At 71.6% G+C, this 57671-nt stretch carries 42 protein-coding genes and 1 tRNA gene (1 of these 43 only partly in view); 20 read left to right on the top strand and 23 right to left on the bottom strand.

Annotation, left to right across the window (positions count from 1 at the left end):
• The first annotated feature begins 225 nt into the window (after positions 1-225).
• The 10 genes from WME90_RS16575 (at position 226) to WME90_RS16530 (ending at position 10856) form a co-directional block, all read left to right on the top strand.
• Positions 226-417 carry a hypothetical protein gene (locus WME90_RS16575; RefSeq protein WP_437282098.1) on the top strand — a complete coding sequence of 64 codons (192 nt, stop codon included), beginning with the start codon at positions 226-228 and terminating at the stop codon, positions 415-417.
• 10 nt (positions 418-427) lie between these two features.
• Positions 428-1288, top strand: coding sequence for a DUF692 domain-containing protein (locus tag WME90_RS16570; protein WP_437282097.1), 861 nt, complete (start codon positions 428-430; stop codon positions 1286-1288).
• Positions 1289-1372: 84 nt separating this feature from the next.
• Complete coding sequence (locus WME90_RS16565; RefSeq protein WP_437282096.1) at positions 1373-2281, top strand: hypothetical protein; 909 nt, start codon at positions 1373-1375, stop codon at positions 2279-2281.
• A gap of 32 nt (positions 2282-2313) precedes the next feature.
• Positions 2314-4332: a glycosyltransferase gene (locus tag WME90_RS16560; RefSeq protein WP_437282095.1), complete on the top strand. Its 2019-nt coding sequence runs from the start codon at positions 2314-2316 to the stop codon at positions 4330-4332.
• 4 nt (positions 4333-4336) lie between these two features.
• On the top strand, positions 4337-6145 hold the full coding sequence (gene asnB, locus WME90_RS16555; RefSeq protein ID WP_437282094.1) for an asparagine synthase (glutamine-hydrolyzing): 1809 nt from the start codon (positions 4337-4339) through the stop codon (positions 6143-6145).
• Between the two features lies 1 nt (position 6146).
• On the top strand, positions 6147-6929 hold the full coding sequence (locus WME90_RS16550) for an MBL fold metallo-hydrolase (RefSeq protein WP_437282093.1): 783 nt from the start codon (positions 6147-6149) through the stop codon (positions 6927-6929).
• A 153-nt stretch (positions 6930-7082) separates the two neighbouring features.
• On the top strand, positions 7083-7691 hold the full coding sequence (locus tag WME90_RS16545; RefSeq protein WP_437282092.1) for a TetR/AcrR family transcriptional regulator: 609 nt from the start codon (positions 7083-7085) through the stop codon (positions 7689-7691).
• Between the two features lie 31 nt (positions 7692-7722).
• The gene (locus WME90_RS16540; RefSeq protein ID WP_437282091.1) at positions 7723-8715 is read left to right on the top strand and encodes an alpha/beta fold hydrolase; all 993 of its coding nucleotides are present in this window, start codon (positions 7723-7725) and stop codon (positions 8713-8715) included.
• Positions 8716-8934: 219 nt separating this feature from the next.
• Positions 8935-9813: an MbnP family protein gene (locus WME90_RS16535; RefSeq protein ID WP_437282090.1), complete on the top strand. Its 879-nt coding sequence runs from the start codon at positions 8935-8937 to the stop codon at positions 9811-9813.
• The gene (locus tag WME90_RS16530; protein ID WP_437282089.1) at positions 9810-10856 is read left to right on the top strand and encodes a cytochrome-c peroxidase; all 1047 of its coding nucleotides are present in this window, start codon (positions 9810-9812) and stop codon (positions 10854-10856) included. The genes WME90_RS16535 and WME90_RS16530 overlap by 4 nt, the downstream gene beginning before the upstream one ends.
• A gap of 142 nt (positions 10857-10998) precedes the next feature.
• Here WME90_RS16530 and WME90_RS16525 read toward each other — a convergent pair whose 3' ends face one another.
• The 3 genes from WME90_RS16525 to WME90_RS16515 all read right to left on the bottom strand — a co-directional run bounded on the left by WME90_RS16525 (position 10999) and on the right by WME90_RS16515 (position 18600).
• Positions 10999-13773: a hypothetical protein gene (locus WME90_RS16525; RefSeq protein WP_437282088.1), complete on the bottom strand. Its 2775-nt coding sequence runs from the start codon at positions 13771-13773 to the stop codon at positions 10999-11001.
• The gene (locus WME90_RS16520) at positions 13770-17726 is read right to left on the bottom strand and encodes an RHS repeat-associated core domain-containing protein (RefSeq protein WP_437282087.1); all 3957 of its coding nucleotides are present in this window, start codon (positions 17724-17726) and stop codon (positions 13770-13772) included. The genes WME90_RS16525 and WME90_RS16520 overlap by 4 nt, the downstream gene beginning before the upstream one ends.
• Before the next feature lie 801 nt (positions 17727-18527).
• Positions 18528-18600: transfer RNA gene (locus WME90_RS16515), tRNA-Lys, on the bottom strand.
• 217 nt (positions 18601-18817) lie between these two features.
• Here WME90_RS16515 and WME90_RS16510 point away from each other — a divergent pair.
• Positions 18818-19573 carry a S1 RNA-binding domain-containing protein gene (locus tag WME90_RS16510; RefSeq protein ID WP_437282086.1) on the top strand — a complete coding sequence of 252 codons (756 nt, stop codon included), beginning with the start codon at positions 18818-18820 and terminating at the stop codon, positions 19571-19573.
• 640 nt (positions 19574-20213) lie between these two features.
• Positions 20214-21758 (top strand): L,D-transpeptidase, encoded by a 1545-nt coding sequence (locus WME90_RS16505; protein ID WP_437282085.1) that lies wholly within the window; start codon positions 20214-20216, stop codon positions 21756-21758.
• Between the two features lie 200 nt (positions 21759-21958).
• Here WME90_RS16505 and WME90_RS16500 read toward each other — a convergent pair whose 3' ends face one another.
• A complete protein-coding gene (locus WME90_RS16500) occupies positions 21959-22408 on the bottom strand; it encodes an acyltransferase (protein ID WP_437282084.1) in 450 nt (149 codons plus the stop codon).
• A 473-nt stretch (positions 22409-22881) separates the two neighbouring features.
• On the opposite strand from WME90_RS16500, the gene WME90_RS16495 reads away from it, so the two are divergent.
• On the top strand, positions 22882-23646 hold the full coding sequence (locus tag WME90_RS16495; RefSeq protein WP_437282083.1) for a hypothetical protein: 765 nt from the start codon (positions 22882-22884) through the stop codon (positions 23644-23646).
• A 91-nt stretch (positions 23647-23737) separates the two neighbouring features.
• Here the strand turns inward: WME90_RS16495 and WME90_RS16490 are convergent, their stop codons facing one another.
• The 8 genes from WME90_RS16490 to glgA form a co-directional block, all read right to left on the bottom strand.
• Positions 23738-24130 carry a response regulator gene (locus WME90_RS16490; protein ID WP_437282082.1) on the bottom strand — a complete coding sequence of 131 codons (393 nt, stop codon included), beginning with the start codon at positions 24128-24130 and terminating at the stop codon, positions 23738-23740.
• Between the two features lie 208 nt (positions 24131-24338).
• The gene (locus WME90_RS16485) at positions 24339-24773 is read right to left on the bottom strand and encodes a DUF309 domain-containing protein (protein WP_437282081.1); all 435 of its coding nucleotides are present in this window, start codon (positions 24771-24773) and stop codon (positions 24339-24341) included.
• Positions 24774-25096: 323 nt separating this feature from the next.
• On the bottom strand, positions 25097-26518 hold the full coding sequence (gene hflX, locus WME90_RS16480; RefSeq protein WP_437282080.1) for a GTPase HflX: 1422 nt from the start codon (positions 26516-26518) through the stop codon (positions 25097-25099).
• Between the two features lie 118 nt (positions 26519-26636).
• Positions 26637-28559, bottom strand: coding sequence for a GAF domain-containing protein (locus tag WME90_RS16475; protein WP_437282079.1), 1923 nt, complete (start codon positions 28557-28559; stop codon positions 26637-26639).
• A 178-nt stretch (positions 28560-28737) separates the two neighbouring features.
• Positions 28738-30177 carry a WD40/YVTN/BNR-like repeat-containing protein gene (locus tag WME90_RS16470; protein WP_437282078.1) on the bottom strand — a complete coding sequence of 480 codons (1440 nt, stop codon included), beginning with the start codon at positions 30175-30177 and terminating at the stop codon, positions 28738-28740.
• A 59-nt stretch (positions 30178-30236) separates the two neighbouring features.
• Entirely contained in the window at positions 30237-30698 is a 462-nt protein-coding gene (locus WME90_RS16465; RefSeq protein WP_437282077.1) for a FixH family protein, read from the bottom strand.
• On the bottom strand, positions 30691-31677 hold the full coding sequence (locus WME90_RS16460; protein ID WP_437282076.1) for a hypothetical protein: 987 nt from the start codon (positions 31675-31677) through the stop codon (positions 30691-30693). The genes WME90_RS16465 and WME90_RS16460 overlap by 8 nt, the downstream gene beginning before the upstream one ends.
• Before the next feature lie 169 nt (positions 31678-31846).
• Positions 31847-33301 (bottom strand): glycogen synthase GlgA, encoded by a 1455-nt coding sequence (gene glgA / locus WME90_RS16455; RefSeq protein WP_437282075.1) that lies wholly within the window; start codon positions 33299-33301, stop codon positions 31847-31849.
• A gap of 442 nt (positions 33302-33743) precedes the next feature.
• Here glgA and WME90_RS16450 point away from each other — a divergent pair, with 442 nt between their 5' ends.
• The 4 genes from WME90_RS16450 to WME90_RS16435 all read left to right on the top strand — a co-directional run bounded on the left by WME90_RS16450 (position 33744) and on the right by WME90_RS16435 (position 40115).
• Complete coding sequence (locus WME90_RS16450) at positions 33744-34796, top strand: RluA family pseudouridine synthase (RefSeq protein WP_437282074.1); 1053 nt, start codon at positions 33744-33746, stop codon at positions 34794-34796.
• Positions 34797-35026: 230 nt separating this feature from the next.
• Positions 35027-35983 (top strand): hypothetical protein, encoded by a 957-nt coding sequence (locus WME90_RS16445; RefSeq protein ID WP_437282073.1) that lies wholly within the window; start codon positions 35027-35029, stop codon positions 35981-35983.
• A 110-nt stretch (positions 35984-36093) separates the two neighbouring features.
• Positions 36094-38043, top strand: a complete 1950-nt coding sequence (locus tag WME90_RS16440) for a molybdopterin-dependent oxidoreductase (RefSeq protein WP_437282072.1) — start codon at positions 36094-36096, stop codon at positions 38041-38043.
• A gap of 128 nt (positions 38044-38171) precedes the next feature.
• On the top strand, positions 38172-40115 hold the full coding sequence (locus WME90_RS16435) for a hypothetical protein (protein WP_437282071.1): 1944 nt from the start codon (positions 38172-38174) through the stop codon (positions 40113-40115).
• 127 nt (positions 40116-40242) lie between these two features.
• On the opposite strand, the gene WME90_RS16430 is transcribed toward WME90_RS16435, so the two are convergent.
• Entirely contained in the window at positions 40243-41841 is a 1599-nt protein-coding gene (locus WME90_RS16430) for a hypothetical protein (protein WP_437282070.1), read from the bottom strand.
• A gap of 221 nt (positions 41842-42062) precedes the next feature.
• On the opposite strand from WME90_RS16430, the gene WME90_RS16425 reads away from it, so the two are divergent.
• Positions 42063-42506, top strand: a complete 444-nt coding sequence (locus WME90_RS16425) for a DUF4112 domain-containing protein (protein WP_437282069.1) — start codon at positions 42063-42065, stop codon at positions 42504-42506.
• Between the two features lie 219 nt (positions 42507-42725).
• Here the strand turns inward: WME90_RS16425 and WME90_RS16420 are convergent, their stop codons facing one another.
• From WME90_RS16420 to WME90_RS16380, 9 genes are all read right to left on the bottom strand, one after another.
• On the bottom strand, positions 42726-43430 hold the full coding sequence (locus tag WME90_RS16420; RefSeq protein WP_437282068.1) for a Bax inhibitor-1/YccA family protein: 705 nt from the start codon (positions 43428-43430) through the stop codon (positions 42726-42728).
• Between the two features lie 270 nt (positions 43431-43700).
• Positions 43701-44045, bottom strand: coding sequence for a hypothetical protein (locus tag WME90_RS16415; RefSeq protein ID WP_437282067.1), 345 nt, complete (start codon positions 44043-44045; stop codon positions 43701-43703).
• Positions 44046-44230: 185 nt separating this feature from the next.
• Positions 44231-45673 (bottom strand): ParA family protein, encoded by a 1443-nt coding sequence (locus tag WME90_RS16410; RefSeq protein WP_437282066.1) that lies wholly within the window; start codon positions 45671-45673, stop codon positions 44231-44233.
• A 168-nt stretch (positions 45674-45841) separates the two neighbouring features.
• Entirely contained in the window at positions 45842-47410 is a 1569-nt protein-coding gene (gene purH / locus WME90_RS16405) for a bifunctional phosphoribosylaminoimidazolecarboxamide formyltransferase/IMP cyclohydrolase (RefSeq protein ID WP_437282065.1), read from the bottom strand.
• Between the two features lie 163 nt (positions 47411-47573).
• Positions 47574-50066: an endopeptidase La gene (lon, locus tag WME90_RS16400; RefSeq protein WP_437282064.1), complete on the bottom strand. Its 2493-nt coding sequence runs from the start codon at positions 50064-50066 to the stop codon at positions 47574-47576.
• 224 nt (positions 50067-50290) lie between these two features.
• Entirely contained in the window at positions 50291-51547 is a 1257-nt protein-coding gene (gene clpX, locus WME90_RS16395; protein WP_012235779.1) for an ATP-dependent Clp protease ATP-binding subunit ClpX, read from the bottom strand.
• Between the two features lie 470 nt (positions 51548-52017).
• Positions 52018-52662, bottom strand: a complete 645-nt coding sequence (locus tag WME90_RS16390; RefSeq protein ID WP_437282063.1) for an ATP-dependent Clp protease proteolytic subunit — start codon at positions 52660-52662, stop codon at positions 52018-52020.
• Between the two features lie 314 nt (positions 52663-52976).
• Complete coding sequence (gene tig / locus WME90_RS16385; protein ID WP_437282062.1) at positions 52977-54245, bottom strand: trigger factor; 1269 nt, start codon at positions 54243-54245, stop codon at positions 52977-52979.
• A 262-nt stretch (positions 54246-54507) separates the two neighbouring features.
• Positions 54508-54672 (bottom strand): transcriptional regulator, encoded by a 165-nt coding sequence (locus WME90_RS16380; protein WP_437282061.1) that lies wholly within the window; start codon positions 54670-54672, stop codon positions 54508-54510.
• Positions 54673-55168: 496 nt separating this feature from the next.
• Between WME90_RS16380 and WME90_RS16375 the strand changes: the two genes are divergently transcribed.
• Both WME90_RS16375 and WME90_RS16370 read left to right on the top strand, forming a co-directional pair.
• Positions 55169-56101, top strand: coding sequence for a ParA family protein (locus WME90_RS16375; RefSeq protein WP_437282060.1), 933 nt, complete (start codon positions 55169-55171; stop codon positions 56099-56101).
• Positions 56098-57003: a ParB/RepB/Spo0J family partition protein gene (locus WME90_RS16370; protein WP_437282059.1), complete on the top strand. Its 906-nt coding sequence runs from the start codon at positions 56098-56100 to the stop codon at positions 57001-57003. Before WME90_RS16375 ends, WME90_RS16370 begins: the two co-directional genes overlap by 4 nt.
• Positions 57004-57120: 117 nt before the next feature.
• Here the strand turns inward: WME90_RS16370 and WME90_RS16365 are convergent, their stop codons facing one another.
• Positions 57121-57671: the 3' portion of a tetratricopeptide repeat protein gene (locus WME90_RS16365; RefSeq protein WP_437282058.1), read on the bottom strand. The gene runs 502 nt beyond the window's last position; 551 of the gene's 1053 nt are visible here — the last part of the coding sequence; the start codon falls outside the window, past its right edge; the stop codon is at positions 57121-57123.

The following is a 57671-nucleotide window of genomic DNA, read 5'->3' as shown; positions in this document are numbered from 1 at the left end:
GGCGGTTACCAGGGGATGTGGTAACCGGAACGGCGGGGTGACCAGGCGCTGGTAACCGTGGACGAGCCGCCGAGCGAGGAGCGCTCCAACGATATCAATGAATTATAACACCTCGCGGCCAGCGAACCCTGCCGACAACGCCCGGAGCGGCGAGCGAGGCGTTGACGGTGCGGGCGTCTTCCCATAGCGTACTCTGGAATATCGGCGGCAAAGGAGAGGCAGACCATGGACCCGAAGCAAAGCGCCACGACCATCACAGCGTCTGAGGTGCCCCAGGCCATCGCGGGCGGGGTCGAGACGGACATGTTCAAGTTCGAGCTGACCGACTTCGGTACCTCGTACAAGGGGGCCGAGCTCGGTCCTTACCTCTGCATCTGCAACGGCTGTAACTGCTTGTGCTGGGCCGCCAAGCAGTGAACCGGGCGCCATGAGCTTCGACGGGTCGGCCTTGCCGTGGCTGGGCGTGGGGCTCGGGTACCGCAAGGAGCTGCACGAGCACTACTTCCGCCACAGAGACAAGGTGGATTGGCTGGAGCTCATCGGAGATCACTACCTGCGATCCATCTCCGACGCCGAGCGCTCCGAAGAGGCCGTCGAGCTCTCGAGGAGCTTCCCCGTCATTCCCCATTTCCTTGAGCACTCGGTCGGCAGCCACGAGCCGATCGACGCCGCGTACTGCCGCGATGGGGCGGAGCTCGTGCGCCTGACGAGCGCGCCGTTCTTCGGCGATCACCTGTGCATCACGAGGGCCGCCGGCCTGGAGCTCGGGCAGCTCACGCCGCTGCCGTTCACGAGGGCGACGGCGCGCCGCTGCGCGGCGAGGGCGCGAGAGATCCAGGACATCGTCGGAGCTCCCCTCGTCCTCGAGAACATCTTCCGCAGCTTCACCTTCCCTGGTGAGCTCAGCGAGCTCGAGTTCATCAACCTGGTCCTCGAGGAGTCCGGGTGCGGCATGCTCCTCGATCTGGCGAACCTGTTCATCAACTCCCAGAACCACGGCTACGACCCGCACGCGTTCATCGACGGGCTCCCGGCGGAGCGCATCGTGCAGGTCCACCTCGCGGGCTCCGAGAAGCGCGGCGACCTCTGGATGGACACGCACAGCCGGACCGTGAACGAGCACCCCGAGGTCTGGAGCCTCCTTGAGCACCTCGTCGCGAGGGCGCCCGTCAAGGCGGTGCTGCTGGAGCGAGACCAGAACTTCCCGGACGATTTCGGGGAGATCCTCGACGACCTCGACAGGGCGCGCGCCATTCTCCAGAAGGGGCGCGCGGCGCCGCCCAGCTGAGCCCGAGGGCGCCTCGCGGGGCCCGGCGGCGAAGGGGCCACGATCATGGCGGGGCAGCCCGCTCGTCTGGGAGGAAGCGGAACCGTGAGCGGCACGACCGGAGAAGAGCTCGATACAGCGGAGTTCCAGGCGGCGCTGGCGCACATCCTCGTGGACGACGCCGCGCGGCAGCGGCTCGCGGAGGATCCGGCGAGGTTCCGCGCCGAGTTCGCGCTGAGCGAGCTGCAGCTCGCCGCGCTCCAGCGCGCGGGGCTGGAGCGGCTGCAGTCGTTCGCGATGGATGTCGCCGACAAGCGCGTCGCGATCTTCGCGAAGATGTGCCCCAATACGTTCGAGCTCCTCCGGCGGAACGACCTCCTCCATGCCGTCGTCCCGCGGTTCCTCGCCGAGCACCCGCCGCGCGTGTCCCCTGCGCACGCGAACCGATCGGTCCGGGATTTCTTCTGGTTCACCGAGTTCTTGGGCCGGCTTCTCGACCGCGGCGAGCTCTCCTGCGATTACCTGGAGGGCGTGCTGCGGTGCGAGCGGCTCCAGGGGCGGCTGTCGAGCGTCCCCGAAGCGGTGCGCAGCGCGCGGCGGTCCAGGGAGGCCTCCGAGGCCCGGGGCGAGCTCTCGGCAGAGGACGTCCTCGCGGGGCGACCGCGGCTCGGCGCCCACGCCGCGGTCGAGACGTTCTCGTACGATATCGTGCAGATCATGCGATGTCTGGCCAGCCGGGAGGCGCTCCCGGCGCTCCCGGCGTCGACGACGACGCTGCTCCTCGTGAAGACGACGGGGTGGCGGCGGGTCCAGGTCGTCGCCATCAATGATTTGATGCGCCGGCTCATCGCGCTGTGCGACGGCACGCGCACGACGGCGGAGATCGCGCGCGAGATCGCGCGCGAGCACGCCGGATCGGCCGAGCCTGCCCGCGTGACGGAGGGCTGCGTCAGCGCCGTCCGCGAGATGGTCCGTCACCACGCCATCCTGCTCGAGGGGGATCCTGCGAGCTGACGAGGCGGCGCCCGCGCCGCACTGGAGAAAGCATGCGAATCTGCGCCGTCGTGAAATACCCGCCGATCCAGGGCGGGGTCAGCGCTCAGAGCTTCTGGCTGACACGGGGCCTCGCCGACGCCGGGCACGATGTCTCCGTCGTCACCAACGCCGAGAGCGTGGAGGACGACTACCGTATGCTCATGACCCCGGAGGACCGGCGCTGGCTCGACTATGCCTCTCCCAGCGGCGGGCGGGTGCGATGCTACGGGGTCGAGCTCAACTCGGTCCGTTACATGCATGTCCCGCAGTCGAATCCCTACGTCAGCAAGCTCGCGTCCGTCGCGACGGACGTCGTGCGCAGGAACGGCTGTCAGCTCCTGTTCGCCTACTACCTTGAGCCCTACGGCGTGGCGGCTCACCTGGCGTCGAGCTGGACGGGGGTCCCTTACGTGCTGCGGCACGCCGGCAGCGATCAAGGGCGGCTCATGAACCAGCCCGATCTGGCGACGACCTACCGCGAGGTCCTGCGCAGGGCCGACGGCGTCTGCACGAACGCCGGCCTGCATTTCCTCGGCCTCGACGTGCCCCCGCTCTCGCTGTACCGGTCGCCGGCGTTCTACCTGCCGCGGCAATGCTTCGCGCCCGACGTCGAGCCGCTCGATCTCAACGAATACATCGCGGAGCTCGGCCGCGAGCGGCCGGGCGCGGTTTCCAACGCGCGATCGCTGGATCCTGCGCTGCCGACCATTGGCATCTACGGGAAGATGGGGTGGCCCAAGGGATCTTTCGATCTCGTGGCCGCCCTCGGGCGCCTGGCCCGCGAGGGCCTGCGCTTCAACTTCGTGGCCGTGACCCGCGGCAGCGGGATGGACGAGTACAGGCGGGCGATCGCCGAGCACGGCATCGGTGAGATGACATGGGTGCTCCCCTTCGTGCCGCACTGGAGGATCGCCCGCTTCATCCGGAGCTGCGCCGCCGTCTGCTTCCTCGAGCGCGATTTCCCCATCCGGGGACACGCCCCCACCATCCCTGTCGAGGTCCTCGCCTGCGGAACCTGCATGATCGTCTCGGGCGAGATCCTGTCCAAGCAGGCGTATCGTGACCAGCTGGTTCCGGGGGACAACTTCCTCCTCGTGCGTGATCCCAAGGACCACGCCGAGCTCGCGAGCGTCGTGCGCCGGGTCATCGAGGCCCCTCGGGAGGCCGCCGAAATTGGCCGTCGCGGCGCCCAGGTGGACGTCGGCGGGCTCGACCACCGCGCGGTCGTGAAGCAGTACGAGGAGATCTTCACCGATGTCCTGGGCCGGCGGCGCGGCCTGCCCAGCGCCGTCAGCCTGCGCGATCGGAACCTCCCCGCGACCCGCGCCGACGTCATCGCCGAGGCCGCCGGCACGCTGAAGCGGGCGCTCGGGGACGAGGCCGAGGTGATGGTGCGCGATTACCTGGAGGCGAGCCCGGAGCCGCCGGACAACCTGCTGGATGACGCGCTGGCCTTCTGCCGTCACGTGCGCGCCCGAACCCTGGCGCCGCCCGCGCGCCCCGCCCTCCACGACGCGGCGAGGTTCGTGGAGCTGCTCGTCGGCCAGGCGCGCTTGACCGAGGAGGAGCTCTCGATGGGTCCGTTCGAGGGCATCGATCGGGTGATGCCGGTGATCGGCCCCGAGAACGACGTGATGCTCGATTTCGCGCCAAGCCGCAGCCGCTGGCTCACCCTGGCTCGGTTCACCTCCCTCCCGCAAAGCATGCTGGGGCCGGGCGAGGCGGCGCCGGGGCGCGAGCATACCGTCGTGTTCCATAAGCTCCCGAATGCGCACGGGCACCACTTCGGCGTGAACCGCTGGACGGCCGAGCTCCTCGAGCGGTGCGACGGATCCAGGACAACTCGAGAGCTCGTGGCCGAGTTTCAGCGGGAGGCCGGGCGCCCGCGGCACGAGGTCGAGCCGGCGGTGATCGGCGCGCTGCGCCGGCTGCACCGCGAGCGGCTCCTCATCTTCGTCGAGCCGAGGCGCGCGGGCGAGCCCGCTCCGCCGGCGCCGTCCGGAGGGCCCCACCTGGGCGGCAAGGCCTAGCCCCGTGTGCGGGATCGCAGGCATCGTGGGCGCGCCGGAGCGCGGCCTCCTCGAGCGGATGCTCAGGCGGCTCGCGCCGAGGGGGCCGGACGGGCAGGGCGTCGCCGAGCTCGGCGACATGAGCCTCGGCAGCGTCCGCCTGAGCCTGCTCGACCTCGAGCGCGGACATCAGCCCTTCCGCTCCGACGACGGTCGATTGACGCTTGTCTACAACGGCGAGATCTACAACCACGCCGCGCTGCGGGAGGAGCTGCGGGGGCTCGGCGCCGCGTTCGTCGGGCGCTCGGACACCGAGGTGCTGCTGCGGGCCTACGAGGCGTGGGGCAGCGCGTGCCCCTCCGCGCTGGAAGGGATGTTCGCCTTCGCGGTCTCCGACGGCGCCCGCCTCTTCCTGGCGCGGGACTATTTCGGGCAGAAGCCGCTCTTTTACTGGATAAGCCCCGATCGCCGGAGGCTCCTCTTCGCCTCCGAGATCAAGGCGCTGCTGGAGGACCCGTCCGTGCCGAGGACGGTGAGCTGGGCGGCGCTGCTCGAGCTCTCGGCCTTCGGGATGCCGCTCGCCGAGCGGACGTTCTTCGAGGGGATCGAGCAGCTCCCGCCCGGAGGCACCTTGACCGTGACGCGGAGCCCGGACGGGACCCTGGATCTTCGCCCGGGGAGCCACAGCGCACCTCTGCCCGCGGCGCTGCCGCGCGACGAGGACGAGCTCGTCGACCTGCTCATCGCGCGGCTCGAAGGCTCGGTGAAAGAGCAGCTCCTCGCCGATCACCCCGTGGGCATCTACCTGTCCTCGGGGCTCGACAGCGCCCTCGTCGCGACGATCGCCGCGCAGGCGGGGCTCGGACCGATTCACACCTTCACCTTCGCGGACGATCCCGAGAACCCCGACGTGATCACGAGCAGGGCGCTGTCGGGGCTGCTCGGGACGAGCCACCATGAAGCCCTCCTGGACGCCGACTCGCTCGCCGGGAGCCTGCCGCGCAGCGTCGCCGTCCACGAGGCGCCCACGCGGGTCACCCTCGTCGAGGCGACCGCGCCGTTCGTCCGGCGGCACGTGAAGGCGGCGCTCTGCGGCGAGGGCGCGGACGAGCTCTTCGCCGGCTACCCCATCCACGCGGCGCCGCTCCGCTGGGTGCAGCGTTGCGTGTCCGCCTACAACCGCATCATCGCGACAGGCCAGGCGCGCACACGCCACTGCGCCCAGGCCAAGGCGCTGCTCGGCCGGCTGACGGCCGGCGCTCCGGACGCGATTCGGGACGCGGTCTACCAGCTGTTTTTGCGCGACGAGCTCCACCAGGCTCACCTGAAGCTCTGGGATCACGGCTCCATGGCGGCGGGCCTGGAGGTGCGGCTCCCCTACTTGAGCAAGCCGATCCGCGAGTTCGCGCTCGGCGCGCCCTGGGAGCTCAAGGTGCGCGGCGACACGTGCAAATACCTGCTGCGGAGGGCGGCGACGCGCCTCCTGCCGCGTCCGATCGTCGACGAGATCGTCCATCGGCGCAAGCTGGCCGCGCCCTCGGCGCTCCACCGGACCCAGAGGGCGCTCGGGCAGAGCTGCCAGCGGTGGATCCCCGAGGGGCACGCCGCCGCCCACCCCTACCGCATCTTCGCGGAGCCCGGCGAGCAGCTGGTCGCGATCGATCTCTTTGTGTACCTGTTCGTCGTGCGCGGCGGCGATGTCCCGGAGGACTTCACCGTCGAGGCGCTGTACGCGAGGCACCTCGACGAGCTCCAGGCGGCGCTCCGCTCCAGCGCTGCGCCTGAGATCCTGGGCGCCGCGCCGCCGCTGCTCGCGAATCAGGCGGGCGGCTGAAGTGAAACGCACGGCCGCTTTGCCGATCGCCGAGCGCTGGTTCGAGATCACGCGCGTCAGCGATGACATCACGCTGCTGATCGAGCCGCACGTGGTGCCGCTGATGCGCTGCAACATCTGGCACGTGCGCGGTCGCGATCGCGACCTGATGATCGACACGGGGTTGGGCGTCGTCAGCCTGCGGGAGGCCATAAAGCACCTGATCGACAAGCCGGTGACGGCGGTCGCGACCCACACCCACGCCGATCATGTGGGCAGCCACCATGAATTCGAGCACACGTTGGTGCACACTCTCGAGGCAGAGAACCTGCGCTCGCCGACCGACCGCGGCACCTTGCTGGCCTCGGTGATGGGCGCCGAGGAAATCCGCAAGCTGGGCGACGCTGGCTATCCGATCGAGGGCGATTTGATCACCGCCCTGCCCTACGCGGAGTACGACATGGCGAGCTACGCCCTGCACGACGCGCCGGTCACGGAGGTCGTCGCGGAAGGCGACGTCGTGGATCTCGGCGACCGTCACTTCGAGGTGCTGCACCTGCCCGGTCACTCGCCGGGCAGCATCGGTCTGTGGGAGGCGGCGACCGGAACCTTGTTCTCGGGCGATGCGATCTACGACGGGCCGCTGCTGGATGAGATCGAGGGCGCAGACATTCCCGCCTACGTCCGCACCATGAAGCGGTTGCGGGAGCTCCCAGTGCAGATCGTGCATGCGGGCCACGACCCCAGCTTCGGCCGGGCACGGCTGATCGAGCTGGTCGATGCCTGCCTGGCGAAGCGCGCCTAGAGCTCCAACGCCGGTGGAGCGCCGGGACGTCTGCGCCGGAGGAGCCGCCGGAGCCCTACGCGCCTCAACCTGGGTCCGCTGCCCCGTCGGCCCCAACCTGGGTCGGCTGCCCCGTCGCTTGACAAAATAGAACGGTCGTTCTATCAAGTCGAGGTGGCGAAAGGTGAAGATACCCGGCAGGCCATCCTGGCCGAGGCGCTGGCGCTGGCGAGCGAGGTCGGGCTCTCGGGCGTAACCGTCGGCGCCTTGGCCGAGCGCGTGAAGATGTCGAAGAGCGGCCTCTTCGCGCACTTCAGCTCCAAGGAAAACCTGGACGTCGCCATCCTCGAAGAGGCCAAGCGCCGCTTCGTCGACCTCGTGATCGCGCCCGCGCTGCGCGAGCCGCGCGGCGAGCCGCGCGTGCGCGCGCTCATCGATCGGTGGTTCGTCTGGACAGAGCAGGAGTCCATGCCAGGCGGCTGCGTCTTCCACGCGGCCGCGGCCGAGCTGGACGACAAGCCCGGTCCGGCGCGCGACGCGCTCGTCGCCTCGCAGAAAGACTGGCTGGCCACGCTCGCCACCGCCGCGCGCATCGCCGTCGAAGAGGGCCACTTCCGCTCGGACCTCGATCTGGCGCAGTTCGCCTTCGAGGTCTATGCCGTCGCGTCCGGCTCCCACGCGCTCGGCCGCTTGATGCGCGACAAGGCGTCGGAGCGCCGGGCCCGCGCCGCCTTCGAGAGGCTCGTGACCGACGCCCGGCGTTCGCCCCGCCGCTCTGCCTGATCCGTCTCGCAATCCCCCGAAGAGGTCCGCCATGCAGGAAGCCAGTCAGGTCCAGTCGTATCCAAAAAATAGAACGATCGTTCGTACTGATCCGCGGCAGGTCCTCCTGCGCGGTGGGCTCCGGTTCGGGTTCAAGCTCCTCAACAAGGCCGCGCCGGATCTGGCGTCCCTGGCGGCCGAACGGCTGTTCCGCTCTCCGCGCCGGCACGCGCGCCCGGCCTGGGAGGGGGAGATCCTCGCCGGCGCGGCGCGCTTCTCGCTGCCGTGGGGCGCGGAGGCGCTGCCCGCGTGGTCGTGGGGGCACGGGCCGACCGTGCTGCTCGTGCACGGCTGGGAGGGGCGAGGGAGCCAGCTCGGCGCGTTCGTGAGGCCGCTCGTGGAGCTGGGCTTTCGCGTGGTGACGTTCGACGCGCCGGGGCACGGCGATGGGCCGAGCCGGTCGGCCACGCTCGTGGAGCTGGCCCGCGCGGTCACCGTCGCGATGGACGAGGTCGGGCCCGTCCACGCCATCGTCGCGCACTCGCTCGGGTGCGCCGCGACCACGTATGCCCTGTCCCGCGCCGCGTCCGTCCGGCGCGCGGGCGCTCCGGCGCCGAGGCTCGTGTTCATCGCGCCGCCGATCAGCGCGGTCCGCTACACCCAGCATTTCGCGAAGCTCCTCGGCATCGACGAGGCCGTCCGGCGCCGCATGGTCGCCCGCCTCGAGGCGCGCTACGGCGTGCCGCTCGAGGACCTCGACGCGCTCTCCGCGGCCCCGCGGATGAACGCGCCGCTGTTCGTCGTGCACGACCGCGACGATCGCGAGGTGTCGTTCGAGGCAGGCGCGGCGCTCGCCGATCGCTGGCCGGGCGCGCGGCTCATGTCGACCCGCGGACTCGGCCACAGGCGCGTCCTGCGCGCGCCGGAGGTGATCGCCGAGGTGGTCGAGGTCGTGACCGGCACCCCGTGGCCGGTCCGGACAGGGCTCGAGGCGTTCGAGCTGGAGCGCGAGCTGTACGAGCGCGACCGCCGGCGCGCGGTGTGAAAATGCGGGTACGGACCCAGCCGCGACATGGACAGACCCCGGGGTGACGCCAGCACCACCCGCGTCTCGCCCAGCAAAATCCCAGCGATTCGTCCTCTGTTCTCGTGTGGTGCGTCATCGCGTACAATCGATCCCACGATGAAATTCCCTGGCTTGTTCTTGTTGATCGGGTCGCTATTGGGCGCCGCAGCCGCCTGCGGCACGGGCTCGAATCAGCCAATGGCGCCCGGGACCGGCGGGGCGGGCGGCAGCCAGCCCGATGGGTCCGGTGGAGCGAGCAGCACGGGTGGAGCGGGCGGCCAGGCCGAGGCCAGCTGGCCGAGCGGTTGCGCAGAGCGACCGGCGCCCATCAGGACCGAGGGAACCATCGTCGAGATCGCGTTCGAGCTCGTCCTCGGTGACAAGCCGTTCCTGTTCGGCGAGCCGAACGTCGCGCCGGACGGCAGCACGGTCACGCCGCTCAACGTTCGCTACTACGTCTCGCATGCGGCGCTGATCGGGGCGGGCGGCGATCTCGTGCCTGTCGATATCGTCGGCCCCGACGGCGCCCCCGCCCCGTACGGGGTCCACTTCTACAACGCCGAGGACCCGGGCTCGGCCACGCTCCGGCTGCGCGCTCCGGCTGGCAGCTATGAAGGCGTCAGCTTCATCTGGGGCTTGCACCAGGCCTGCAATGTCTCCCGGCCCGAAACGAACGTCGCGCCTCTGTCGGAGGCCTCCCAGATGACGTGGCCGCACACCGGCTATCTCTTCCTTCGCTACGAGGGCACGGTGGCTCCGCCGGCCGAGGGTGAGGGTGGCTCCGCGGATCCGGAGGGAGGGACGGCCAGCGTTCCACCGGCGGTCCACATGGGAGGCAACCTGCTCATGGATCTCGCCCCCAGGGTCGAGGTACGAGGCGCCCTGTCCGTGCCCGCGAGCGGCTCGATGGGCAAGGTCGTCCGGATCGTCATGGACGAGGTCTTCGGGGGCGCCACGGCGGACGTCGACATGACAGGGTTCGTCCCGCCGCCCGGGCCCGTGGGAGACGAGCTCCTCGCGGGTGAGCGCCTGCGGCGCGGCCTCCCCGACCTGACGGTGTTCGCCTTCGGTCCGTGACGCCGAGCTTCAACCGTGGCGTGGCCATCGGCCTGGCGGCGCTGCTCCTTGCGGGCGGATGCGGCGACGACGGGCCAGCGGCCCCTGGACCTCTGCCGCCGCTCGTCACGGACGCCATCCCCGCCGGGTTTCCCGCGCGCACCGCGGCGGCCGGAGCGCCGGCCGAGAGCGCGCTCACCGAGGCGAGGGCCCAGCTCGGCAAGAGGCTCTTCTTCGACAAGCGCCTCTCTCGCACCGGCGAGACAGCGTGCGCGAGCTGCCACCGCCAGGAGTACGCCTTCGCCGATCCGGACCTTGTCTCCCGGGGGGTCGACGGCCGCCTGGGACAGCGGAACGCGCCCGCGCTCGTGAACCTGGCCTGGGGCGAGAGCTTCTTCTGGGATGGCCGCGCGGCCACCCTGGAAGAGCAGGCGGGGAAGCCCATCGAGAACCCCGACGAGATGGATCTACCGCTCGCCGAGGCCGTCGCTCGTGTCGCCGGCGATGACGCCTATGTGAAGGCGTTCACGGAGGCCTATGGCGGGCCTCCCGGCGAGGAGTCCTTGCGCAAGGCCATCGCCAGCTTCATCCGTTCGATCGTCAGCGCCGACAGCCCTTACGACCGGCACCGGCGCGGGGACGACACGAGCTTCGGAGACGCCGAGCGCCGCGGCGAGGCGCTGTTCCTGAGCGAGCGGGCCGGCTGCTTCCATTGCCACCCGTCCGGAATGCTCACCAACGAAGGCTTCTTCAACAACGGCACCTACCTCGACGGCGGCGACGTCGGGCGGCAAAGGATCACCGGACGGACGGGAGACCTCGGCAAATTCAAGGTGCCCGGTCTGCGGAACATCGCGGCGAGCGCCCCCTATATGCACGACGGATCGCTGGCGACGCTGGAGGAGGTGGTCGACCATTACGATCGCGGCGGGCGAGGGCATTTCTCGACTGATCCGCAGATCGATGAGCTGGAGCTCTCTCCGGACGAGAAGGCCGATCTGGTGGCGTTCCTGCGGTCGCTGACAGATCGCGCCTTCCTCGACGATCCGCGGTACCGCCCCTGAGCGGCGAGCCAGGGGTATGGCGCCATGTGCCCGGATGCACCTGTTTCAGGAGCTTGCGGTGCCCGGGCTCAGCGTGGACCACCAGGATCAGGGAGCTCCGGGAGAGCTCCAGGCGTCGCGCCGGCCGACTCTCCGCGGACGCTCAGGGCAGCCACCGCGCGACGTCGACGATCTCCCGGGCCACCGCGGCGACGCCCTGCGGTCCGGCGACGCGGGCGAACAAGGGCGCCAGGTGCCCGAGGTCGTCCTTCGTCCAGTCGTCGAGGAGATCGGGCCGCGGCTTCCAGCCGAGATAGTTCAGGATTCTCTGGCAGACGCGGCGCGCGTGCGGCTCGGTCATCGAGGCGGCCAGCGGGATCAGCGCAAAGAGCGCCTCGTCCTCGTCGCTCGGTTGCTCCAGAGCGCGCTCGACCACATCGCGTGTGATCGCCGGCGCGTGGTCCGGCGAGGCCACGGCGATCGCGACCAGGTCTGACCACGGGGCGCCGATCTCGCGGGACAGGTCGAGGACCGCATCGGCCCCGAGAGCCCGGGTCCACGCAGCGGCGTTCCGCTCGAAGAGCATTCTCGCGCCGTCGCTCGCCCGCAGATCGCCCGACAGCTGGGCCCAGGCGGCCTCGCGGACCGCGGCGGGCAGGTGCGCGAGCAGCGCGCATCGCGCCTCGATCCGGTCCGACGGCTGGGGCAGCGTGTCCACCAGCGCGAACGCATCCTCCACGCGCCCCAGATCGCAGAAGCGCGCGGCGACGGCCGTCACCACCGGAGGGTAGAGGCCGGCCACAGCCCCGCACGCCTGGACCAGCGCGGACGCGGCGCCGGCAGGTGCATGCGGCGCGAGCGCGCAGACGCTCCAGCACGCGTCCTGCGGAAGCCAGTCGCCCGAGAGCAGCGACAGCGCGAGCCCCAGCGCCTCCGACGCGCCCGCTTCCCGCTCCTCCGCGGGCAGGCCCGAAGCGAGGCGGGCGAGGACCATGTGCCGATCCGAGGGGGGCAGCGCCTCGGACCATGCCCAGAGCCCGCGCACCGCCGCGGGAGACCATCGCGCGGCGGCCTCCGAGAGCCCCGGCAGCTCGTTGCTCCTCTCGTCGGCCGGGACCTCGGCGAACGCCTCGCGACCGAGGTCGCGCGCCTCGTCCTCGGGCAGCAGCGCCGCCAGGGACACGCGCGCGAGACGGCTCTCCCTGGTCGGCTCGCGACCGAGCCGCGCCGCCGCCTCGCGCGCGGCCGTCACGCGCGCCTGCCCGTCGAGCGCGTGCGCAACGGCGGCGAGCGCGCCCCCCTCGGCGTGCTCCTCGCTGGCGGCCTCGAGCGCCCAGCCGAGCACGACCGCGCGCTCGGCGTCGGGCAGCTCGTTCGCCAGCCGGATCAGGGCGCCGGCGCGCTCCGCGGCGTCGGCGATCGGCCGCCCGGCCTCGAGGACGTCCTCGCCAACGCGCGGCATCTCGATGTGGGGTCCGGCGGAGCCCTCGCCTCCCTCGGCCCCTTCCTCTTCCTCCTCGTCGTCGTCCTGCGCCGCCAGCGCGGCCCGCGCGCGCCGCGTCTCCTCGAAGCCAAGGATCTCCCGCACGGAGCTCGTCACGAGCAGGCAGCGGATCCGCGCGGCCAGCACCGCCACGACATCGCCTCCGGCCGCGGCATCGACAAGAAGGCTCGCCGCGCACGCCGCCGTCGCGTCCACGTCGGCGATGAACCCGGACGAGCCATCCGGGCGTGTCCTCCACATGTCGAGCCACGCCCTCGAGACCAGGTCGAGCCGCTCTGCGAGGCTCGCGCCGACCCGCTCCAGGTGAACGCGCCAGTTCCGGCACACGTAGTCAGAGACCGTGCCCGAGACGAACGCGCGCTTCCCGTGGTCGGCGAACCGGCGATCGACCACCGCGCGCTCATGCGGCGCAAGCCGCTCTTCAACAGCCTCGGCCCAGGCCGGGTGACGGAGCGCGAGGCCCGGCTCTCCGGCGGCGACGAGCGGTCCGCTCGGCTCGTTCCAGGCGCCGCCGTTCACCGTCGAGATCGCGAGGAGCTCCTCCACCTCGATCGGCGCGAGCGCGCCTGCAAGCCATGGCAGCGCAGGGCGGATCGTGCCGCCGGCGCAAAGAGCCAGGACCCCCGGAGCTCCGGCTGAAACGCTCGCGAGCGCCGGCGCCACAGCCGCAGGATCCTGCGCGAAGGTCTCGACGAGCGCCTCCACGAGGAGCGGCTCCCCGCCGCTCACCCGTGCGACCTCGTCCTTCACGCTGGCCGGCAGCTCGCCAAGCCTCCGCCCGATCGCCTCCGCGACCTCGTCGACCTCGATCGGCGGCAGCGCGACCAGCTCCGTCCCCTCCCGGAGCCCTCCGAGCGCCTCGCTCGAGCGCGCCGACAGCACCGCGCACACGCCGGGGCCGAGGTCTCGCAGGAATCGCTGCGCTGCATCGAGGGTCCAGGCGACGCCCTCGTCGAACCCGTCGAGAATGACGACGAGCGGCCTGCTTCCGGGCGGGCGGCCCTCCTCGAGCATGGTCGCGAGGACGCGCCGCATCTCCTCGACCCCGTGCGGCCGTTTGCCGGTGCGCCACCGCGACCTGAGGAACAGAGCCACGCGCGCGTAAAGGAGGTTCAGCGCCGTGGACTCCAGCGCCGTACCGAACCGGCGGCTCACGGGGACGAACGCGATCTCGTACCGGCCCGCACGGGCCAGCTCCAGCGCCCACGCGCCCAGCAGCATCGACTTGCCGCGCCCGCTCGGCCCGAGCAGCGCCGCGCGCGCGCCGCCACGCTCCAGCCACGCTTCGAGGCCCGCCACGGCGCCAGCGCGCGCCTTCCCGCCGAGGGGGGCGCTGCTGCAGCGCTGGACCTCGCGCCAGAAGGCGAGGACGCCGCGCTCCGCCGCCGCCGGGCCAGCGGCCGGCGCATCCGGTGCTCGCGAAGGAGTGCTCATGTCCCTGCGAAGGGCGGCGTGCTCGAGGGAGCGGTCCTGAACGACGTGGGGTATCCCTTGTGCCAGACATCGCCGTTCCACGCCTTGCCATCCGAGCCGATGACACCGTTCTTCTTGCCAGTACCGCCGTTGTTCGCCGGGTGAAGGCCGAGCTCACGCAAGACCTGCGCGCAGAACTTGCATGGATCCATGAGGTTACCGCCCTTGTCCGTCGTCGTCATCTTGCCCTCCTTCACCTGTTTCTGCAGCTCCTTCCTGATCTCGATGTCTTCGGCCGCGGGGTCTTTCAATGTCTTACCGTTCTTCGTGCGGTCCTGCCGGATGTCTTTCGCCAGGTTGTTCAACGCATCGATCTCGGCGCAGTGCCCGGCGCTCGATGGCTTCGGCCCCGCCACCTGGCCGTCTTTAAACTTCTCGTGGGCATTGGCGACAGCGGGCTGGAGCGCAGTGTCGAGCGCGCCCCCGAACGTGCTCGATCCGTGGTGCGTCTTGCCGCCGGCGGTCTCGATCTCGGTCCCGGCCTTGGCCATGAGCCCGTCCGGATCGATGAGCCGCGTCGGCTGGTTCTCCGCGTAGGCGAATCCATTGAGACCGCCGAGGACCCCGAGCGGATCCGCGCTGATATAGCGACCCGCCTCGGGATCGTAATAGCGGTTGCGGTTGTAACAGAGGCCGATCTCGTCATCCCAGTACTGCCCGCGAAAGCGGATCGGCGTCGAGGCCGACGTCGCCGCGGACGCGCCGGGCGCGGGCTCGACCTTTCCCCAGGCGCTCCGCCGCAGCTCGCACGCGACGGCGCCGTCGGGGCTGACGAGCCGCTCCGGCGTACCGATCTCGTTGTTCAGGTAATGATACCACTCGCCCTCCCCGGCGCGCTGCGCCCACGGCGCGCCGGCCTCGAAGACGTACGTGCGCGCCTCCACCGCGGGGGCAGCCGCGTCGCCGGTGACCTGCCTGATCTCGTGCACGAGCTCGGCGCCATCCCAGACGAACCTCGTCGCGCTCTCCGGCCGCAGCTCGCCGGTCGAGAGCCGCCGGGAGACCCGCTTGGCGACGCGCCGGGCATCCGGATCGTACGAGAACTCCACGACGGTGCCGTCGGCGCGCTCGACCGACTGCAAGAGCCCACGCGCGTCCCAGGCGTACCTTGTAACATCGAGCGCACCGGCGGGGGTCCTGGTCCGCGTCTCCTTGAGGCGCGCGTCGTCGTCCCAGAGGAGCTCGGTGTCTCCCTTCCTGAGCAAGCGATTGCCAGGACCGTACGTGCGATCCTGCTTGCCAGCGGCGGCCTCGAACACGTTCCCGCAGGCGTCGTAGCGAAAGAGCTCGGCGCGCTCGTGCTCCGGGACGTTCGCCAGGATCTGGCTCGCAGGGTCGTACTCGAAGCGGCGCGTGCCGTACGCCTGGTCCCACGCCTGGACGAGCTCCGACGCAGGCGAGTATCGGTACGCCTGGTGCACCGTCACCGACGCCGGGGCCGGGCCCACCCATTCCGGTTGGTTCGGCCCGACGTGGACGCGGCTCGACGGCGAGCAGACGCGCCGTTCGACGAGGCGATCCATCACGTCCCACGCGCTCTCGATCCGGCCGCCTCGCGGCAGCGCGCGGCAGACCTCACGCCCCGCGGCGTCGTACGCGATCCGGACCTCGGCGTTTCCATCGAGGATCACCCTCTCCGCGAGCCCGCCGACGTTGCGAATCCACCTGGCGGAGTGGCCGAGCGACGTGGTGCGTTCGACGACGTCACCCATGACATCGAAGGTGCGCCGGACGGTCGCGGATTCGCCTCCCACGATCTGGGTCTCGGACACGACCCAGCCGACGGCGTTGCGCTCGTACGTGAACGAGCCGGTGGGGCTCTCGGCTTCGATCAGGTCGCCGCGGGCATCGTAGGTGAACCTCTCCACGCTGCCGTCGTCGAAGGTGCGCGCGACGAGCTGCCCGGCGAGGTCGTACGTGTACTCCGTCCTCTCGCCCGCGGCGTTCTGGGAGGAGATGAGCCGGCCATTGTAGTCGTACTTGTATCGGGACACGCGCCCGTCGAACCCACGCTCGCTTGTCACCATCCCCGCGATGTTGAGCTCCAGCGTGTGGCGCTCCCCGAGCGCGTTCTGGATCTCGACGAGGCGCCCCTCACGGTTGTACCGGAACCGCGTGATCTCTCCGTTCGGCTTGTGTACCTCGCAGAGCTTGTGGAAGCCGCCTCGCACGAACCGGGTCACCTGCTGGTTCGGCTGAAGGACACCGGTGCAGTCCCCCATACCGTCGTATTCGTAGCGGGTCGTCCCGCCGTCGGGTCGGTAGACGCCGGTGAGGTTGCCGCGGTTGTCATAGGTGTACGACAGCACCGCGCCGCTCGTATCCCGGATCGAGCGGCACCGGCCCCAGTAATCATAGGCCAGCTGCGTCTTGCCCCCGAGCGAGTCGGTCTTCTCGACCATGTTCCCGAGATCGTCATAGAGGTACGTCGTGCGGCCGCCGTTCGGCGCCACCGTCTCGATCAGCCGCCCTCGCGCGTCCTGGCGCACCTGGAACACAGCCCCGAGGGGGTCGGTCCAGATGAGCCCGTCGGGCGTCCGCCCGATCTCGGTGACACCCCCCGCCGGATCGATCGCTCGGCGGACGTGCCCGTCCGGATCGCGCTCGATCTTCGTCATTCGACCGAGCGGATCTGTGATGGAGAGCTCGCGGCCGAGGCGATCCCGCTGCCAGACGGTCGTGGCGCCCGTCGCGTCGACGAACGTCCGGAGGTGCCCGTTCTCATCGTACGTCCGGCTGAACACGGCCCCGGCGCTCACAGCCTTGTCGAGCTTGCCAAAGCGGTTCCCGAAGTAGCGATGAACCGTAATGGAGTCCGCGACCTCGACGTATCCGTTCTCTCCGAACTCCAGCTTGCAATGGTAGATGCCTCTAGCAACGGTCTTCCCGTCGGCCAGGTGCGTCGGGACGTCCTCCGCCAGGCTGCGGTCACGCCCATCGCCGTAAGCGCCCCACGTCTCGACGCAGCGGCGCCGATCGTCGTAGCGGAATGAGAACGTGAGCCCGGTGGGGCTCGTATGGGACGTGAGGAGGTGTTCCTGGTACGTGTAGCGCGTCGTGTATCCGTCAGCGTCGGTCGCGGACGTGAGATCCCCGGCGGCGTCGTAGCCGTACTGCGCGAAAGGCACCCAGACGCCGCGCGCCGGCGCGTTCTTTATCTCGAACGCGGCGATGCGCCCGTCGGGCGCCCGCCGGACCCGGACGATCCGGCCGACGCTGTCGGTGATCTCGGCGAGCACGCCCTCGCGGTACGAGAGCTTGATCTCGTTGTTGTATCGGTCCTTTATCGCGGTGAGCCGGTACCGCTTCCCCGCCGCTTCGGCGAACACGTACCAGCGGTCGTCGCCGGTATCGAGGACGAAGCCGCGCTCCTGCCGCGCGAGGACCCAGCCGTGGGGGCCCGCCGCGCCGGCGCCCACGGGGATCGCGTCGAGATCGACCGGCCCATCGTCGGTCCAGACGCGGACGATGCGCTGCCGCACCTCGATCTCCCACGCCAGCGAGTGGCTCCACCCGAACCCAAGCCCGACGTCGCGCTCGAACGCCGCGGTGGTGTAGGACCGCACGATCGAGAGCGGCAGCGGCCCCGGCAGCTCGAGGTCGACGGCGGGAACCGTGAACACCCGGCCCGTCACCACGTCGACCGGGTCGCCCTTCGCCGCCATTCCCGATTTCTTGCCGCCATGGTGGTTCGGGCAGCCGGCGCCGTCGCCGCCTGCGCTGCCGCACGCGGACTTCCCGCCGCCGCTGGCGTCCTTGCCGCCGTTGGAGCCATTGCCGCCCTGTTTACCGCCAGAGCCGTTTCCTCCAGCGCCCCCGCCCCCGCCGCCGGCCCCGCCCCCTCCCATGACGAAGACGCCCGGGTTCATTCCAGGGATGGCGGGGATGTTCGGTACAGGCGCAGTGCGGGCCATGGTCTTCTCCCGGGTCTCGTGCGGTCTTGCTGCCGTGCGATCCAGGCGAGAACGTACACCGCCTGGCCCCCTGATGCACCAACACGCTCGCAGCCCAGGGCAATGCGCGTCGATGAGCAGGATACCCGTGAAGCTCGAGACGAAGCTCGGGGCCGGCGTTTACCTCATGTCGACTCGATAGCGTCTCGCCGCGACGGGATCGAGGACGCCATCATCACCCGTCGAGACGGGTACTACGACCTGTTCGCGTCCGTATTCAGAGCTCGGCCAGGTCGACGAGACATCACGTACGTTCGGTGCATTGATGACCAAACCAGACCCACCGCACAGCCGTACGGGGACGACGCGACCGGGCAGCAGGCCACCACGGTCCGCGAGCTCGCGTCCTCGTTCGCGTACTACCTCCTCAGGGAGCGCGACACCGACGAAGAGAAGGCGATCGCGCCGGGGGAGGCCTCGTGGAGGACATCCCGACGTGGTGCGCGCTGCGGTTCGCCGCGCTCGAGCGCGCGGCTCGCCTCGCCTCGGGCGTCGGCTCATCCTGACCGCCCGCGCGCGAGGAGCGGGCCCCACGTGCCCGCTCGCGGGTCGCTGCCTGATGGGGCCGTCGCTGGACGCTCGAGGAGCGTCCAGCGAGCACCTCGGCCGCAGATCGATCGCCTCGCCGCACCGCTGCACGCACCCGAGCGAGCCGGCCATCCTAGGGCGCCGTCCGGACGACGCCCGGGTGGGCAGCGCCGCTGCCCACCTTCTCCTCGATTCCGCTTGAGCTCTTGGCTCTAACTCCTCGGAATCATTCAGTGGGTCGACAGGGACTCGAACCCTGGACCTACGGATTAAAAGTCCGCAGCTCTACCGACTGAGCTATCGACCCGATCCAGTGGCCGGCGAAGCTAGCAGAAGCTCCTCGCAGGTTCCACCTTTCCGTTCCCGCCGCCTCCCCGCTCTCGGCCGCCTCCCCGCTCTCGGCCACCTCCCCCCTCTCGGCCCCCTCCCCCTCCGTTCCCCCGTCCCCTCCTTCCGCCTCTCCCCTCGCTTCCGGCTCACCGCCGCCTTCCTCGCGCCCTCGCCTCGCGCTATGAGGTCGCGCCATGTCGTCGTCACGCCCTTCCGCCGCCTCCAAGGAATCGTTCGCTTCGCTCTTCGAGCAGTCCGAAGGAGCTGGCAAGCAGCGTCGCCGCCAGTACCACACGGGGGAGACCGTCGAGGTGACCGTCGTCGCGATCGCTCGCGAGGCGGTCTTCGCGGATCTCGGCGGCAAGCAGGAGGGCATGTTCGAGCGCGTGGCGCTCGCCGATGGCGACGGCAAGCTCCGGGTCGAGGTCGGCTCGCGCGTCTCGGCCGTGGTCGCCGGCGTCGACTCTGGCACCGGCCAGGTGCGCCTCACGCCGGTCGTCGTGCGCGCGAGCAACGACGGCGACGGCGCGTCGTCGCTCGCGGTCGCCGCGCCTGCTGCGGGCGGCGCGCCGCTGCTCGTCGAGGGGGCGCGGGTCAAGGGCAAGGTGACCGGCATCGAGCGGTACGGCGTCTTCGTCCAGATCGCGGGCACGTCGGGCCGCTCCGGCCGTGGTCTCGTCCCGACGGCCGAGACGGCGACGCCCCGCTCCGCCGACCTGAAGAAGCACTTCACGGTGGGGCAGGACGTCGAGGCGAAGATCCTCAACGTGGACGAGTCCGGCAAGATCCGCCTGTCGATCTCGGCGCTCCGCGTCGACGAGGAGCGCGGCCAGTTCGAGTCGTACGCCAAGGGCGAGCGCTCCGGCGGCGGCAACGACAAGGGCGCCAAGCCCGCGCCTCGCAACTTCGGCACGCTGGGCGACCTGCTCGCGAAGAAGGTCAAGCGCTAGCGCGTCTTCCTCCTCGTCCGCGCTCCGTCTCCCCCGCCCTGCGCCTCCCCCCTCGACACGCCGCCGGCAGGAGATTGCATCTCCGCCTCGGTTGAGCGTACACCTCGCCCGCTCAGCCCCTCGCGGCTCCTCGTCACCCGCTGGCCCCGCGCGCCTTCGCACCTGCGGCCTGGGTCTCTCCGCCTCCGCGTCGATGCCTTCCCTCGCTCGAGCCTCCGCCCCCGCGTCGCTGCCCGCACCGCAGCGAACCCCGCGCATTCGCTCTCGCTCCCGCATCGGCTCCCGTGCCACGGCGCACTCCCGCGCGCTCTCCAGCCCCCTGCACCGCGCTGGCTCTCTCGCCGTCGCCTTCGCGACCCCCGTCATCCTGGTGACCGCGGCGTGCTCTCCCGCCCAGGATCCGCCCGGCAGGGCCACCGACGATCACCGCTCCGGCTCCGCTCACGCGACCGCCCCGCTCGCTTCCGGTGCCGCCCTCGCCGCCCCGGGCCTCCCCTCGCCCGAACAGCCGGCCCCCTCTCCTGCGTCACCCTCTCCGGACGCGGTGTCTCCTGCGTCCCTCGCGTCATCGACCGCCGCATCTCCGTCCTCGAAAGAGGCCACGCTCCCCGGCCAGGGCGCGAAGATCGCCAGCATCGCGATGCGCACCTGGATCTACGTCGCTGCCGACGAGCGCTCGACGAAGCTCGGCTACCTGCGCGCCGGCGCGGTCGTCGATCGGGCCGAGCTCCCTGCGGGCACCGACGGCTGCGCAGGCGGCTGGTACCGGATCGCGCCGCGCGGTTACGTCTGCGTGGGCAAGGGCGCCTCGCTCGCGCTCGAGCACCAGGTGGTCGCCGCCGCCGTGCGCGGCCCGCGCCGGGGCGCGCCGGTGCCCTATCACTACGTCATGTCGGGCTCGCGCCCGCCGCACCTCTACTTCCGGCTCCCGACCGTCGAGGATCAGCGCCGCGTCGAGGGGTCCACGCTCGACGTCCACATCGCGCGCGCCGCCGTCGCGCCCTCGTCGTTGCCGCTCGATCCGGTGCCGGCCTTCCTGCTCGCCGGCCGGGATCTCCCGAAGCCGTACGGCGCCGAGGAGAAGCTGCACTTCTCCGTGCACACGGGCCGCGCCAAGGAGAGCTCCGCCTTCGGCCTGATCACGACCTTCGAGTGGACCAACCGCCGCTTCGGCCTCACGACCGAGCTCGACCTCATCCCGCTCGATCGCACCCGCCCCGCGCGCCTCAGCGCGATGCGCGGCGTTGTCATCAAGGATCTCGACGCCGAGGGCGCCGAGGTCCCCGCGAGCGCCTCCGACGCGGCATCCACGGCCTCTGCGTCCTCGTCCGCCGCCGCGCCCGCGGCCGCGTCCACACCCGCATCCGCCGCCTCGCCCGCCGCGTCCGCCGGCTCCCCTGCGCCCGCGGCCGCTCCGCCCGCCGACACCGCGGGCTTCTCCATCGCGGAGCCCCCTGCCGACGAGCTGCCTCCCCCGCCGCCCGGCACCGATCCTCGCCCCGATCCCGCCTTGAAGGGCGCCCCTGCCTTCGTCCGCGTCCACGGCACCTCACGGCAGCGCCCCTCCGCGTCGGGCCGCGCGCTCGTCGACGCGGGCGTCGCGCCGTTCCGCTCGGGCTGGGTGCTCACCGGCCGCACGCGCGGCGGCGTCAAGGGGCTGCTCGAGACCACCGAGGGCTCATGGCTCGCGGGCGATCACCTCGTCATCGCCGAGCTGCGCAAGGACCCTCAGGGGTTCGCGCGCGACGGCAAGAAGTGGATCGACATCTCGATCCGCCGCCAGATGCTCGTCGCTTACGAGGGCACGCGCCCCGTGTTCGCGACGCTCATCTCCAGCGGTCGCAGCGGCATGGCCGATCCCGAGGAGACCGACGCCACCGTCCGCGGCTCGTTCTACATCCACGCGAAGCACGTCTCGACCACGATGGACGGCGACGACGAGGCGTCGGAGGCGGCGTTCGATCTGCGCGACGTGCCGTACACCCAGTACTTCCACGGGGGCTACGCGCTCCACGGCGCCTACTGGCACGACGAGTTCGGCAAGGCGCGCAGCCACGGCTGCATCAACCTGGCCCCTGCCGACGCGGCCTGGCTCTTCGAGTGGACCGAGCCCGCCGTCCCGCCCGAGTGGCACGGCGCGCTGAACACCGAGGGCGGCGGCACGCTCGTCTACGTGCACGGCTGAGCGCGCCGCGCGCGGCTACGGGCTCCGTGCCTGGCTGTTGGCTCGGTGCACGGCTCGAGCTCCACGCACAGCTGCGGGCTCCGGCTGCCCCGATGACCGCACGACAACCGGACAACCCGGCCCAGCTCGCCAGGTGCATTCGGCAAGCTGGGCGGGGCGGCCGCTCACCCGCCCTCCGCTGATCCTCGCGTCCCGCGCCGTTACTGGCAGGACGCCGGCATCTGTGCGCCGACCAGGAGGCCGCGCAGCGTCGAGAGCGCTTGCCTGCCCTGCGGCGAGTTCGCCAGGCCGTCGCACGCCGAGGCCGCCGCGAGGTAGCCGCCCTGCTGCTCGGGCGGCGCCGACTTCGCGTTCTGGCGCAGCGCCGCGCAGCACTTGCGGATCCCGCTGGGATCGCCCGTGCCGACCACCTTCTTGCCAGCGTCCGCGTCCGCCGTGTCGGCGTCCGCCGCGTCCGCCCCGGCGTCCTCTTCGGGCACGATCTGCGTGGTGGGGGTCGGCGTCGGGGCCGGCGTCGCGACGACCGCCGGCGCCGAGGGCACCGGCGGCACTTCGTCCTCCTCCTTCTTGGGGCACCCGCTGGTGACCAGAGCCACTGCAAGGGGGAACATCAGCGCCCCCAGAACCGTGAAGAGCCGTGTAGGTTTCATCTCACCTCAAGTATCCGATTCGCGTTTGCGTGGGAACTTCTGTTCGACGAGGAACGCCCCGATCGCAACCAACTTCCCCGAGCGCACGCGGTCATGAGGCCCGCCGGCTGCATGCCCTCGGCGATCCGAGCGGCCGAAGTATGGGCGTCACGAGCCCGGTCGCAAGATCACGAACGCCGCTGACGGGCGCGCTTCAGGCGCTCCCCGACCTCGACAGCAGGCGCGTGCGTCGCGGCACACACGGCAAGCGCGATGAACACGAGGCGCGCGGCGAACGCGACGAACGGAGGCGCGCGCGCGGGGCAGAATGCATCGCGACACCCCGCGATCGCCGTCGATGAGCGTGGACCTGGGCGCGCGGCTGGCCAAAGCGCGCCCGCGTATGCATGTCCAAATCACGAAAGGACACGCCGACCGGCCGGCACAGGCGCACGACTCCAGCGTCGACCGATACGGCTGAAGCGGGAGCAACCATGAAGTACACGCAGCACGAAGAGTGGAGGAACGAACCGCGAGCCACCTTCTCCAGCCCCGGAGAAGACACGTCTGTGTCGTTCTCGGTGGACGCGCCCTCGCCGGACGCGCCCGCGCTGGATGCGCCGGCGATCGCGGAGGATGCGGCCGTCACGATGTCGCCCGCGGCGCACGCCGCGAGCGAGGAGGGGGACGCGTCCTCCGGACAGATCGACCTCAGCGCGCTGAAGGCCGGCGAGGAGGGCGCCCGCCCCCAGGTCCTCGACCTGTTGCCGATCTTCCCGTTCGGCGAGCCGCCCACGTCCGCCCACGTGCCCGCAGCGCCGACGCGCGGCGCGCCGACGCGCGCGCGGCGCGCCCGCTCGGTCGCCGTCCTGCTCGCAGCCGGCGCCGCGATCGCGGCCCTCACGGCGGGCGTCTCTGCCCCGGACGCCGACGCTCCCGGCCCTCGCGCTACGGCTGGCGTCGCCGCCGCCGCGCGCGCGCTCGAAGCGGGCGTCCCGCACATCGAGGCGCCCGCCGCCGCGCCTGCCGAGCGCGCGCAGGTCGCCCCTCCCGTCGAGCGCGCCGTCGCGGGCGACGAGCCCGACGCCGTCGTCGCCGCGCGGCGCGCGCCCGAGGGCCGCGCGCGGGCCACGGGCGCAGCCGCGCCGCCGCACGGCAAGACCGTCCCCGCGGCGCCGGGTACGACCGAGCGCAGCGCTCCTGCCGACCCGTGCCGCGGCGATCTCCTCTGCGCGATGCGCCGCGCCACGGGCGGCTGATCCGCCGCTGAGCTGCTCGGCGGATCCGCCGCCGAGCGTCTTGGCCGGTCTCCCCGCCCGGCGTGAGCCTGCTCAGGCGGCGTTCGGGGCTTCAGGCCGAGGCCGGGGTCGGGCCGGGCGCGCACCCCGCGTGCGTCGCGATCGAGTCGAGCAGGCGGTTCAGGTCGAATGGCTTTGCGACCGACGCGCACGCGCCCACCTCGCGAGCCCACGTGCCGGCGTCCACCGCGGCCGTCATCACGAGGATGGGCGCGCGCGGACCAGGGCACGACGCGTACGCCCGCGCGAACCCCCAGCCGTCCATCACCGGCATGCGCATGTCGAGCAGGATGAGGTTCGGCCGGTTGCGCTCCAGCAGCGCGAGCGCTGCCTCGCCGTCGCTCGCCGAGAGGACGTCATAGCCCTCCTCCTCCAGCGTGATCTCGAGCATTTCCCGGATCTCCTGGTCGTCGTCCACGATCAGGATCTGCTTGCGCCGTGTCACGCGGCTCCTTTCGGTTTGCAGCTTGGCTCGAGGCTCGGCGCTCACCGTCCCCTCCACTCCGGTTCCACAGTACCCGTCTGCCACGATATCCCCCCACACGGGCGCTTCCCATGCGCGAACACCACTCAGGCAAACGATGTCACGCCGGCGTCCCATGTCGCACGCAACAAGCGCAATATCGACTGCGGAGCCCGTTCGGGTCAGAAGCTCACGGCCGCTGGCGCGCCCCGGACGGCGAAGTCGGCGCGACATCGCCCGCGCTCTCCATCCTGGGCAGAAGCGAGGCATCGAGCTCCGTCCTCTCTCCGCGCGCGAGCTGCTCTATCGCGGCCGCCGCGCGGGTGATGTCATCGACGAGCAACCCCATCGCGAGCCCGCCCATTCCTTCGGGCATGCCCGCGAGACGAGCGCGCGCCTTGGCGAGCAGGCGCACGGCCCCCGAGGGGCTCCGCATCCTCGTGAGCTTGTGCAGGGCCGCGGCGACGAGGATCAGCCCCTGGAGGAACGTCTTCCTCACGGGGTCCGCCTCGTCGCGCCACCCGGTCTCCCACAGCTCGTGCGCCTCGAAGAACCGCCCCGCGCGGTAGGCCTCCAGCCCGCGCTGGACGATCGACTCGAGCGCGGCGTCGGAGGAGGAGCTCATGGCGCGGAGCGACGGCGGGCCGCGGAAGATAGCACGCGCCCCGGACGCCCGCGCTCCGCCGCACCGGTGCTACGCTCGGCGCGTGCAGCGGTGGATCCTTGTCGCAGTGATCGCTGGGCTCCACCTCCTGGCGTTCGCGATCGGCATCGTCCTGCGCCGCCGCAGGCGACGGCGGCGCCTGGCAGCTGACGCCGCGCGCGCTGGTACCGCCGCGCGCGCCGACGCCACGCGCCCCCGCGCCGCCCGCCGGCGCTGACGCCGCGCGCGCTGGCATCGCCGCCCGCGCTGACGCCACGCGCCGCCCGCCGCCCGCGCGACGCCCCTCAGCGCGCGAGCAGGCTGCGCAGCCGGTCGAGCGCCGCCGCGTGCGCCCGCACCGAGAGCCGGCCGCCAGCGTCGTCGTACTCCTCCGAGAGCACGCGCGCGTTCTCGTAGATCTCCCCGATGAGGCTCTGCTTCGCGTACGGCAAGAGCAGCTCGGCCTCCACCATCGACTGCTCGAAGAAGGCGATGATCTCCTCCCGCAGCGCCGCCACGTCGGCCGGGATCTTCGCCGAGAGCAGCGTCGCCTCGGGGAACTCGAGGCGCAGCGCGTCCCGGTCCTCCTCGGAGAGCCGGTCCACCTTGTTCAGCAGGAGCCGGCTCGGCACCTCGCTCGCGCCGATCTCGGAGAGCACGCCGCGCGTCACCGCGAGCTGATCGCGGAACGTCGGGTCCGACGCGTCGGCCACGTAGAGCAGGAGCGACGCCTCGAGCGCCTCGTCCAGCGTCGAGCGGAAGCTCGCCACGAGATCGTGCGGCAGCTTCTTGATGAAGCCGACCGTGTCCGAGACGAGGATCCGCGGGCGCACCTCCGGGTGGAGCGCGCGCACCGTCGTGTCGAGCGTCGCGAAGAGCTTGTCGGCGACGAGCACTTCGCTGCCCGTCAGCGCGCGCATCAGCGACGACTTCCCCGCGTTCGTGTAGCCGACCAGCGCGACGCGGCGCTGCCCTTGCCGGAGCGCGCGGCGCGTCGATTGCTCGCGCTGGACCGCAGCGAGCTCCTCCTTCAGCTCGGCGATGCGGTCGCGGATCTTGCGCCGATCGAGCTCGAGCGCGCTCTCGCCGGCGCCCTTGCCGCCGATCCCGCCGCGCTGCCGATCCCCGCCGCCGCCCGTCTCCCGGAGCCGCGGCGCGACGTAGTTGAGCCGCGCGATCTCCACCTCGAGCTTCGCCTCCCGGCTCCGCGCGTGGCGGTGGAAGATCTCGATGATCACGCCCGCCCGGTCGAGCACCTGCGCGCCCGTCGCCCGCTCCAGGTTGCGCGCCTGGCTCGGCGAGATGTCGTGGTCGACCGCCACGACCGTCGCCTTGCGCGCCTGCGCGGCGCCGCCCGCGCCGGGCTCCGCGCCGCCGTCGTCGTCCTCGTCGTGGCCGCCGTCGCCGCCGAGCTCACCGTCGTCGCCTTCGTCGCCCTCCGCGGCCCGGCGCGCGCGCGCCTTGTTCTTCCGCTCCGGCGCGCCCGAGGGCACGACGCCGCTGCCGCCGGTGAGCTCCGCGAGCTCCTTGAGCTTGCCCTCGCCGAGCACCGCGGCCGCCGCGAGCGCGCTGCGCCGCTGCGACACCGTCGCGATCACATCGAAGCCGAGCGTGTGCACGAGGCGGCCCAGCTCGGCCAGATCGGCGGCGTGCTCGACGTCGTCGATGCCAGGGAGCTGCACCCCGACGAGCACAGCGAGGGGACGTTCTTGGTTGGTCGTGGTCATACGGTCGTGTGCGAGGGCGGGAGCTTCGCCTCATCCAGCCCCGCGACGCAAGCCGCCGCGCGCTCGCCAGCGTCCGGGAGAGCGCGCCCCTCGTCCCTGGCGTGTCGCCTCGGACGAATCACCTCGATCGCGCCGCCTCGGCGTGCAGCCGCGCGCTCTCGATGGCGAGCGACACGAGGCGTCCGAGCTCCGCGGCCGCGCCGGCGTCGTCTTGCCGGAGCTCGCGCTCCACGGTCCAGAGGCTCAGCAGGCCGAGCTTGCGGCCGCGCGCCGCGAGCGGCACGAGGATCGCCGAGCGGGCGCCGAGCTCCCGCAGGGCCGAGAGGTGCTCCGGCCCGCGGGCGATCCGCTGCAGCCACGGATCGGTGACCAGCGGAATGAGCGTCGCCTCCCTCCGGGCCGTCGCTTCGGCCGGCAAACCGGCCTCGCCGACCAGCAGCGGAGGGTGCTTGAGGAGCCTCGGCAGGAGCGCCCTCGCCTCGGACAGGCGCGCGGACGCGACGACCCGCGGGGCGCCGCGGCCGTCGTCGAGATCGAGCGCGCAGAGGTCCGAGAAGCGCTCGCCGAGGAGGCGCACCACCTGCTCGACCGTCTGGTCGTGGTCGAGCGACTCCGCCATCAGCGCGCTCACCTCGGTCAGGAGGGCGCGCGCGCGCTCCGCCTTCCTGAGCTCGGTCACGTCGTCGACCGTCATCACGGCCGCGCTGATGCGCCCGTCGGCGTCGCGCACGGGGGCCACGCTGAAGCGCCCGAGGCGGCGCTCCCCGTCGGCGCGGACGAACTCCATCTCGTCGCGGGGGACGGTCTCGCCGCCGTGCAGCGCCCGAGAGAGCAGCCAGCGCGCGCGCTGGTCGTCGTCGGTCTCGCTGAGCAGCGTCCGCAGCGGCGCGTTGCTCGGGGTCTCCTCGGGGCCGCGGACGATCTCCGCGAACCGCCGGTTGTTGAGCGCGATGGCGCCCGACGCCCCCTCCGCGACGACCACGCCGACAGGGAGCCGCTGGATCGCCGCCTCGAACCGGCTGCGCTCCGCGGCGAGCTGCTCGCGCAGCTGGGCCTGGGTCGCGAGCGCGGCCGCGCGCTCGGCCGCCTTCTTGAAGAGCAGCCGGTCTCCCTCGGAGAACTCCGGCACGCGGCGGGAGCTCACGACCGTGACGCCGACGAGGCGGCCCTCCGAGAGCATCGGCACGCCGTAGAGCGCGTGGAGCGCGTCGCTGGGACGCTCGCTCTGCGCCCCCGACTCGGGCCCTGCCGCGCCGCCCCCGGCGTCGGTGGCCAGCGGATCCGGCGCCGCCGAGCGCAGCGCCACCGGGCGCCGCTCGCGGACCACGCGGCCGACGAAGCCCTCCGCCAGCCTGTACGCACGCAGGCCCCAGAGCGCCTCGTCGACGCCGATGCCGGCGCGGATCCGCAGCACCTCGCCCTCGAGCAGCAGCATCACCGCCCAGTCGACCGACCGGGCGGACTCGACGAGCACCTCGACCAGCCGCCGCAGCAGGCGATCGACGTGGACGTTGCCCATGCCCTCGGCCGAGACGCGATCGAGCGCGCCGAGCGCGCGCTCGCGGCGCGCGGCGCTCCGCGTGGCCGGATCGATGATCACCTGATCGAGCACCTCGTGCAGGAGCGTCATCTCGACCCACGACGGCTGCGTGCCCGTCCGCTCGAGCATCCGGAGCACGCAGCGGCGCAGCACGGAGTAGTGGGAGGCCACGTCTTCCAGCTCGAACCCGTCGCGGAGCTTGTCGAGCACGCGGAAGCCGAGCAGCGGCTCGGGGAGCTCGGCCGACACGGACTCGACGCCGTCCCACGCGTCGCTCGCGCCTTCGCCCGGCGGCGCCGCCGCCGCGGCGACGGCCGCCTCGAGGCGCTCGGCGACGCGCTCGAAGATGGAGGGGAGCTCCTCGCGCAGCGCGATGTAGCCCGGGGACTGCTCGCCAGGCGCGCGGCGGCGCTCGGCGCGCTCCCATGCCTCGAGGATCCCGGCGCTGTGAGCGCGCAGGAAGGCGGCGAGCGGCGATTTGGGAAGGTCTCTGGAGGCCATTCACGCGCTGGCCGGAGCCGAGGCACCCTCAGTCTACGCCAGCCCACGAGCACGTAGATCCAGAAACGAACCAGACGCCTCTCGTCCGTCCGGCTCTCCTGCGGACGGCGCGCCGTTGGCCCCGACCTCTACGTCCGTACCCTTCGCCCGCGCTCTCGGCGCGCTCTTCCATAAGCGGTTATGTCGCGCTCGCCTGCACGCCTGCGCCCGTGCGCCTGCGCCTTCGCGCGCTCGCGACGGCCGCAGCGAGCGCGAGCCAGAGCGCGCCCATGCCGCCGGATGGCGCCGCGTCCTCATCCATCGCCGCGCCTGCCGCGCCGATCTTGCACCCGCACCCGCCCGACGCATCAGCGGGCGAAGGCTCGGATCCCCCGCCGCCGCTGCCGGTCGCGGCGTCACCGCCGCACTGCCGGGAGCCGATGGTGAGCTCGGTCGCACCCCACAGGGGGGCGCAGGTCGAGGCCACGCCGCTCTCCGGCGCGCACTCGAGCGGCCCGCAGAGCCCATCGAGGTGCAGCAGCGCGGAGAAGCTCTCGCCGCCGTCGCTCGAGCGGCCCACCGTGAAGCCGTCGGCGAACTCGTCGCCGCAGGCGAAGAGCGCCTCCGCGGTCCAGGTCAAGCACCGCGCGCCGATGTCCGAGATCTTCTCGAACTCCAGCGAGGCGGCCGGCGCGCGCCAGATCCCGTCCTGAGGCCCGCCCACGATCACCGTCGCGCCGTCCGGCGAGAGCGCGAACCCGAGGAGATCGCCGGCGCTCTCGAACGCGGTGGTGAAGCTGCGCCCCCCGTCCTTCGAGACGAGCAGCGCGTCGGTCGGGTCACCGTCGAGCCGCACATACACGACGTCGGGGTCGACGGGATCTATCGCGCCCAAGAACGGCAGGCGCTTGTCGTCGCTCCCCGGGATGTCGAGCCGCTCCCAGGTCGCGCCGCGATCGTCGGTGCGCTGGAGGGCGCCGACGTAGTCGGGCGCGCCGTAGCGGCCGCTCACGTAGACGCGAGCGCGGTCCGAGGGGGCTGCATCGACCGTGTGGGCGAGGAAGTCCTCGGGGAGGTCGACGCCCGCCTTCGTCCAGCTGTCCGCGTCGTCGCTCGTCTCCCACAGCTGCGTCAGGAACCGACCCGCGCCGAGCCCCGTGCTGACGACGAGCACGGCTCGCGACGGGTCTCCGCGATCGGCCGAGAGGTCGATGACGTAGCGGCCCTGCAGATCGCCCGGAACGAAAGACCAGTCGCAGCCGCCGCTCTTCGATGCGCTGAGCCCGTCGAAGACCCCGGCGATGATCGTCCCATCGGCGAGGAAGGCGAGCATCGGATCCTCGTTGCCGCCGAAGCCGACGACCGACTCGCAGATCCAGCGCCAGCGCTCGCCGCCATCGAGCGTGGCGAGCAAGCCGTAGGTCGCGCGGACCATGAGGCGCGACGGATCGCTCGGGTGCGACGCGATCAGCCCCGCGGCCGGGAAGCGGCCGTTGGCCGAGGCCGGCGAGGAGAGCGTCGCGACCGAGAGCAGCGCGGAGACCGAGAGCAGCGCCGCCGCGCAGGACGAGAGGGCGCCGCGCCGCCGCGCGCTCGGCGCACGGCGGGGGTGAGGGATCGGCGCAGGGAGGGCTCGCACGGAGCGTGCTGTGGAGGCTCGCAGGGAGCGTTCTGTAGGGGCTCGCACGAGGCGTGAGCCTAGTGGACGTCGAACTCGAACGCCGCCTCGTCGACGAGGGACGGGGCCAGGGCCCGGCACTGCACGTCCCAGAGGCCCCCCATGCCGAAGGGCACGTCGGCGACCTCGTACAGGCCAGGCGAGATCTCCTTGCCGTCGTGCGCCGACCCGTGCCCCATGCTCGTCATGCTGGCGTAGAGGCGGAGCTTGATCCGCTTCACCGGGTCCCCCGAGTCGGTCCACGTGAGCCGCACATGGAAGGTGTTGAAGCCTCGCTTGATCGGCTCGGTCGACTCCACGGCGAACTCGATGCGCCCCTTCACGCCGACGTCCAGCCGGTGGCCGGAATCCGGCTCCACGTCCCGGGATCCGCAGCCCGCCTGCGAGAGCAGGGCGAGCGCCGCGATCAGCGCGGCGCGGGCGAGCGCCCCGCGGCGCCCCGGTGGTGACTTCAGCGAAGACCGTTCACGAGGTTCAATCACGTCTTCCCCACACGTAGCGAAGGCCCGCGGACAGGGCGGCGAACGCGCCCTCGTTGCGGCCGATCCCGGAGATCGGCACATCCACCTGGAGGTTGCCGACCGCGGTCCAGCGCGCGCCGATGTCGTGGGCGAGCACGGCGAGCAGCGCCGTCCGATCGCGCGGCCTGCCGAGGGCCCTGCGGGGGCCCTGGCCCGGCTCGACCTCGCGCGGCGCACCCTCGCGCTCGTGGAGCGCGCCCACGGTGAGCGAGAGGCCGGAGGGCCACGCGGGCCCCGCCGCGGCGAGGAGCTGCACGCGGGGCGCGGACCGCACAGCGTCGCCGTCCGGGAGACGGTGGCTGGTGCGGACGCTGACCGAGGCGGCGAGCAGCGCCTGGAACGAGCCCCACGACTTCTCGAAGACCATCCCCGGCCGGATCTCGGCCACCCCGAGGCCCGTCGTGCCGGCGCCGCTGATCTCGGCGCCCATCGCGCGGGCGCCGGCTGCGCCGACGTCGAGCGGCGTCGTCCCGTCGTTCGGGCCGCGCCCGGTCGGGAGCGTCACGCCGAGCGTGAACGCGGCAGACGGAACCCACGGGGACGCCGCGCCCTCGATGAGCGCGATCCGAGCTGCCGCGCCGACGTCACCCGGACCCCCGCCCGACGACGTACCGCCGAGCCCCGCCCCGCTCCAGGTAGCCATCAGCGGAACGGAGATGCCGAGCTGGACATGATCTCCGACCCGCACCAGCCACCCGGCCTCGGCCCTCAGCTCGCGCTGGTAGACGCCCTCGCCGGAAGCGATGAAGTTTCCGTCCACCGCCCATGCCCCGAGCTGCTCCGTCATCCGGAGGGAGAAGCTCGCCGCGGCGCGCTCCGAGGGCGCGAGCCACTGGGCGATCCCGTGGCCCGCCCCGCAGCAGGCGGACGCGCGCGCGGCCCTCGGGTACACCGCGAACGACAGCAGGATCGCCACACCGGCGACGGCTCTGGCCAGCACGGCCGCTCTCATAGGCGAAGCTCATGCCCGGCGACAATGCGACATGTTGTCGCGCTGCGGGCGCCTGATCGCGGTCAGGCCGCCCCTTCAGCGCGCCGTCTCCATCGCTTCCGTTCCCGCGCGCGAAGCTCGGTGATCGCGCGCGAAGCTCGGTGATCGCGCGCGAAGCTCAGCTGGCGAGGGTTTGCCGGTAGACCTGGACGTAGCGGCGCGCGGGGCGGTCCCAGCCGAGGTCGAGGCGCATGATGCGGCGCTGGACAGCGGGCCAGCGGGGCGATGTCAGGGCCGCGAGGGCGCGCTGCACGCCGCCGAGCAGCGACGTCGCCGTCGGCTTGTCGAACAGGAACCCCGTGCCGGTCTCCAGGGCCGCGTCGACGTCGACGATCGTGTCGACGAGGCCTCCGGTCCTGCACGCCACCGGGGCGGCGCCGTAGCGCTGCGCGTACAGCTGCACGAGGCCGCACGGCTCGAAGCGCGACGGCACGACGACGAGGTCGGCCGCGGCCATCAGCCGGTGCACGACGGCCTCGCTCACCCCGCCGAGGAACTTCGCCCGCTCGGGCGCCTTGGCGGCCGCGGCGGCGAGCTTCTCCATGAGCTCGGGGTCGCCCTCGCCGGCCACGACGACGCTGACGTCGCCCTTCAGGATCTTCGGCAGCGCGCTCGCGAGCAGGTCGCTGCCCTTCTGGGCGACCACCCTGCCGACGGACACGAGGAGCGGGCGATCCGGCCGGATCTCGAGCCCGATCTCCTGGAGGAGCGCGCTCTTGCAGCGGCCCTTGTTGCTCACGTCCTCCGCGTCGTAGCGGGCGATGATGGCCGGGTCGGTCATCGGGTTCCAGACGGCGTAGTCGATGCCGTTGACGATGCCGGACAGCTGCTTCGCCCGGGTGCGGAGCACGCCGTCGAGGCGCTCGCCTTGCTTCGCCGTGAGGATCTCGTTCGCGTAGGTGGTCGAGACGGTGGTGAGCGCGTCCGCGGCCAGGATGCCGCCCTTGAGGAAATTGAGCTTGCCGTAGAACTCGAGCCGCTCGGGCCGGAAGTGCTCGTCGTCGAGGCCGAGGTACGCGAGCGCGTCCTTCGGGAAGAGCCCCTGGTGCGCGGCGTTGTGGAGCGTCAGCACGGTCCGGCCGGGCACGGACTGCTGGTGGCGGAGCAGGTACGGCACCATGGCGGTGGGCCAGTCGTGGGCGTGGACGATATCGAACGGCGAGCCCGACCGGGCGCGCTGGCGGACGAGCTCCACGACGGCGCGGGAGAACAGGGAGAACCGGCGCGCGTTGTCCTCGTAGTCGCGCCCTTCCTCGCCGTAGATGCCGGGCCGATCGTGGAAGCCTGGCACGTCGAGGACGACGAGCTCCACGCCCGTGCTGAGCCGCCCGTCGAAGAGCGTCACCTGGATCGGCCCGCCCGGCGACACCGTCGCGTCGACCTCGAGCGGCATCGGGGTGAGGCGGCGCGCCATCATCAGCCCGCTCGAGTCGAGCGCCTGGTAGCGCGGCAGCGCGATCGTCACCTTGTGCCCGAGCAGCCGGAGCGCCTTCGAGAGCGACGACACGACGTCGGCCAGGCCGCCGACCTTGACGATGGGCGCGATCTCGGACGCAGCGAAGAGGATATCCATGCGGGCGCCGTGTGTAGCACGAACCGGGGGGCGCACAGGGCGGCTTCCGAACCCACAAGCTGCGGTTGCACGGCCGGCGACACGCCCTCGAGGTCCCTCGCCGTGCGCGCCCTCCCCTGTCTGCGGGACGCGCGGTGCGAGACCGCCGCGGGCCCCAGCGCCATGCCCGCGCCACGCAACTGGACCGGCGCCGCAGGCAGGCCTGGTTGCTGGCCCTCACCCTGGAGGCCCTCGAGCATACAACTATGCATGTTGGCTTACATTTTACGCAGTCCCGTGGGCAGATCTGTATGATTTTTAACTTCAAAGTCGGCCCGCGCAGGCACCTCTGCGTGCTGCGCCACGTCCAGGTGCCGCTGCAGGCGCGCTCCCGCGCACCGGTCGTCGCTGTTCCGCGCCACTGGGCCGGCGCTTTTGCTAAAGGCGAAGGCCAGCTCGACCCATGACCAGGATCAGCGCGCGAGAGCTCGCCGGCACGAGCGGCCCCTTCGGCCGCGGCACGCCGGTGGTGCGCCCCGCGGAGGTGCCGGAGGGGTCGGTCGTCACCGTGCTGCGCGTGCCGCCGGAGTCGGCCGGCATGCGGCTCGATCGGTTCGTCCAGAGCCAGCTCAAACGGACGAGCCGCACGCGCGCCGCCGAGATCGTCGCCCGAGGCGCCTACTCGCCCGAGGCGCGGCGCCTGCGCGGCAGCGATCGCGTCCGGCCGGAGCAGTGCATCCTCCTCTGGCGCGAGCCGTGGGACGAGCAGGCGCCCGACACGCCGATCCCGGTGCTCCACGAGGACGACGCGCTGCTCGCCGTCGACAAGCCGGCGTGCCTGCCGGTGCACCCCACGGCGCGGTACCACAAGAGCACCGTGATCAAGATGATGGAGGCCGCGCGCCCAGGCGAGCGGCTGTTCCTGGCCCACCGCCTCGATCGCGAGACGAGCGGCGTGCTGCTGCTCTGCCGCACGCCCGAGGCCGATCGGACCGTGAAGGCGCAGTTCGAGGAGCGCACCGGCGTCGTCAAGCGCTACGCCGCGATCGCCTGGGGCTGGCCCGAGCACGATACGTTCCGGGTCGAGCTGCCGCTCGAGCTCGACGACGCGAGCCGCTACAAGGTCAAGATGCGGGTCGCGCCGCCGGGCCGCGGCCTCGCGTCGGCCACCGCGTGCGAGGTGCTGGGCCGCCGCGCCGATCCCCTCACCGGCCGGCGCTACGCGCTCGTCCGCTGCACGCTCGAGACCGGACGGCAGCACCAGATCCGGGTCCACCTCGCGGCGAGCGGCCTGCCGCTCGTCGGCGACAAGCTCTACGGGCCGGACGAGGGCATGTTCGCGCGCGGCGCGGACGGCGTGCTCACCGACGACGACCGCCGCGCGCTCGAGCTCGATCGCCACGCGCTCCACGCCGCGCTCCTGGAGCTCACGCACCCGATGACAGGCGAACGCGTGCGCATCGAGGCGCCGCTCTCGGACGATCTGCGCACCTTCTGGAACGCGCTCGGCGCGTGATCCACGGGTGAGGCGGAGGATCCATCGCGGGCCACGCCTCCGCTCGTGTGTGTGCGGGGTGACGATTGCGCGGCGCGATGACACCTACGCGCGGCGTGGAAGCGGAAGTAGAGGAAGTAGAGAGGGAGAGCGAGAGGGAACACCTCACGAGGCGGAAGACGACGGTGGACGGCGCGCCCGGGCGGCTGCGGATCTTGTGCCGAAGTACCGACTTACGTACGATGACCCGGATGACGCGTGCGCGAGACGACCTCGAGGCGCTGCGGGATCCAGCGCTCCGGTCCACACCGCTCGAGGCCGAGAGCACCGCCCAGAGCACGGCATCCGGGCTGGTGCCCGGTCCGGGAGAGACGGGGCAGGACGCGAAGGCGCCCTCTCCAGGCGCGCCCCCGAGCGCGGGAGCAGAGCGCCCCGGCGCAGACGAGCTGCGGCAGGCGGGCTCGGACCGGGCCGCGATCTCGTCGACCGGCGTCGCGCCGCTGCAGGCCGACCTGCGCACCCGGGGCGACGAGAGCCTGGATCGCGAGCGCTACGAGCGGTACGCGATGCCGGCGAGCGACCTCCCCGCTGCCAACGTGCAGGCCTTTCGAGGAGACGCGAGCGGGGTGCTCGCGATCGTCCGGCGCGCCGTGCAATCCGTGACGCGCGATCCGGCGCGCCACCGGCGCCGGCTGCCGAAGTCCCGCTTCGACACGATCCGCAGCTTGCCGGAGCTCGCGATGGCGCTCGACTACGCGGTGACGCGCATGCAGCCCGAGAGCGCGCCGCCGCCCGAGGTCGCCGAGAAGCTCGATCTGCTCTACGAGGCGCTGCGCCCGACGCTCGCCACGGCCGAGGTGTACTTCCCGCGCAGCATCGTCCCGGAGACCTTCGGCATCGTCCGGCGCGCGCTCGTCGCCGGCGATCCCGCGAGCGCGGCGGCCACCATCACCAACCTCATCCTGGACCGGTGGAGCCACGTGCAGAGCCGGATCCCGATCACGAAGGAAGAGCTGACCCAGCTGAACAGCACCGCGAAGTGGCTGCTCAGCAACACCCGCCCGCCGGAGCGGCTCGACTCGCGCGACATCCGCGATCGGCTGTGGTCGCTCCTGCGCGAGCGCTACGAGCAGCTCCGGGTCATCGCTCAGGAGGTCTCGGGCGACGACTCGCGCGACTACGCGCCCGAGCGGCTCGCGGCCGACTGAGCCGGCGCGCGGAGCCGCGCGGGGGCCCGACCAGGTCAGGCAAGCTTCCGGCGGCCGCGCCCGCGGCTCGACGGGTGTCCTGCCCCGCACGCCTGATCTACGCTGCGGTCATGCAGGAGCTCCGCAAGACCACCTGTAACCGCGACTGCCCCGACGCCTGCAGCATCGTGGCCACCGTGGAGGGCGGCCGCGTCGTGCGCCTCGGCGGCGACCCGGATCACCCGATCACGCGGGGGTTCCTCTGCTACCGGACGTCGCGCTTCCTGGAGACCCAGTATTCACCCGAGCGGCTGACGACGCCGCTGCTCCGCAAGGGCGGCGAGCTCGTGCGCGTCTCCTGGGAAGAAGCGCTCGACACCGCGGCCGAGCAGCTCCTCACGATCCGGCGCGAGTCGGGCCCGGCCGCGATCTTTCATTACCGGAGCGGCGGCTCGCTCGGGATCCTCACGGGGATCGCCGACGCGTTCTTCGCGCGGTTCGGGCCGGTCACGGTCAAGCGCGGCGACATCTGCTCCGGCGCGGGCGACGCCGCGCAGCTCACCGATTTCGGGGAGGAGGACAGCAACGATCTCGCCGATCTCGTGAACGCCCGGCACATCCTCCTCTGGGGCAAGAACGTCTTCACATCGAGCCCTCACACGCTGCCGGTGCTGCGCGAGGCGAAGGCGCGCGGCGCGGAGCTCGTGCTGATCGATCCCGTGCACCACAGGACGGCGTCGCTGTGCGGGGCGTTCTACCAGCCGCGCCCCGGCGGCGACTTCGCGCTCGCCATGGCCGTCGCCCGCGTGCTCTTCGACGAGGGGTGGACCGACCCGCGCGCCGCGGAGATCTGCGATCACATCGACGCCTTCCGCGCGCTCGCGCGGCGCAGCTCCGTCGCCGCGTGGTGCCGCGACGCCGACGTGCCCGAGCGCGCCGCCCTGGACCTCGCGCGCCGCCTCGCCGAGAGGCCCGCGGCGATCCTCGTGGGCTGGGGCATGGGCCGGCGCACCTCGGGCGGGGCGATCGTGCGCGCCCTCGACGCGCTCGGGGCCGTGAGCGGGAACCTCGGCATCCCGGGCGGCGGGGTCTCGTTCTACTTCAAGCGGCGCGGCGCGTTCGACCTCTCGCCGCTCGAGGGCGAGCGGCCCGCTCCCCGCACCGTCTGCGAGCCCCTGCTCGGGCGCGAGGTGCTCGGGATGAGCGACCCGCCGATCCGCGCCGTCTGGGTGACCGCCGGCAACCCTGTCGCGATGCTGCCCGAGTCCGGCACGGTCGCTGAGGCGCTCCGGACGCGCGAGCTCGTCGTCGTCGTCGACTCGTTCCTCACGGACACGGCGCGGCTCGCCCACCTCGTGCTGCCCACGACGACGCTCCTCGAGGCGGACGACGTGGTCGGGGCTTATGGCCACCATTACCTCGGCGTCTCGACGCCCGTGGTCCCGCCCCCGGACGGCGTGAAGAGCGATCTCGAGATCATGCAGGCGCTCGCGCGGCGCGTGGGCCTCGGCGACGCGCTCGACGGCAGCGCCCGCGACTGGAAGCAGCGGGTCACCGAGCCCAAGCTCGCGCCGTTCGGCGTCACCCTCGAGGCGCTGGAGCGCGGGCCTGTGCGCAACCCGCTGGCGCCGAAGGTGCTGTTCGAGGACCGCAAGTTCCCGACCCCGAGCGGCCGCGTCAACCTCATCACCGAAGCGCCGGCGGAGCACGCGGATCCCGACGCGAGCGCGTTCCCGCTGCTGCTCATGGCGCTCTCCACCGAGAAGTCCCAGTCGTCGCAGTGGGCGAGGCCCCAGCGAGGCCCGGCCGTGGTCACCGTCCACCCCGACGCGGCGGGCGGCGTGCCCGACGGCGGCGCCTGCCGGCTCACGTCGCGCGTCGGCAGCATGACGGTGCTGCTCCGCCACGATCCTGCCCAGCGCCGCGACGTCGCGCTCATCCCGAAGGGAGGCCACCTCCGGGACGGCCGCTGCGCCAACGCGCTGATCAGCGCCCGCACAACCGACCTCGGCGAGGGCGGCGCGCTCTACGAGGAGCGGGTGCGCATCGAGCCGCTCGACCCGTCGACGCCCCTCCCGTAGCCGGCGACGCGCCGTCGCCCGCGCGGCGGGCGCGGCGCGGGGCGCGACGGACGCGGGCTCCGGTGGGCCACGCCGCGCCCGCGAGAAGCCTCTGGCTCGCGCGGCCGGCGGTCTCCTACCCTTGCCGGATGCCGAGAGAGCTGCCTGCGAAGTTCGGGATCACACCGCACGCGGCGCGCCGCCTGGCGAACCGGCAGATCGTGACGGGCGGCGCGATCGCGCTGCTGGGCGCGGCGGCGAGCGCGACGGGGCTCGGCAGCGCCGCGGCCGGGGTGCCGTTCGGGATGGCCGGAGCGCTCCTGATCGCGATCGGCCTCCGCACGCGCTCGATGGGCGTCGCCGTGCAGGTCGTCAACAAGGCCCACAACCTCGCGGCTTCCGGCCAGCGCGAGGACGCCGCCGAGCTGCTCGACTACGCGGAAGAGACGTGCCGCTCGCGCTACGTCCTGCGCGTCATCGACGTCCAGCGCGCGCTCGCCGCCATGCAGCGCGGCGATCTCGCGGGCGCGCTCGTCCGCGCCGACGCCGCGGTGACCCGCCGCACCGACCCGCTCGCCTTTCACCTGGAGCACGCGACGATCGCCGCGGCGCACGCGCTGAGGGCCCTGCTCCGCGCCTCGACCGGCGATCGCGACGGCGCCGCGGCGGACATCGAGGTCGCGCGGAGCAGCCCCTACGCGTCGCCCGAGGTCCTCGCCCGCGCGGCGCTCGCGGCCGCGGTCCTCCTGGAACGTTCGGGCGACAGGGAGGCGCTGCGGGCGCACCTGCTCCGCGAGCGGAGCCTCCTCGTCGAGCACACACGCCCGCGCGAGCGCGCCCTCGTCCGCGCCTACCAGCGCATGTTGAAGGCGAAGGCGAGCTCGGTCTACCGCACCGGCGCGACGCGGGAGGCGGAGCCCGCAGGTGAGCTCTCGGCGGCCGACTGGGCGGCGCGCATCTCGCCCGACGCGGCGCCCTTCATGCGCGCCCCCGCGCTCGCGGCCGGCGGTGTGGAGGAGCTGTCGCGCGCGGGGGTGGAGCGCGCCGACGCCTCTGCGCGCACCGCGGCGGAGGGGCGCGCCGGGAGCAACCGCCGGCCGGTGGCGAAGGCGATACGCCGCACGCTGCTCCTCTGGGTGTCCCTGGTGGTGTCGTTCTTGGGCGTGTGGACGCTCTTGAACTCGGGTCAGGCGCCGGTGGCGCCCGACGTCGAGCGCTTGCCCGCGGAGCCGATCGTCGGGCCGCTCGCCATCGTGCTGGCGTTGCCGATCTTCTTCATCGTCGTCCTCGTCGGCGCCGTGCTCGTGAACGTGGTGCGCGTGCGCAAGCTCTCGCAGCGCTTCGTGGCCGCCCAGGTCGCCATCGCGAAGGGCGAAGAGCAGCGCGGGAAGGGCGAGCTCGAGGCCCTCACGCGGACAAGGGCGCCCGTGGCCGCGGCGCAGGCCCACCTCGCGCTCGCCGATCTGTCGGAGCGGCAAGCCGAGCTGCCCGCGGCGCTCGCGGCGTGCGAGGCGGGGCTCGCGCTGCTGGGCACCGAGGCGGCGCGCGCGATGGCCGCGGACATCCTCCTGCCCAGGCTCCTGGCCGAGCGCGCGTTCCTGTTCGCGGCGATGGACCGGAGCGCCGACGCGCGCGCCGAGATGGCGCTGCTCGCGGAGCGGTATGCGTCGTACCCGTTCCTGGAGCGGGCCAGGTTGCGGGTGGCGCTCGTGCTGCGGGCGCGGGAGGGCGACATCGCCGGGGCGGCGCGCCTCACCGAGCGGGACGCGGACGTGCCGCTGAACGCGCGCGACGAGCTGCTCGCCGACGTGTGCCGCGCGGCGGTGAGCCCGGGAACCGCGGGCGCTGGCGAGGTGGAGCGGCTCCGCGAGGAGCTGCGGATCGAGCCCGCGAGCCGGCGCTGGCTCTCGACGATCGCGCCGGCGGCGCTCGCCGCGTTCGAGCGCCTGGGGGAGCACGGCGACGCCGAGGCGCTCGCCGGGACCGAGGCGCTCGCGGAGTCCGAGGCGCTCGCGGAGGCCGAAGCGCTCGCGGAGGCCGAAGCGCTCGCGGAGCGGGCCAACGTGCGCCAGCGGGACGCCGGGGTGGCGTGAGCGCTGCGTGAGCGCTGCGGCAGCGAGCGTCCGGCGGTGGAGCGGCCTCTGGCGCGGCTCCGGGGGCGCTGGGCACCGCGCCGGACGAGCGCGGCGTCTGTCGGATCCACGGCGCGCGCGTCGCCGCTCAGTCTTCCCGGGCGGGCGCCCGCATCGGCTCTCTCGGCCTGGTGCGCTCGGGCGGTGGGGCGGCCGAGCCCTCCACGGCGTCGCCGATCTCGCGCGCCACGTCCTCCACGGTGCGCAGGCTGATCCGCCCGGCGAGCACCAGGGTCGCGCCGATCTCCCGGCAGTCGATGGGATCCAGCCGCACGGGCGACGCGAACGCGTTGACGGCCGCCATCTGCCCCGCGGCGTAGTCGAGGCGCGCGCCGAACACGAGATCACCGTACCGGGTGTAGGAGACCAACCCGAGCGACGCGTGCGCGCCGCTCATCCGCTCGAAGAAGAGCTTCGACTCGGCGGACATCGGGCCTCGCAGGCTCGACAGCGCGTTGAAATCCGAGGCGACGCCGCCCACGAGGCTCAGGTCGCGCGTGAGGAACACCTCGGCGCCGAGCGCGACGTTGGCGATGGGCGCCGCGGCCTCGACGATGCCGAGGCGGCTCCGCGCCTGGCTCGTCACCGCGCCCCCCGCGGTCGCGATCTCCTCACGCTCGGCGGCGATCCGCGCGAACTCGCGCTGGCCCAAGTAGAAGAAGCCGTCGAGCTCCAGCCGCAGCCTGCTCCATTCCGCGCTCGCGCCCACCGCGATGCGGGCAGGAGAAGGCGCAACGAACTCCCCTTCACCGGCCCAGTAACGCACCGCCGCCGTCTCGGTGGCGCGCGTGTCGACGTAGCTCGCGTCCAGGGAGTCGAGGACATGAACGGTGGGTGTCCGCAGGCTGATCCCGGCCGAGAACACCCGGGTCAGCCGGTAGGTGACCCCGAGGTGCGCGAGCAGATCCCATGAATCGCCCGAGAGCGCGGCCTGGTAGGTCGCGCTGCTCGCCGAGCCTGCGCCGGTGTCCTCCACGAGGCTGGCGACGCTGAGCGAGCTCGTGTAGCGGGTGCGCACGAGCGAGAGCGACGCGCCCATGGCGAGGCGAGAGGAGGCGCTGTAGCTCCACGAGGGACCGGCGCTGAAGCGGCCCCACGCGTAGCGGAACGTCTGTGCCTGACGCACGCGGCGCGAGGCGGACTCCCCGGAGAACCCCAGCGCGTCGAACCCGAACTCGTTTTCCTCCGTCTTGCCGAGGCAGGCGGCGACGATCTGGCGCCCGATCGGCACCCGCGTCGAGTCCGCCCCCCGCGCGCCGCTCTTCCAGTTGAAAAAATAGCATGTCGCGTCAGGGAGGCTGTCCAGGCCCTGATCGGTCACCGTCGTGTGATCGAGCCGGAGATCGCCGACCAGCGCAGGGTCGACCGGTCCTGGCTGGTGCCACCCGTGCAGCGTGCGGTGCGCGTAGCGGAAGAACGCCGACGAGAACGCGATGTTCCGGTCCTCGATGCGGACGAGGGTGGCCGGGTTCAGGAAGGGCGCGGCGCCGTCGACGCCGAGCACGACCCCGGTCCCCCCGAGGAGCGCCGATCTCCCGCCGAGGAGCGCGGATTCGTACCGTCCCTGCGCGCGCGCCTCTCCGTCGAGCGTCCCGAAGAGCGCGCTGACGAGGCCGAGCAGCGCTAGGCGCGCTCCGGGGCGGCGAACCAGGGCGCGCGGGCTCGGCGGCATGGCAGGCGCCAGCATGGATCGCGGCGCCGCGGCCGCAACGGCATCGCATCCCGGCGAGGCGCGCTCCTCCGGCGCGATGGCCTGTCCTGCGGGGCTTTCGGCGTCGCCGTCGGAGGGGGCCCAGAGCTACACTACGAGCGATGCCTCACCCGCCTCGCCGAGATGGGTCCGAACTGCCTGTCCCGCCCCTCGCCCCGCTGCAGACCGTTGCGCTCGAGGAGGAGCGGCTACGGCGCTTGAACGCGCTCGGGCACTTCCTGGACAACTCCATCCGTATCCCTGGAGTCGATTATCGGATCGGTTACGACGCCGTGATCGGGTTGATCCCTGGCATCGGAGATCTCATTGGCTTCGTGTTATCGATTTACATCGTGCTCGCGGCGACCCGTTACCGACTCCCCGCCTCGACGGTGCTGCGCATGGTGCTCAACGTGGCCCTCGAGACGCTGCTCGGCACGGTCCCGCTGGTCGGCGATCTATTCGACGCGACGTACAAGTCGAACGCGCGCAACCTCGACCTGTTGCGCGCGCACCTCGCTGCGCGCACGCAGGGCAGCGCGCCCCCCTCCAACATTCGTTTCTACGCCGGCCTGCTCCTAGCGCTGGCAGGCATCATCGCCCTGACAGCTCTCATGCTCTTCTCCCTAACACGAGCGCTACAGTCCCTCTTCACCCCCTGACGAGCCCCCCTCTCCCCTCTCCCGCCGCCCAGACGCCCCCCGAGCGGCGCGCGGCCCCTCTCCTCTCTCCCCTCTCCCGCCGCCCAGACGCCCCCCGAGCGGCGCGCACCCGCACAGGAGACGGGCCCAGATCGGCGTTTTCGGCGCGGAGGCGTACTCCTGTACGCCGAGCACCGAAAACGCCGAGGTGGGTCCGTATCCGCAGCGGGTGCGCGTCGCTCAGTGGCGGGAGGAGATGAAGAGGCGGAGTACGTGCCAGAACAGCAGGGCGACCGACGCGAAGAGCTCGAGCGCGGCGCCGACGTACCGGTCCTCGGGGAAGTGGTGCAGGACGTTCGATGTGTCGTACAGGATGGCGGCGCCGGCGAACGCGACCATGGCGACGCTGAAGAAGGTGCCGAGGTGGAAGCCGAACAGCGCCCCGGCCGCGATGAGGACGAGCGCGCAGATGGCGCCCCAGCGCAGGAAGGCCCCAAGGAACGAGAAATCCTTGCGGGTGACGAAGGCGATCGCGGTGAGCCCGGCGAAGCCGGCCATCGTGGCGAGCCCGGCGCTCTGGATTGCGCCGGGAGCGACCATGTCCGCGATGTAGAGGAGCGGCACGAAGACGATCGCCTGGGCGAGCACGAAGCCGCCGAGCGCGGCATATTGCGCCGGCTTCGATGCCGACGTGTGCGCCGCGCGGCTGGCCAGCCAGCTCACGAGCATGAACGCCCCGAGGACCAGCAGCCAGCTCGTGCCCATCATCGCCCTGGCGATGACCGACGCGACGCCGGTCTTGAACAGCGCGACCTGAATCGCCGCGAAGAGGACGATCGCCCCGAACAGGTGGTTGTACGTTCGCACGAGGAAGCGCTCGCGCGACTCGGCGCTGGAACGGAGCACCGAAGAACGGGTCCCGTATCCTACGTAGTTCTGATCCATGTTCCCTCTCTGGTAGGCCTCGACCCTAGCACGTCAAGCACACCGCATGCCCGCAGGGGAGCGGCCTCGGGACGACGCGCAGCGCTACGACGTCATGAGCGCCGGCACACCTGCGCGGCCCCTCTGCCGCTCGCCGGCTCCCGAGAGTTCAGGCCGCCCGCCCCTCATCGGAACGACTGAGAATCCCGGGATCGCGCGACGCCCGCCACACGATCATGGGAATGCGGACTTCGCTCGCCGCGTTCTGTCCGGGACGCCCTGAAAGAGGACTTAAATCCCCTTCGGGATCTTGTCGAGGTCCACCTGGGAGAGCGCGTGCCGGATCAGGGCGCTCCTGTTGGCCTTCGTCATCCCGCGCGCCTTGAGCGTGCTGACCATCTCGTCCAGCCGCTCGAGATCGTCAGTGTACATCGAGATACAGATGACCTTGTAGTGCTGCGGTCTCTCGGGCGCCGGCACAGCACCCGGCTCGGCTGCAGCGCCGCTCGTCCGGGCCTTCGCGCGCGTGCGAGACCCTTCCGCGGACGTATAGAACGCCCCGGACAAAACACCTTCCACTTCGTCGCGATCGAGCAGCGCCCGCGCGGCGCCCCCGAGATCGCCTTCGCTTTTCATTGCTTCCTCCAGCTCCCCTGCCCGGTCGAGGCTCCGCGACTGCGGGCCCTTCATCCAGCGAGACCCCGCATGGCGCGGGTCCCTTCATCCAGCGGGCCCCCGCAGCTCGCGGGTCCCTTCATCCAGCGGGCCCCCGCAGTTCGCGGGTCCCTTCATCCAGCCGGCCCCGCGTGTCGCGGGTCCCTTCACACCCCCGCCGCCGCAGCGCCCGGCCGCTCCGTCGCCGCGTCCGCCCGGTCGGTGCTCCACGCCGCCGCATCGCGGGCCGACGCTACCTCGGAGCCCGTCGCGCCGCGCTCGCGGCTCTCGATGATGCGATCGACCACCGCGAGGTAGTCGTCCGCGGCAGGGGTCCCCAATGCATACTCGAAGATCGTCTGCCCCTGCGCGGGCGCCTCCTTGACCTTGATCGCCTGCCGGATGGGCGCGAGGCAGCGCTCTCCGAAGTGCTGCTTCATCGTGCTCACGGCCTCGCGCGCGATCTTCGCGCGGCCGTCGAAGAAGGTCGGCAGAACGCCCCAGATCTGCACCGGGTGGTGCAGCAGCGCGTTCACGTTCTTCACCGTCTTGATCACCTGCCGGACCCCGACGAGCGACAGATAGTCGCACGCGACCGGGACGAGCACGCTGTCGGCGAACACCAGCGCGTTCTGGTTCATCAGCGACAGGCTCGGCGAGCAGTCGAGCACCACGTAATCGTACTCAGCCGCCGCAGCGGAGAGGCGATCCGAGAGCACGCGGTCCCGGTTCTGGCGCCCCGCCAGATAGAGCTCCGCCGCGGCCAGCGTCTCGTTGGACGGCAGGAGATCCAGGTTCGGGCGCACCGTCTTGATCGCATCGGCGACCCGGAGCCCCATCACGAGCACGTGATAGAGCGACCGCTCCGCGCCTGCGCCGAGCGAGACGGAGACGTTGCCCTGCGCGTCGGTGTCGACGAGGAGCACCCGCTTGTCGCGCGCCGCGAGCCCGGCCGCGACGCTCACGGCCGTCGTCGTCTTGCCCGTACCGCCCTTGTGGTTGAACACGGCCAGATAGCGGGGCACCCCGGCCGGGCGCTGCTGCGGCGGCGCTGGCCGCTTGGCGCTCCCGGCCGGCGACAGAGGCACCGCCACCGCCCCCTGCCTCGTGGGCTCCACCGGGCGAGCGGCGGTCGCGACCGGCGCAACGGCCGGCGCGGCTGGCCCAGTCGCCCCGCCCCTCGCGCTCGCCTGAACCGCCGGCGCCGGCTCACCTACCGCCGCGGCCGCGCGCGGGCTGCCTCCCGCCAGCGGCGCCTCGCCGCCGGTCGGCGCTGCCTCCTCGGCCGGCGCCGCGGCCGCCGCCGCGATGTCGCCGAGGCGCACCCCCTTCGCCTCACGGACCAGCTGCGTCCGGCACCCCAGCGAGCACGCGTAGTGCCGGCGCCCGGCGACATAGAGCACCTGCGACACGAGATCCGGCGGAAAGCGCTTCGCGCACGCGTCGCACGTGGCGAGCGCGGCGCCGTCCTGCCCGCCGAGGTGGCTCTTTTCCAGGCATTTCTGCGAGCAGAAGAAGGAGAAGCCGCCGTCCTTCTCCTCCATCTGGTACCGGAACTGGACCTCGAATCCGGTCCCGCACACGCTGCACGTCTCGCTGATTCCGCCCACAGCTCGCTCCTTCGCGCCGCGCACAGCGCTTTGCCCAGGCGCAGCGTTGACCATCATCACAGTCAAGGCGCAAAGGTCAACTTTTCTGCGAGCGTGGCCCACCCCATCGACGCAAGGGAGAGCGCGCAAGGGAGAGCGCGCGTCCCAGGAGGGCGGTGCCGGGCCGGCTCAGTGACGGAAGTGCCGGGCCCCGGTGAACACCATCGCGATCCCCGCCGCGTCGGCCGCGGCGATGACGTCGGCGTCCTTCACGCTGCCTCCGGGCTGCGCGACCGCCGTGATCCCGTTCTCCGCGGCGAGCACCACGTTGTCCGGGAACGGGAAGAACGCGTCCGACGCGAGGACGCTCCCGCGAGCCCGCTCGCCCGCCTTGCTGCAGGCGATGCGCACGCTCTCGACCCGCGACATCTGTCCGGCGCCGATCCCGACCGTCCTCCCTGGCACTGCCAGCACAATCGCGTTGGATTTCACGTGCTTGCAGACGCGCCAGCCGAGATCGAGCGCCTCGAGCTCCCGCTCCGTGGGCGCGCGCTTCGTCACGACCCGGCCGCCGTGCACCTCACCGGCCGCGGAGGCGTCCCGACCCTGCACCACCAGGCCACCGCCGACGCGCTTGAACGTCAGCTCCCGGTGATCCGCGGGCAGGAGCGCGCCGGTCGCGAGCAGCCGGAGGTTCTTCTTGGTCCGGAGCACCTCCAGCGCCTCGGGGGTATAGGCGGGCGCGACAACGCACTCCACGAACGTCTCGACCAGCACCTCGGCGGCGGCGCGGTCGACCTCGCGGTTCAGGGCGACGATCCCGCCGAAGGCGCTCACGGCGTCCGCGTCGCGCGCCGCCCGGTACGCGGCCGCGAGGCCGTCGCCGATCGCGACGCCGCACGGGTTCGTGTGCTTCACGACGACCGCGGCAGGCTGGGTGAACTCGCGCACCGCCTCGAACGCGGCGTCCACGTCGACGAGGTTGTTGAACGAGAGCTCTTTGCCTCCCGCGCCCAGCGACTCCGCCAGCGCGAGCGACCCGGCGGCCGCGCCCCGCTCGCGGTAGAACGCGCCCGACTGGTGCGGGTTCTCGCCGTACCGGAGCGGATACGCCCGCTCGAGGGAGAGCGTGAGGAAACGTGGATAGGCCTCGCGCTCCGCGGCGTTGGGCTCGCCCTCTTCCGGCAGCGAGGACAGGTAGCCGGCCACCATCCCGTCGTACGCCGCCGTGTGCGCGAACGCCTTGGTGGCGAGCCGGCGGCGGGTCGTGCTCGACACCTCACCTTGCCTGTCGATCTCGGCGAGCACAGCCTCGTAGTCGGCCGGATCGACCACCACCGCCACGCGCGCGTGGTTCTTGGCCGCGCTCCGCACCATCGACGGCCCGCCGATATCGATGTTCTCGATGATCTCGGGGTGCGTTACGCCCGGTCTCCGGACGGTCGCCTCGAAGGGATAGAGATTGCACACAACGAGATCGATCGGCGCGCCGCCGAGCCGAGCGAGATCCTCGTCGTCGATCGCGCCGCGCATCAGGATGCCGCCGTGCACCCGGGGATGGAGCGTCTTCACGCGGCCATCCATCACCTCGGGAGAGCCGGTATAGGCCTCCACCCCGATGACCGGCACGCCAGCGTCCGCGAGCGCCCGCTGCGTCCCCCCGGTCGAGAGGATCTCCACGCCCTTCTCCGCGAGCCGCCTGGCCAGCGGGAGCAATCCCGTCTTGTCGGATACCGAAATCAGTGCGCGTCGAATCATTGCGACGCACAGCTAATGCTTCTCGGCGGCCGCCGCCAGCCTATCTGTCCGGCGCCGCGCTCACGCGCCGGGCGGCGCGGCCGGCGTCGGCTCGCCCGCCGCGGCCGGCGGCGCCTTGACCGGCGCGTGAGCGCGGCGCCGGACAGATAGGCTGGCGCCGCGCTCACGCGCCGGGCGGCGCGGCCGGCGTCGGCTCGCCCGCCGCGGCCGGCGGCGCCTTGACCGGCGCCGACTCGGTGACGAGCTCGCCGTCCCGGTACTCCAGGACGCCCTTGGGCGGCCCGAAGATCGCATAGGCATCGGGCAGGATGAGCGCCTCCCGGAGCACGTCGTCGACGTGCTCCACGAGCACGAGCCGCAGCGCCTTCAGCACCCGCCGAGGCACGTCCCGGAGATCCTTCCGGTTCTCCTTCGGCAGGATGACGGTCGCGATGCCGCCGCGATGGGCCGCGAGCAGCTTCTCCTTGAGCCCTCCGATCGGCATCACGCGCCCGCGCAGGGTGATCTCGCCCGTCATCGCGAGATCCCGCCGGACGGGCACCTTCATGAGCGAGCTGACGAGCGCGGTCACCATCGTGACGCCGGCGCTGGGCCCGTCCTTGCGGACGAAATCGGGGAAGTGAATGTGAACGTCGACCTTCTGATAGACGTCCGCCTCGAGCCCGAGGCGATCGAGGCGCGAACGGACATAGCTCATCGCCGCGTGCCCGCTCTCCTCCATCCCCTTCTCCAGCAGCCCGGTGATCACGAGCTTGCCCTTGCCAGGCACCACCGTCGCCTCGGCCGGGAGCAGATCGCCACCGACGTTGGTCACGGCGAGGCCGTTCACGAGGCCCACCTCGTCGCGCTCCTCGCGACGGCCGAGCCGGTACTTGGGTACCCCGAGGTACTTCGGGATGCTCTTCGCGACGACCTCGATCGGCTTCTCCTTGCCGTCGGACACGACCCGCCTGGCGACCTTGCGGCAGACGCTCGCGATCTCGCGCTCCAGCGAGCGCACGCCGCTCTCCTTCGTGTAGTGATGGATGATCGTCCGGAGCGCCCCTTCCGTGAAGTCGAGCGACACGTCCTCGAGGCCGCACTCCTTCCGCTGCCGGGGAACGAGGTACTTCACCGCGATGTTCAGCTTCTCGAACTCCGTGTAGCCCGAGAGCTGGATGACCTCCATGCGGTCCTGGAGCGGAACCGGGATGCCGGAGAGCGTGTTCGCCGTCGTGATGAACATCACGTCGGAGAGGTCGTAGTCGAGATCCAGGTAGTGGTCGTTGAACGTGTGGTTCTGCTCCGGATCGAGCACCTCGAGCAGCGCCGCCGCCGGATCCCCGCGGAAGTCCGTCGACATCTTGTCGACCTCGTCGAGCAGGAACACGGGGTTGTTCGTCCCGACCTTCTTGAGCGACTGGATCAGCTTGCCGGGGAGCGCGCCGATGTACGTCCGCCGATGGCCGCGGATCTCCGCCTCGTCACGCACGCCGCCGAGCGACAGCCTCACGAACTTGCGCCCCGTCGCGCGCGCGATCGACTTCGCCAGGCTCGTCTTGCCGACGCCGGGCGGCCCCACGAAGCAGAGCACCGGGCCCTTGAGCTTCTTCGTGAGCGCCTGGACCGCCAGATACTCGAGGATCCGCTCCTTGATCTTCTTGAGGCCATAATGGTCCTCGTCGAGGATCCGCTCGGCCTCCACGAGGTCATAACGCTCCTCGCTCTTGTCGTACCAGGGGAGCTCGAGGATCCAATCGATGTAGTTGCGCACCACGGTCGCCTCGGCGCTCGTGGGGTGCATCATCTTCAGCTTCTTGAGCTCCTTCTTGACCTTCGCGGCGGCCTCCTTGCTCATCCGCTTGGTCTTGAGGGCCTCTTCGATCTCCTGGATCTCGTTCTTGAACTCGTCGCGCTCGCCGCCGCCCAGCTCCTTCTGGATGGCCTGCATCTGCTCGTTGAGATAGTACTCCTTCTGCGTCTTCTCCATCTGCTTCTTGACGCGACTCCGGATCTTCTTCTCCACCTGGAGAATCTCGATCTCGGCCTGCATCAACTCGATGAGACGCTCGAGCCGCTTCTGCGGCTCCTCCATCTCGAGCAGCGCCTGCCGATCGGTCAGCTTGATCGTCGGCAGGTTGGCGATGATGGTGTCGGCGAGCCGCGAGGCCTCGTCGATGGCCTGCACCGCCATCAGGACCTCGGGCTGAATCTTCTTGTTGAGCTTGACGTACATCTCGAACGTCGACTGGACCGAGCGCATCAGCGCCTCGACCTCGACGCTCGCGACCGAGCTCTCGACGATCTCGTCGTACTCGACGAGGAAGTAAGCATCGCTCTGGACGTAGCGGCGGATGCGCGCCCGGCGCTTGCCCTCGATGAGGACCTTGACGGTGCCGTCCGGGAGGCGGAGCAGCTGCATGATGGCGCCGACCGACCCGACGCCGAAGATGTCGTCCGGCGTCGGATCGTTCGTCTTCGCGTTCCGCTGCGCGGCCAGGAAGATCTCCTTGCCGCGGTTCATCGCCTCGTCGAGCGCGGCGATGCTGCGCTCGCGCCCGACGAACAGCTGCGAGACCATATGTGGAAAGACGATGATGTCGCGAAGCGGGAGCAACGGGACGATCCCGCGCTCGGGTGCGTTCTTGCCGCGATCACTGTCGTTCTTGAAGAACATCCGCCGTCTTTCCGGGAGTCTCAGGAGGCCGGGGCGCCCCGCCTCGGTTGTCACAAATGGCTTGGTTTGATGCTGAACTTCCGCCGGCTCGTCCCGCCGCCCTCCAGGGACAGGCGGCGCCGGCACGCTCGGAGGAGCCTCCGGGGGCGAAGGCGCGCGACGCGGCCCTCTTCGCGGGCCGGGTCGCGCATCGCGCCCCGGCCCGCGCCCCCGGGGGGCGAGCGCTACGCGAGCTCTGCCTCCTTCGTGTACACGATGAGCGGAGGCTCGTGCTTCACGATCACGTCCTCGCTGACGACGACCTCCTTGATCCCCGTACGGGAGGGGACGTCGTACATGATGTCGAGCATCGCAGACTCGAGGATCGCGCGGAGGCCGCGGGCGCCGCTGTTCCTCTCGAGGGCCTGGCGGGCCACCGCCACGAGCGCGCCCCGGGTGAACTTGACCTTCACCCCGTCCATCTCGAAGAGCTTCTGGTACTGCTTGACCAGGCTGTTCTTCGGCTTCGTGAGGATGTCGATGAGCGCCTCCTCGTTGAGCTCGTGGAGCGTCGCCACGACCGGCAAGCGCCCGATGAACTCCGGGATGAGCCCGAACTTGAGGAGGTCCTCCGGCTGGACGACGCTGAGCAGGTCGCCCAGCTTGAAGTCCTTCTTCGCCTTGATGTCCGCGCCGAAGCCGAGGGTGTTCTGGCCGATGCGCCGCTGGATGATCTGGTCGAGCCCGACGAACGCGCCGCCGCAGATGAACAGGATGTTCGTCGTGTCGACCTGCAGGAAATCCTGCTGCGGGTGCTTGCGGCCGCCCTTCGGGGGGACGTTGGCGATCGTCCCCTCGATGATCTTGAGCAGCGCCTGCTGCACGCCCTCGCCCGACACGTCGCGCGTGATGCTCGGGTTGTCGCTCTTCCGGCTGATCTTGTCGATCTCGTCGATGTAGACGATGCCGCGCTGCGCGCGCTCGACGTCGTGATCCGCGTTCTGAAGGAGCTGGACGATGATGTTCTCGACGTCCTCGCCCACGTAGCCGGCCTCGGTCAGCGTCGTCGCGTCCGCGATGGCGAAGGGGACGTTGATGATCTTGGCGAGCGTCTGCGCAAGGAGCGTCTTGCCGGAGCCCGTCGGCCCCAGCAGGAGGATGTTCGACTTGGACAGCTCTACGTCGTCCGAGGAGACCCTGCTGTCGATGCGCTTGTAGTGGTTGTGCACCGCCACAGCGAGGATCTTCTTGGCGCGGTTCTGGCCGACGACGTACTCGTCCAACGTCGCTTTGATGTCGGCGGGCTTGGGCACCGGGGTCGACCCCGCGTACGGCTCGTCCTTCTCGACCTCCTCCGCGATGATGTCATTGCAGAGCCCGATGCACTCATCGCAGATGTACACCGTGGGGCCCGCGATGAGCTTCTTCACCTCTTTTTGCGACTTGCCGCAGAAAGAGCAGCTTAAATTGCCATTCGAGTGATCGTCCCGCCTTCGCTCCACTTCGACCCTCAGTGCGGTCTGCCGACGCTACCGCTTCAATGAGAGGTGGGGTCCCGCCGCAGCGGCCCCTCCAACTTGCGGTGGGAACGGCTTCCACCGTCCCCAGGATTTTCAGCGATGCGCAGCCAAACGCCGCGCTCGGATTCTAGTGCGGTGCCCGTACCGTCGCAAGCTAACGGGGGTGGTCTCCAGCCTGTGGCCAAAGTCAGGGAATCGCCCGATGGCGCCCCGCAGCCGGCCACCGACGAGGCCGCGTGCCGCGCGCAGAGCAGCGGATCGGGCGAGCGCAGCGCTGCGCGCGAGGCCACGCCTGCGGGCTCCGCTCCCACGCGCGCCCGCGCGCAGCGCCCGGCGCGCCATAGCGGCGCGACGCGACATCGCCACGTCGTGCGACGGCGCGCCGCGGCCCGGCGCGCCTCCGCGCCGGCCCTCGGCCCCAGCACGCCCGCCGGCCGCGGCGGCGCGGTCACCTACTTGTTCCGCTTCGGGAAGACCTCGTCGATCAGGCCATACTCCTTGGCCTGCGTCGCGCTCAGGTAGAAGTCGCGCTCGATGTCCTTCGCCAGCTCGTCGCGGTTCTTGCCGGTCGCGTCGACGAGGATGTCGATCAGCGTCTCCTTGATCTTCTTGATCTCGCGCGCCTGGATCTCGATGTCCGTCGCCTGGCCGCGCGCGCCGCCGAGCGGCTGGTGGATCATGATCCGCGCGTGCGGCAGCGCGAAGCGCCGACCCTTGCGGCCCGCCCCGAGCAGCACGGCGCCCATCGACGCGGCCTGGCCGATGCACATCGTCGACACCGGGCAACGCACGTACTGCATCGTGTCGTACATCGCGAGGCCCGACGTCACAACGCCGCCCGGGCTGTTGATGTAGACCTGGATCTCCTTCTCGGGATCCTCGCTCTCCAGGAAGAGGAACTGCGCGATCACGGCGTTCGCGACGAAGTCGTCGATCTCCGTGCCGATGAAGACGATGCGATCCTTGAGGAGGCGGCTGAAGATGTTCCACTCCCGCTCGCCGCGGTGGGTCACCTCGGTGACTGTCGGGAGGATGTAGGCCTTCTCGCGTTCGAGAAACTCGATGGCTTGGGTGCGGGTTTCGACTCGTCGGGTCATCCGGTGCTCCGGGGGGTTCGCTGCCGCGCGGCAGGGGCTCTACTCCTGGGCCAGACTGCGTCCGATCGCAAGACCGAACGCGCCCGATGTTACCGGAATTATCGGCTGCTCGCCGCGCGGCGCACGGAACAAGCGCCGCGCCGCGGCTCGCTCAATCCGGCTCGCGCGCGATATCGCTCGGGAGCGCGCCGCGCCACAACCTGGACGAACGGCGCACGCCCGATCCGCAGATCCGAGGTGCTGTGTGAAGTGATGCCGAGCGGCGCAGAAGCCCGGCCATCGTCGATCGGGCGTCGGGCTCCTGCCGGGTGGGGTCAGCTCGCGTCGGCGACCTTCGCCGCAGCCTCGATGATGTCGAGGATCTTGTCCTCGAGGATCATCCCGGCGAAGAGCTCCCGCTTCTGGGGCTCGCGGTACTCCGCCTTGACCTTCGCCACGTTCTTGCCCGTCTGCTCGGCGAGCTCCGCGTAGCCCTTCTCGAGATCGGCCTCGGTGATCCTGACCTCCTTCGCCTTCGCGATCTCGGCCATGACGAGGCCCGCGCGCACCTTCATCTCGGCGTCGAGCCGCACGCGGGCGCGGAACTCCGGCGTCGGATCGACGCGCTGCCCCTGCCTCCGGGCCGTCGCGAGCAGCTCGCGCTCGGCGAGCTGCGCCTGCTGATCGACGAGCGACGGCGGGACCGGGATCGGGTTCGCCTTGCAGAGCTCCACCACGAGCTGCTCGGCGACGGCGTCGCTCGCCCGCTGCGTCAGCTCCTTCTCGAGCCTCTTGCGGAGCGACTCGCGGAGCGCGGGCAGGCTCTCCTCGCCGCAGTCCTTCGCGAACTCATCGTCCACCTCCGGGAAGATGCGCTCCCGGAGATCCTTCAGCGTGATGTGGAAGATCGCCTGCTTCCCCCGCAGATCCGCGTTGGAGTGCTGCTCGGAGAACGTGACCGGGACGTCCTTCGTCTGGCCGGGCGTCATCCCGAAGAGGGCGTCCTCGATCTCCTTGAAGACCTGCCCGCTGCCGAGCTCGGTCTCGATCTCCTGCTCCTTCGTGTCGCGCAGCGCGCCGCCGACCTCGAGCGTGAACGCGATCGTCGCGACGTCCCCCTTCGCCCCGGGGCGCTCGGGCTCGGGCGCCTGCAGCGTCGAGTGCTCGCGGCGCAGCGAGGTGATCTCGGCGTCGATCATCTCCTCCGTCGGCGTGGTCGAGGGGCGCTTCACCTCGAAGCCCTCCCACTTGACCTCGGCGATGTCGGGGCGGACCTCGAAGCGGGCCTTGTAGGAGAACGCGTCGTCAGGGCGGAGCTCGGCGGGCGCGATCGCCGGCTGGGACAGGGGCTGCACCTGCTTGTCGGCGAGCGCCTGGTTCAGCGTGGCGTCGACGAGCCGCTGGGCGACATCGGCGTGGATGCGGCCGCCATAGAGGTGCGCGAGCACCTGGCGCGGCGCCTTGCCAGGCCGGTAGCCCCTGACCCGGGCCGTCCTCTGGAGCGCCGTATAGGCCTTGTCGACCTCGCTCCGGACCCGGTCCGCGGGGACCTCCACCTGAAACTCCATCAGCACGGGAGAAAGCTTTTCGACGTTGACTTGCATGGCCGTTTTTTTCGAAGGGCGGCACTCGTGCCACGCGTCGCTGGGGGGGTCAAGACGAGCGGCAGGACGCTGCTTTAAAAAAAGGAGCCCCGGCGGAGAGGCGGCCGCCGGGGCTCAGATCCCGGGAGGGATCGTGCAAGCTGATGTGCAGCGCCGCGCAGCGCCGGCGCTGGCGACGCGACGTCACGGGGCGAGAACGCCAAGCCCGACCGCGAGGACGTGCGAGGGCGTTGAAGCCCGCCCGCGCGCCGCCCCGCCGCGCTCAGTCGTCGTCCGAGACGTCGAAGGGGTCCTTCTCGAAGTCGAGCTCAGCGTCGAAGGACCCCTCCTCCTCGACGATGTCCTCGAGCGAGAAACCGACACGGCTCGGGCGGAGAATCTCCCGCTCGAACTCTGCAAAGTTCTGATACGACCTGGGAAGCGGCATCTGTCCTCCTCACATGTGCCGAGGCGACGGCGGTGCGTCGGTCTGCTCGGCGAAGCTGGGCACCACGTCCGTGATCAAGGGGCGGTCAGCGTCGACCCGCGACTCGAGGTCGAGGGCGGACGACGGCGCGAGCCGATCGCCGACCTGCGTTGAAGCGAAGGCGAAAGCACGAGGATCGGCGCAGGAGCGAGCGGCGCAGGCCCGCGCCCGTCGCACCAGAAGGCTCGGGCAAGGACCCGGTCGACGGGCCCCGGGTCGCAGCAGGCCAGCAGCGCCCCGCCGAGGCCGAAGCAGCGGCCTCGCCTGGAGGCTCGCCCGCGCGCCCGTGCGCCCGCCGTTCGCTTACCTTTGCCTACATCAAGCGACATGTGGGCACTGTAGAACCACCTGCCGTTCAGGCCAACAATCCGGCGAGCGAATGGGTGCGAGGCGCCTGCTTCTCTCGACGTGCCGGTGGGGGTCGTGTAAGCAGCCGGGTCGGACGCGACACAGCACGATGCCATCGCCCAACGAGGGGGGCGCGCCCGGCAAGCCCGGCTCCGCCCCCAAGCCATCGCCTGTCATCTTCGCCGTCGCCAACCAGAAGGGGGGCGTCGGCAAGACCACGACCTCGGTCAACCTGGCCGCGAGCTTCGCCGCGGCGGAGTGCCGGACGCTGCTCGTCGACTGCGATCCGCAGGGGAACGCGTCGAGCGGCGTCGGCGTGCGGCGCGGGAGCTTCGAGCTGTCCCTCTACGATGTCCTGATCGGGCGGGCGGCGCTGAAGGAGGCGATCGTCGCGACCGAGGTGCCGCTGCTCGGCGTGGTGCCCGCGACCCAGGACCTCGTCGCGGCGGAGCTCGAGCTGGTCGACGCGGACGACCGCGCGGTGCGGCTGCGCAACGCGCTCCGCCCCCAGCTCGCCGGCTACGATTACGTCGTGCTCGATTGCCCGCCGTCGCTCGGGCTGCTCACGCTGAACGCGCTCACGGCGGCGCACCGCGTGCTCGTGCCGCTCCAGTGCGAGTACTACGCGCTCGAGGGGCTGACGCACCTCATGGCGACGATCGACCGGGTGCGGAGCGCCTTCAACCCGGAGCTCACGGTCGAGGGCGTCGTGCTCACGATGTTCGACGGCCGCAACTCGCTCACCCACCAGGTGGCCGACGAGGTGAAGGCGCACTTCCGCGTCTTCGAGTCGATCATCCCGCGCAACGTGAAGCTCAGCGAGGCGCCGTCGCACGGCAAGCCGGCGCTGCTCTACGACGCGCAGTCGAAGGGGGCGCAGGGCTACCTGAGCCTCGCGCGCGAGATCCTGGACGGCCCGCCCGCCGCGGCAGACGTGAAGAAGCGGCAGCGCGCGGACGCCGCCCAGGCGGAGCCGCCGGCCGAGCCTTCACCCCAGCAGAACCCCGGAGAGCGCGCGAGGGACGCACGACCCAGATCATGAATGCCGATCAGAAAGGGGCGCGGCGCGCGCTCGGACGAGGGCTCGACGCCCTGCTCCCGGCGGCGCCGACGACGACAGCGACCGCGGCTGACGGGCGCAGCGTATTCGTGTGCGCGATCGAGAAGATCGTCCCGCAGAAGGGGCAGCCGCGGCAGCACTTCGACGAGACCGAGCTCGAGGAGCTGACCGGGAGCATCCGCGAGCACGGGCTCATCGAGCCGCTCATCGTGCGCAGGACGCAGGCCGCGAACGACAGCTTCGAGCTCATCGCGGGCGAGCGGCGGTGGCGCGCGGCGCAGCGCGCGGGGCTCAGGGAGGTGCTCGTCGTCGTCAAGGACGTCTCCCCGAAGGAGGCGTTCGAGCTCGCGCTCGTCGAGAACGTGCAGCGGGCCGACCTCAACCCGATCGAGATCGCCGAGGCGTTCGATCGGCTGCTGCGCGAGCACAGCTACACGCACCAGACCCTCGCCGAGCGCGTCGGCAAGGACCGCACGACGATCGTCAACTCGCTGCGGCTGCTCCGGCTGCCGCCGCGGATCCGCAGCATGGTCATCTCGCGCGAGCTCAGCGAGGGCCACGCGCGCGCGCTGCTCGGGGCGCCCAGCGACAAGGTGATGGCCGACGTCGCGGAGCGGACCGTCCACGGCAAGCTCCCCGTCCGCAAGGTCGAGGCGCTGATCAAGGCGGCGAAGGAGAAGGAGCTCCGGGCCGCCGAGGGCGAGGAGCAGGGCGACAAGAAGCGCGGGGGGAAGTCGCCCGCGATCAAGGACCTGGAGGGGCGGCTCGCGCGGCGGCTCGGGACGCGGGTCGAGGTGCGCGACCAGGGCGGCCACGGCGAGCTCGGCATCACCTACGGCTCGCTCGACGAGCTCGACAGGATCATCGCGCTGCTCGGCGCGTGAGCGCGCGCAGGGGCGCTCGCCCGCCTTCGCAGGCGGGCGGGCTCGGCGCGTTAGCCCGCGCGCAGGGGCGCTCGCCCGCCTTCGCAGGCGGGCGGGCTCGGCGCGTTAGCCCGCGCGCTACTTCACCCTGGCGCTCAGCTCTTTCACCTTGGCGCGGGCGCGCTTGCCGATCTCGGTCTCGCCCCCGAGCTTGCCGGCCTCCGTGAGCGCGGCGATCGCGCTCTGCGGCTTGCGCTCGGCCAGGAACGACAGGCCGAGGTAGTAGTGCGCGGCCGCGAACCGCGGGTCCACCTTGATCGCCGCCTGGTAGTCGGCGCGCGCCCCCGGCTCGTCGCCGAGCTCGTGGCGGCACGTCCCGCGGCGCACGTGGAACTCGGCCTCCGGCTTCAGCTTGATGGCGCGGTCGAACGCCGCCACGCAGTCGGCGTACGCCTTCGCCGGCCCGAGCATCCGCCCGATCGTCGCGAGCGTCGCCACGTCGTCGCCGGTGGCCGCGAGCGCCTTCTTCAGCTCCGCCGCGGCCCGGTCGAGCGCCTTCGCCTCGAACAGCATCGCGCCGTAGGCGAAGCGCGTGGCGGGCGTGTCCTCGGACTTGAGCGCCGCCTCGTAGTGCTTGCTCGCGCTCGCGACGTCGCCCTTCAGCCCGTACGCGTAGCCCAGGTTCTGGT

This window comes from Sorangium sp. So ce375, from assembly GCF_051473855.1.
Taxonomy (GTDB): Bacteria; Myxococcota_A; Polyangia; order Polyangiales; family Polyangiaceae; genus Sorangium.
Note: the sequence above shows the minus strand (reverse complement) of the source record. Positions and strands in the feature narration are given on the sequence as shown.

What these genes read in the sequence shown, in the direction of transcription:
- WME90_RS16535 (WP_437282090.1), top strand. Translation starts at nt 8,935, where the DNA reads ATGGCGCCCGGGACCGGCGGGGCGGGCGGCAGCCAGCCCGATGGGTCC.
- WME90_RS16420 (WP_437282068.1), bottom strand. Translation starts at nt 43,430, where the DNA reads ATGGATCAGAACTACGTAGGATACGGGACCCGTTCTTCGGTGCTCCGT.
- WME90_RS16430 (WP_437282070.1), bottom strand. Translation starts at nt 41,841, where the DNA reads ATGCTGGCGCCTGCCATGCCGCCGAGCCCGCGCGCCCTGGTTCGCCGC.
- WME90_RS16510 (WP_437282086.1), top strand. Translation starts at nt 18,818, where the DNA reads ATGTCGTCGTCACGCCCTTCCGCCGCCTCCAAGGAATCGTTCGCTTCG.
- purH (WP_437282065.1), bottom strand. Translation starts at nt 47,410, where the DNA reads ATGATTCGACGCGCACTGATTTCGGTATCCGACAAGACGGGATTGCTC.
- WME90_RS16415 (WP_437282067.1), bottom strand. Translation starts at nt 44,045, where the DNA reads ATGAAAAGCGAAGGCGATCTCGGGGGCGCCGCGCGGGCGCTGCTCGAT.
- WME90_RS16450 (WP_437282074.1), top strand. Translation starts at nt 33,744, where the DNA reads ATGACCAGGATCAGCGCGCGAGAGCTCGCCGGCACGAGCGGCCCCTTC.
- WME90_RS16560 (WP_437282095.1), top strand. Translation starts at nt 2,314, where the DNA reads ATGCGAATCTGCGCCGTCGTGAAATACCCGCCGATCCAGGGCGGGGTC.
- WME90_RS16570 (WP_437282097.1), top strand. Translation starts at nt 428, where the DNA reads ATGAGCTTCGACGGGTCGGCCTTGCCGTGGCTGGGCGTGGGGCTCGGG.
- WME90_RS16390 (WP_437282063.1), bottom strand. Translation starts at nt 52,662, where the DNA reads ATGACCCGACGAGTCGAAACCCGCACCCAAGCCATCGAGTTTCTCGAA.
- tig (WP_437282062.1), bottom strand. Translation starts at nt 54,245, where the DNA reads ATGCAAGTCAACGTCGAAAAGCTTTCTCCCGTGCTGATGGAGTTTCAG.
- hflX (WP_437282080.1), bottom strand. Translation starts at nt 26,518, where the DNA reads ATGACCACGACCAACCAAGAACGTCCCCTCGCTGTGCTCGTCGGGGTG.
- WME90_RS16445 (WP_437282073.1), top strand. Translation starts at nt 35,027, where the DNA reads ATGACGCGTGCGCGAGACGACCTCGAGGCGCTGCGGGATCCAGCGCTC.
- WME90_RS16435 (WP_437282071.1), top strand. Translation starts at nt 38,172, where the DNA reads ATGCCGAGAGAGCTGCCTGCGAAGTTCGGGATCACACCGCACGCGGCG.
- WME90_RS16540 (WP_437282091.1), top strand. Translation starts at nt 7,723, where the DNA reads ATGCAGGAAGCCAGTCAGGTCCAGTCGTATCCAAAAAATAGAACGATC.
- WME90_RS16500 (WP_437282084.1), bottom strand. Translation starts at nt 22,408, where the DNA reads ATGAAACCTACACGGCTCTTCACGGTTCTGGGGGCGCTGATGTTCCCC.
- WME90_RS16375 (WP_437282060.1), top strand. Translation starts at nt 55,169, where the DNA reads ATGCCATCGCCCAACGAGGGGGGCGCGCCCGGCAAGCCCGGCTCCGCC.
- WME90_RS16485 (WP_437282081.1), bottom strand. Translation starts at nt 24,773, where the DNA reads ATGAGCTCCTCCTCCGACGCCGCGCTCGAGTCGATCGTCCAGCGCGGG.
- WME90_RS16440 (WP_437282072.1), top strand. Translation starts at nt 36,094, where the DNA reads ATGCAGGAGCTCCGCAAGACCACCTGTAACCGCGACTGCCCCGACGCC.
- lon (WP_437282064.1), bottom strand. Translation starts at nt 50,066, where the DNA reads ATGTTCTTCAAGAACGACAGTGATCGCGGCAAGAACGCACCCGAGCGC.
- glgA (WP_437282075.1), bottom strand. Translation starts at nt 33,301, where the DNA reads ATGGATATCCTCTTCGCTGCGTCCGAGATCGCGCCCATCGTCAAGGTC.
- WME90_RS16525 (WP_437282088.1), bottom strand. Translation starts at nt 13,773, where the DNA reads ATGAGCACTCCTTCGCGAGCACCGGATGCGCCGGCCGCTGGCCCGGCG.
- WME90_RS16495 (WP_437282083.1), top strand. Translation starts at nt 22,882, where the DNA reads ATGAAGTACACGCAGCACGAAGAGTGGAGGAACGAACCGCGAGCCACC.
- WME90_RS16575 (WP_437282098.1), top strand. Translation starts at nt 226, where the DNA reads ATGGACCCGAAGCAAAGCGCCACGACCATCACAGCGTCTGAGGTGCCC.
- WME90_RS16370 (WP_437282059.1), top strand. Translation starts at nt 56,098, where the DNA reads ATGAATGCCGATCAGAAAGGGGCGCGGCGCGCGCTCGGACGAGGGCTC.
- WME90_RS16380 (WP_437282061.1), bottom strand. Translation starts at nt 54,672, where the DNA reads ATGCCGCTTCCCAGGTCGTATCAGAACTTTGCAGAGTTCGAGCGGGAG.
- WME90_RS16505 (WP_437282085.1), top strand. Translation starts at nt 20,214, where the DNA reads ATGCGCACCTGGATCTACGTCGCTGCCGACGAGCGCTCGACGAAGCTC.
- WME90_RS16520 (WP_437282087.1), bottom strand. Translation starts at nt 17,726, where the DNA reads ATGGCCCGCACTGCGCCTGTACCGAACATCCCCGCCATCCCTGGAATG.
- WME90_RS16475 (WP_437282079.1), bottom strand. Translation starts at nt 28,559, where the DNA reads ATGGCCTCCAGAGACCTTCCCAAATCGCCGCTCGCCGCCTTCCTGCGC.